The following is a 48,946-nucleotide window of genomic DNA, read 5'->3' on the forward strand; positions in this document are numbered from 1 at the left end:
TGGGTGATTCGCTGGGTGTTCAGTACAGGTGCGCTTTATCGGTGGTAATGACGGTCAGCGTTTTTATTTGGAAAGTGTCCCGCGCGCAGGTGAATAGATTGAGTAAATGAGTTTTACCAACTGCTGTTATTTGAAATGATCTTGTTCGGAGTATTCAATAACACATTGCAAATGGAGACGATTGGCAACACGATTGGCAACGATAAACGTGCTTAACACTTCGCTCAGCCAGGACCGGATCGCACTGGACATGACAAGCGTCGGATGATCGACAAATTCTATCTGTGAAGGCTACGCGGTCAAATCCAACGGTCTTCTCTTTAATTAAATCGTGGGTTTAACAGGGTAGGAGGTTATATCAAGCATTGTCATTTGGCAAAGCATCAAGAGATCAGTAATTTAATAGAATTAATATCGAAATTCGTTTCGGTGTTTCAATTTTTTATACAGCGAATATATCCACGAACACACAGATACATACGTCCCGATCCTTTGCCCACATTCGATCCTTTCCAAGCCTAGAAGCAACCATAGCTAACCCGGTCTGCCCGGCCGTTATGGCGCGTTACCATGCCCATTCGTCCTGACTTGCGACTTTGCCGTGAACATCCGCTTCCTCGAAACCTTCGTCTGGCTCGCCAAACTCCAGAATTTCCGCCTCACGGCCGAGAAACTGCACACCACGCAAGCGGCGGTCTCAAGCCGGATCGCGTCGCTTGAAGAGAGCTTCGACGTCCGCCTGTTCGACCGCAATTCGCGCTCTGCGACCCTCACGCCGGCCGGCCGCAAGATGCTGGCGTATGCGCAGCGCATCGTGCGCCTTGGCGAGGAAATGCGTCGGGAACTCGACGACGCAGACGCCGATGCAGGCCTGATCCGCATCGGCGTGATCGAATCGATCGTGCATAGCTGGTTCCCGGCGCTGATGGCGCTCGTGCGCGAGCGTTATCCACGGCTCGAAATAGAAGTCACCAGCGACACCACGATTCACCTGGCGAACCTGCTGCGCGGCGGTGAGATTGAGTTGATCCTGCAGACCGATGCTATTGCCGGCCCCGACTTCACGAATCTGCCGCTGTGTGAATTTCCCGTGCGCTGGGTGGCCAGTCCCAAACTCGGGCTCTCGGGCCGGACTCTCGATCTCGCACACCTTGCGGACTTTCCTATCGTCAGCTTTTCGCGGCATTCCGGCCCGCACGCGACGATTGAGCAACTGTTCGCACTGGCGGTCGAGCGGCCCGCGCGGATCAACTGCATCACGTCGGTGGCGGCAATGATCCGGCTGGTTGCAGACGGTTTCGGCGTGGCTGCACTGCCGCCCGCGATTATCCAGCGCGAGTTGCGCGAAGGGACACTTGAAGTCCTCGACGTGAGCGCCGAGTTTCCCTCGCTGCCGCTGGTGGCGACGTGCCGGGCGCAGAGTCACCCGCTCGCCGCGCGCATCGCTGATCTGGCACGGCAAGCCGCGAGCGAGTTCGAAACAGCGCTCCACGCCGAACAGGCTCCTGCGGCGAAGACCCAGGCCAAGCGAGTTGCATCGCCGAAACGCGGCGCCCGCAAGACGAGTGGGGCGCCGACGTCGTTGCCGGCGGTCAAGGCCCGCAAGTCGTCCGAAGGCAAGTCGTCGGAAAGCAAGCCGCCGGAAAGCAAGTCATAAGGAAACTTGTTCGCGCCGTATTTGTTTTCTTGTTGGACCGAAGTACCCGCTGCTCGCGACACTGTTCCCATTACGAATCCACTTTCGCCAGGGAACAATCGATGAGCGCATCACAACCGCAGGGCCAGCTTTGCATCTGGACGGATACCGACCCCGATCCGGTACAGGAAGCCGATTTCAACGCGTGGTACGACCGTGAGCACATGCAGGAGCGCGTTGCGATTCCCGGCTTTCGCTACGCACGCCGCTTCAAAGCCACCGACGGCGGCCCGCGCCGCTACCTCGCTCTCTATGTGACCGAGTCGCTCGATGTCTTTCGCAGCGACGCGTATCAGCGCGCGTTCACTCAGCAAACGCCGTGGTCGCTCGGCAACTTTGCTCGGATGACCAACACGCAGCGACGCGTCGGCGAACTGACGCTTGAACAGGGTGATGGCGAAGGCGCATTTCTCGCGTTGTTCGTGCTGCCGCAGGACCGCGTTGAGGCAGCGTTGTTGAAGCCGCGCTTCGAAGCAGGCACGTGTCAACCCGGCATACATGCCGCACGGCTTTTTTGCACGGCGCCTGCGCTGTCGGTGTCGCTGACGGCGTCGAAGGGATCGGCATTGCCCGCTGCCGATGCGCTCGTGTTGATCGAAGGCAGCGACGCCGAGGCCACCCGTACGCTTGCCGAAACACTCGCGGACGGCGCCGAAGTCCGTACGTTCCAGATGCTCTGGCGCATTTCGGCCTGATCCCCCGTCGTCACGCTTATCCCGCTTTCATCATCCGAGGTTCTCGATGAACACACTTGCCCAGCAATCCGGTCTCGGTTCGCCGCACGTCGGACGCGGCCGTCTGGCGACGGCGAGCATGGTCGGCACGTCGCTAGAGTGGTACGACTTCACGATCTACAACACGCTCGCCGCACTGGTTTTCAATCACCTGTTTTTCCCTTCCGTGGATCCGCTCGCGGGCACCATTCTCGCGTTCTCGACGTATGCGGTCGGGTATATCTCGCGGCCGCTTGGTGGCGTGATCTTCGGCAATCTGGGGGACCGCATCGGCCGTCGTGCCGTCCTGATGCTCACGCTCGTGCTGATGGGTATTACCACGGCGCTGATGGGTTTCCTGCCGACGTACGCTGCCATCGGCATCTATAGCCCGATCCTGCTCGTCGCGTTGCGCTTTGTACAGGGCATCGCCCTCGGGGGCGAGTGGGCCGGGGCCGTGTTGTTATCGATTGAACACGGCGATCAAGACAAGCGAGGCCTGAGCGCGTCGTGGACACAGGTCGGGCCATCGTTCGGCACGCTGCTTGGCACGGGTCTCATCGCGCTCATCACGCTCGCGGTCTCCCCCGACGACTTCCTCGCCTGGGGCTGGCGTTTGCCGTTTATCGCCAGCATGCTGCTGGTGGTTTTTGGCCTGTGGGTGCGGCGCGGCGTCGATGAAACGCCGCAGTTCGAACAACTGAGCCACGCCCATGCAACGGCGAAGGTACCGGTCGTTGAAGTACTCACTCAGCACTGGCGGCGTCTGTTGATCGCGGGCGGTTCACGGATCGGATCGGACGTGCTGTACGCGTTGCTGGTCGTGTTCACGCTGACCTATGTCACGACCGTTCTGCATCTCTCACGCACGACGGCGCTGACCGCCGTGCTGGTCGGTACCGCATGCAATGCGTTGAGCGTGCCGTTCTTCGGCGCGCTATCGGACCGGTTCGGGCGTCGGCCGGTCTATCTTGCGGGCGCGTTTGCCGCGCTTGTGTGGGCGTTCGTTTTCTTCGTGCTTGTCGATAGCGCGCAACCGTGGCAGATCGTGCTCGCCGTCGTGGTGGGACTCGTGATCCATGCAGTGATGTACGGGCCGCAAGCCGCGTTCGTGACCGAGCAGTTTCCCACGCGCGTGCGTTATGCGGGATCGTCGCTCGCTTATACGCTCGCCGGCATTCTCGGCGGCGGCTTCGCGCCGCTCATCATCGTGAGCCTCTACAAGCACTACAACAGCTCGCTGGCGGTGTCGGTGTACGTGGCGGTTGCGGTGATTGTCACCGGTATTTCGTTGATCGTCGCGCGTGAGACCGCGCGCCGGCCGCTGGAAAACTAATGCGCTACCTGTATTCGCGGCGCGTTGCCGTGCCGCACTCACCTACTAAGCTCCCCAATGACTACGCTTTCCTTCAATGTATTTCCCCTCGACGCAGCGGCTGTGTCGACCACGGCCAGCATAGATGACCTCGTGATCGCGGGCTGGGCAGGGCGCGATCACGCCGCAATCCAGGCGCATATCGATGAACTCGCGGCGCTTGGTGTAGCACCGCCATCGACTACGCCATGTTTCTATCGCTTGGCTGCCGGCCTGCTCACGCAGGACGAGACCATTGATGTACTCGGTGCGCACTCGGGCGGCGAAGTCGAATGCGTGCTGCTCGATAGTCCGCTTGGCACGCTGGTCGCTATTGGCTCCGATCATACGGACCGCGAAGTAGAGGCTTATGGCGTGGCGGTATCGAAGCAGGTTTGCGCGAAACCGCTGGGCCGCGATGCATGGCTTTATGCCGATGTCGCCGCGCATTGGGATCAGTTGACCATGCGCTCGTGGTTGAGCGGTGCCGACGGTGAGCGTCGTCTTTATCAATCGGGTGCGGTGAACGGACTGCTTGAACCGGCTGATTTATGGCGCAGGTTCGCGGGTGGACCAGCACTGCCCGCGAAGAGCGCGATGTTCGGCGGTACGCTTTCTGTGCACGGCGCGATTGCGGCGATGTCCTCGGGCGATGTCTTCGAACTTGAGCTCCACGATCCGGTCCTCGGACGCACTTTGAAACATCGGTATTCGGTGGCTTCGCTGCCGGTTGTCGCCTGACTTTTACTGGTTATTTTCCATGACGCTTTTCGCTCCCAAGACTCTGCTCGCCGACCTCGCCGCCATGCTTGACGCAGGCACTACGACCTCTCGCGAACTGACCGAAACCGCGTTGGCGCGAATCGCTGCCGATGGCGGAAATGGCTGCGCCGCGTTCTGTTTCGTCGATGCCGACGGCGCCCGTCGCCAAGCTGATGCCCTCGATACACTGCGCCGCGCCGGCACGCGCCTTTCACCGCTCGCGGGTGTGCCGGTATCGATAAAGGATCTCTTCGATGTACAAGGCCAGCCGACCCGCGCCGGTTCCCGCGTCCTCGCCGATGCTGCGCCTGCTCGCGCCGACGCGCCCGCGATCGCCCGGCTGAGGCGGGCCGGCGCGGTGCTGATTGGGCGCACGAACATGAGCGAGTTCGCATTCTCAGGGCTGGGTCTCAATCCGCACTACGGCACGCCCGCGTCGCCGTGGCGCCGTAGCGAACGACATGTGGCGGGAGGGTCATCGTCGGGGGCGGCTGTCTCGGTGGCTGACGGCATGGCGGCAGCGGGCCTTGGCAGCGACACAGGCGGATCGCTGCGGATTCCTGCCGCGTTCTGTGGGCTCACAGGTTTTAAACCGAGCGCGGGACGTGTGCCGACTGAGGGCGTGGTGCCGCTGTCGCCTACGCTCGATGTCGTCGGCGCCATTGCGCCAAGCGTCGCGTGCTGCGCGTTGATGGATGGTGTGCTCTCGGGTGCATCGTTCGACGCAAGACGGCCGCTTGCGGGCGCGCGGTTCGCGGTGTTACGCAACTATGTGATGGACGGTATCGAGCCGGAAGTCGCGCGGACCTATGAAGCGGCGTTGGACAAGCTTGCTCAAGCCGGCGCTCTGCTCACAGAAGTCCGTTTCGCACCGCTCGATTCGCTGCCTGCGATCAACACGTTTGGCTTCTCGCCGATAGAAGCGTTTGCTGCTCATCGCTCGCGGTTGGGATCTCAGGCCGATGCGTACGACCGGCGCGTGCTGGCACGGATCAGGCGAGGCGAGGCGGCATCGGCGGCGGATTACCTCGATCTGCTCGCGGCGCGGCGCAGGACCATCGCGGCGGCTCGGCAGTTCTTCGCCGGGTTCGATGCGTTCGTCATGCCGACCGTTCCTGTCGCGCCGCCAGCGATTGCCGCGCTTGAAGCCGATGACGCCGCGTTCGCCGCAGCCAACGCGCTCGTGCTGCGCAATCCAAGCGTGGTGAATTTTCTCGATGGCTGCGCGGTTTCAGTGCCTTGCCACAGAGAGGGGGATGTGCCGGTGGGGTTGAGCATCGGTGGATTTCATGGTCAGGACGAGATGATTCTCGCGCTGGCGGGAGCGGTGGAATGCGGCGTGTCCAGATCCTGAAGGCGCGCTGCCAGTCGGCGCTGGCGCAGCCTGCCGAAATATGGCGCAGCGGGCGAGCTGGCCTGCGCCTGCCTGCGCGTTCAGGCCAGCAGCGACATGATGTGCATCGAAGATAACGACGGCGCGATCACCATGGCGGCGGTCAAACGGCTCTCGAAGGAGCGACTTCGTCAATGGTGATCCAGTAGGCAAGATCATCCGCGGCGACGGCTTCCTGCGTGGACTTGAACGGGCGGCAGTATGAGAGGTATATGGCTAACGCGCCGTCGTGACGTTTGGTTCTTTACCGCTCCTTGCGGTTTTTTTTCGCCCGTTAAATCCACCTCATCCTTGGAAATTTCCCATAAGAAAAATCCGATTTCATCAGATCCGTTGTTTTCGGCTCAAGCCGATAGTTAGGTTTAACCGGTGTAGTTCATCTGGCGTTATTTTGCTGGTCGTTAAAGATTAGCAATACAAACGAGACCAGATGAACAAGAATAACTATCGGCTGGTATTTAGTCGACTGAGAAACATGCTTGTTGCCGTCGAGGAAACCGCCGCGGCGACGGGTAAGGACGCAGCACAGAGTTCGGTACGCAGCAAAAAATCACTGAGTGTGATTTTTACGCTGCGGCAAATCGCATTCGCGACCCTTGCATTGCTCGGTCTGCTGCCCTCGTGGTCAGGCGCGCAGATCGTTGCCGGTGGTGCACACGCGCCGGGCGTCATCGCCACGCAAAACGGTCTGCCGCAGGTCAACATCAACCGGCCATCGGGCGCCGGTGTCTCGATGAATACGTATGGCCGGTTCGATGTACAGAAGAACGGCGCCATTCTGAACAACTCGCCGACCATCGTGCAGACGCAGCAGGCCGGCATGATTAACGGCAATCCGAACTTCGGCCCCGGTCAGTCCGCGCGTGTCATTGTCAACCAGGTGAACAGCAACGCCGCGAGCCAGATCAATGGCCGCGTTGAAGTTGCAGGGCAACGGGCCGAGGTGGTGATCGCCAACGGGAGCGGGATTTCCGTGAATGGTGGCGGCTTCATCAACACGTCGCGCGCGGTCCTGACGACCGGCACGCCGAACTTCGCGCCCGATGGCTCGCTCTCGGGCTTTAACGTGACGCGCGGCACCATCAGCGTCCAGGGCGCGGGACTGAACGCAGCGGATATCGATCAGGTGGATCTCATCGCGCGTGCGGTGCAGGCGAACGCGGCGATCTACGCAAAGAACCTGAATGTCGTGACCGGTGCGAACAGCATCGACCATGACACGCTCAATGCAACGCCCATCGCAGGCGATGGTCCGGCGCCGGGCGTTTCCATCGACGTAAGCCAGCTTGGCGGTATGTATGCGAACCGTATCGTGCTCGTCGGTACAGAAAACGGCGTCGGCGTGTCCACCAACGGTGTACTGGCCGCGCAGTCGGGTGACCTGACACTGACCACGCAGGGCAAGCTGATACTCGCGGGACAGACAAACGCGAGCGGCAACCTTGTCCTGTCCGTGCGTGACGGGATCGATAACAGCGGGACGGCCTACGCGCAACAGAATGTCACGGCGAACACATTGGGCGCGCTGACGAACGGCGGTGTGCTTGCCGCGCAGCAGAACACGAGCGTCAATGCTGGCAGCGTGGCATCGACGGGCACGCTTGGCGCGGGCGTGAATAGCGACGGTACGATTGCCAATGCGGGCGACCTGTCGGTGCTTGCGAGCGGCGCGCTCACGGCAACTGGGAAAAACGAAGGCGGCGGCAACACGAACATCGCCGGCGCGTCGATCAATCTGGCGGGTAGCAACACGTCGGCGAACGGCATGCTGGCACTGAGTGCGAACGGCGGCGATCTGAACTTGTCGGGTGCAACCACGACAGCGGGCGGCGCGCTCATCGCGAACACCGCAGGCACGCTTGTCAATGACGGCGGCAACCTGTCGGGCGAATCACTTCAGGTGGCGGCGGCGAACGTGTCGAACCGCAACGGCCAGCTCGTCTCAGGGAGCACGCTCAACGTCTCGGCTGCAAGTGACTTGTCAAATCAGGGCGGCACGATGCAGTCGGCGGGCGCGCTGGCTGTCAACGCCGGTTCACTCGACAATACCGGGGGCCGCATTGTGTCGCTCAATGGCGACGGGATAACGCTCACGACCACGAGCGCGCTTGTCAACGGCAACGGCGGATCCATCGGCACGAACGGCGTGCTGGATCTCAGCGCGAGCACACTCTCGAACCAGGGGCAGTTAAGCGCTGCGACGAATGCAACGGTGCGCGCGCAGGCCATCGATAACCGCGCGGGCAGCATCGTCGCAGGCAACGTCCTCAATGTCACCTCGACCGGCGCATTGAACAACCGGAGCGGCACGCTCTCAGGTACAGCGACGACCGTATCGGGTTCATCGATTGATAACACCAATGGCGACATTGACGGCGACTCGCTTGCGCTCTTGGCTTCCGGCGACCTCGTCAATCGCGGCGGCAAGCTCACGCAATACGGCACTGCCAATCAGACGATTCAAGCAGGTGGCGCGCTCGATAACACCGAAGGCACCATCGCATCCAACGCGTCGAACCTGATGCTCAACGCTCAAAGCATCACCAACGATCACGGCACGATCCAGCATGCAGGCACGGGCGCGCTTTCCTTGAAGACGGCGGGCGCCGTGTCGAACGTATCGGGCAATGTGCTGAGCAACGGCGCGCTCGCCATCCAGTCCGAAGGCGCGGTGGACAACCAGTGGGGCACGGCGCAGGCAGCACATCGCGTGACGCTTAGTGGCTCATCGCTCGACAACACCGGAGGCCGCATCGTATCGCTCAATGGCGACGGGATGCGTGTCACGACGCAAGGCGCGCTCGTCAATGGCACGGGCGGCACCATCGGTACGAACGGGGCGCTGGACCTCGATGCGGGCACACTCGTGAACCAGTGGCAGATCAGCGCGGCGAAAGATGCGACAGTTCATGCGCAAAGCATCGACAATCATGCGGGCAGCATCACAGCGGGTGGCGGGCTCAACGCGTCGTCGAATGGTGCGCTGAACAACCAAAGCGGCACGCTTTCTGGTGCGGGGACGACCGTCTCGGCGGGTTCAATCGACAACACCAACGGCGCCATCGACGGCGATGCGCTTGCCCTCTCGATCTCGGGCGACCTCGTCAACCGCGACGGCGCGCTCACGCAGTACGGCACCACCGACCAGACGATTCAAGTAGGCGGCGCGCTCGACAATACAAGCGGCACGTTCGCGACCAACGCAAACAACTTGAGCGTGTCCGCGCAATCGATCACTAACGACCACGGCACGATCCAGCATGCAGGCACGGGCGCGCTTTCTCTGAACGCGGTTGACGTAATGTCGAACGTTGGGGGCAGCGCTCAGACGAACGGCACGCTTGCGGTGAAGGCCGCAAGCCTCGACAACACGTCTGGCACACTTCTGGCCATGCAGGCAGCGCAAGTGAATGCGGTCTCGGGCATCGTCAATCGCGACGGTTCGCTTTATGGCGGCAACGGTCTTGCGCTATCGACGCAAGGTGACATCGACAACACGCGCGGCTCGACGCAGAGCTCGGGCGATCTGAGCGTCAACGCGGGCGGCACGATCACGAATGCCCAAGGCACGATCAGCGCCAACGGTGCGCACGGCACGACCAACGTGACGGCGACGAGCATCGATAATTCAGGCGCAAAGCTGACTAACGCGGGCGACGGCGCGACCACGATCAGCGCGTCCGATGTGATGAACACAAGTGGCACGCTCGGCGGCAATGGCGACGTGACGGTGAACGCGCAGACGCTTGAGAATGACGCGGGCGCGAACCTCGTCGCGGGAGGAGCAGCGAACCTGAACGTCACGCAATGGCTAAACAACGCGGGCGGCACGCTCTTCGGCGGTACGGCGCTGAACCTGAACCAGGTGAATGCTGCCGTCATCAACGACGGCGGCGCGATGCTCGGCGGCCTGGACGTGTCGGTGAATGTCGCATCGATGTCAAATACGGGCGGCGCGATCCGCGCGAACCGGGATATTGCGGTGAGTGGGGCTGTATCGGGCGATGGCGACATGATCGCGGGCCGCGATCTGGCGCTCGACGTGACAGGCGACTATACCAACGACGCGGCCAACAACCTGCACGCAGACGGCGACATGCGCGTGAGCGCCACCGGCACGCTCACCAATACCGGTACGCTGTCCGCGAACGGGGCGCTGATGGCATCCGGCGCGAACGTGGTGAACATGGCGGATGGCAATATCAATTCGTCGTCCACGACTATCAACGCAACGAATACGATCACCAACACTGGCCGAATCGAAGGCGATACCGTCACAACAAACAGTGCGACGCTTGCCAACACTGGCGCGATTATCGGCAACGATGTGACGCTCAACGCCGCCGACATGGCGAACACCGGGGCTGCTGCGGTGATCGCAGGCGCGAACAGCGTCCACCTCTATACGTCGGATACCGTCACGAACGCCGATGGCGCGTTGATCTACAGCCTGGGCAATCTGGAGATCGCCAAGGACGGCACGCGCGATGCCTCCGGCATGCTCGCGAACCAGACCGGTACGCTCACGAACAGGGCGGCGAGCATTGAGGCGGAAGGCGACATCGATATTGCCGCGCGCACGCTCAACAACGTGCGTACCGGTGTCGTTACCGAGGCGGGAACGCCGCAGAATGCAGGCTCGACCACACTGACCCTGTGGACCGCAGGCCTGTCCGCTGGCAGCATGGGGTACTACTACAGTCTGCTTTATTCCGGATGGCGCTGGAGCGATGGTGCAATTGGCACTGGCGTGATCGGACACTTGATGATGCCGATCACTGTTCAGGTTCCCGCCTCGCAGGTGACAAACCTCGACACGTACGCGCAGACGTTCTCGCTCACGACGCCCCTCACCGACGATTACCGGTTCACAGCCCTTGCGGAAGAGGTGCAGACGCGCACTATCACGAACAATCCGGTGCAGTATTACCAGAGCCTCACGGACAACGGCAACGGCACCTACTCGGTCACTTTCTGGCCGGACTTCGACCCGAACAAGAACATCCGGCCCGATCAGGTCAGGGTGAATGATGCCCTCGGCAATGACAACCACGATTACGTGGAAATGCAGCACACGACGCAGACGACGACCACGACTGACCAGCTCGTGAGCGCGGGCAACGCTGCAACGATCCAGGCACAGTGCGCAATTCGCATCAACGCGGACCACGGCAGCATCAACAACGGCTCGTCGACGATGGCCGCAGGCGGTGATCTAGTGCGTCGCGCAATAGGCGGCAGCGTGGATGACACGGGCACGGTATTGCAGCAAACGAGCATCGAAACCGCCATGTCCGATTGGTACTGGCATCAAAAGACCGGTGGCGACAACGATTACAAGACCAACGTGTCGGACGGCATCTCGCAGACAACCACGACTGTCGATGCCCTGCCCGCGATTGCCACGTCGAACCAGACGGTGCAGACCGACGCGCAGACCATCAGCATCAACTCGGTGAACCGCCAGGGGCAGACCGTGAACGGCTCGGGCGTGACGGGTGGCAGCGCCGATGGCACGCAGCTCGGCGGGATCAGCGGCCAAAGTAGCAGTGCTAGCGTGAGTGGCACGCAGACTGGCAGCGTGAGTGGTCAGCGCAGCAATCCACAGACGGTTGGTGGCGCAAGCGGCGGCATTGCGAATCTGAAGCTGCCGGTGAGCGGCCTGTACACCTACAACACCGCGCCCGATGCAACGTACCTCGTCGTCACCGATCCGCGCTTCACGCAGTATTCGAACTTCATCAGCAGCGACTACATGTTGGGTCAGTTGGGCCTCGACCCGTCGAAGACCGAGAAGCGCCTGGGCGATGGACTCTATGAGCAAACCCTGATCCGTAACCAGATCACCCAACTGACCGGTCGCACGTTTCTCACGGGCTACGCAAGCAATCTGGATGAATACACAGCGCTGATGAATAGCGGTGTCGCGTATGCGAAGGAGTTTGGGCTACAGCCGGGTTTGGCGCTCACGCCCGCGCAGATGCAGCAACTGACAACCGACATGGTGTGGCTCGTGTCGCAGGACGCGACGCTACCGGACGGCTCGCACCAGACGGTGCTCGCGCCCCAGTTGTACCTGGCGCAGTCCAGCACGGTCGATCTGACGCACAGCGGCGCGCTGGTCGCGGGCAACGCGGTCAATTTGAACGCAAGCGGCGACGTGACCAACAGCGGCCACGTGTCAAGCAATCTTGCGACGACGATCATCGGTAATAGCGTCGTCAATAGCGGTGTGATCGGCAGCAGCGGCATGACGGCAGTGGTTGCGGTCCAGGATGTACGCAACACGAGCGGTCGCATCGGCGGCGGTGATGTCGTCGTGCAGGCTGGACGGGATGTCATCAACGAGACGCAGACCTATGGGGTGTCGAAAGACTTCCGCTCTGATTCGCTTGACGCACGAGTGACGGGAACGGGCATCGATGCCATCGGCACGATCTCTGCAACGGGGAACGCCGCCGTCATCGCGGGCCGTGACGTGAATTTAAATGGTGCGCTGATCCAGAGCGGGGGCGATGCAGCCATCGCAACCGGACGCGATCTGAATCTCGGTACGACGACGCTCATCGCCACAAGAGACGTGCATACGCGCGACGCCCTGAACGGCAGTCACGACGAAGCGACGCAGAACCTGGGCAGCGCCATCGTGGCGGGCGGCAGTCTTGCCACGGTGTCGGGACGCGATACAACGCTCACCGATGCGACGGTGAGAGCGAACGGTGACGCGACGATTATCGCGGGCGGCAACCTGTCGGTCACGGCGGCGAAGGATACGCAGACCCATAACGAACAGTCGATGGGTGGCAAGCAGGCGCAGCACATTAGTTCGAGTTATGACGAAGCCATACAGGGTTCGAACGTCAGTGCCGGAGGCAACGTGACGCTTGCAGCCGGACAGAATGGCGGCGGCAATCTTGCTGTGCTCGGCTCGACGGTCGCGACGGATGCGGGCGGCGGCGGTGTGAAGCTCGTTTCAACGGGTGATGTCACGATTGGCAGCGTGAGCGAAACGCACGATGCACGGAGCTGGTCACATAACGAACACACCGGTTTCCTGTCGAAAGAAACGGTGAACGACGCGGCCAGTTCGCATCAAGTGATCGCGAACGGCTCGACGGTATCGGGCGATACGATCACGGGTGCAGCCGGTCACGACATGGCGATCAGCGGTTCGACAGTCGCGGCAACGCATGATGTGACGCTCGCGGCGGGGAACAACCTGACGATCAACACGACGCAGGACACGAGCGACAGCAGCACATTCCACGAGGAGAAGAAGTCAGGCTTCGGCACTTCGGGCGGTATCGGTATCTCGTACGGCAAGGTTGATCAGAAGGACACGACGCACGACAGTTCGGTGCTGCAGAACGGCAGTCTTATCGGCAGCACCAACGGCAGCGTGAACCTGTCGGCAGGTGCAGGCTTGCACGTCACCGGTAGCGACATCATCGCCGCGCAGAACGTCACGGGCACGGGTTCGAACGTGACCGTCGACGCGGCTACTGGTACTGCCCATCAGGACGAGACGCATGAAGTCAGCAAGAGTGGATTTACCCTTGCGCTCAAGGCTCCGGTGCTTGACGCGCTCTCGAACACGGTTGACCAGGCGCGTGGTGTGAATCGCAGCCAGGATGATCGCGCAGCGGCACTGCACGGCATGGCAGTGGCGAGCGGTGCGATTGATGCGTATGGTGCGGCAGGCCCCGCACTCGCCGACATTGCCAGCGGCAAGAAGCCGGAAGGCAAAATCGAACTCAGCTATGGCAGCAGCCACAGCAAGGACACGTTCATCGAGGATTCGGTAACGAGCCGGGGTTCGAACATTAGCGCAGGCGCAACGGCCGCATTCGTGGCGACCGGAAACGGTACACCGGGAAGCGGCAACGTGACCATCGCGGGTTCGGACGTGAATGCAAACAACGTGATTCTGGCGGCGAAGAACCAGGTCAATCTCGTGAACACGACCGATACGGATTCGACGCGCAGCATGAATCAGTCGAGCAGCGCGAGCGTGGGTATCTCGTATGGCACGCAGGGCTTTGGTGTCGATGCGTCGGGGTCCAAAGCGCAGGGCAACGGCAATAACGATGCCGCCATGCAGAACAACACGCATGTGACGGCGGCGAACTCAGCGACGATCATCTCGGGGGGCGACACCAACATCATCGGCGCGAACGTGAGCGGCAAACAGGTGAACGCCGACATCGGCGGCAATCTGAACATCGCGAGCGTGCAGGACACCATGACAACTGCCGCGCATCAGGAAAGCACAGGCGGCGGATTCGCCATCAGTCAGGGCGGTGGAAGCGCGAGTTTCAGCCACACAAACGCGAATGCGAACGGCAGCTATGCGGGCGTTGAAGAACAGGCGGGCATTCGTGCGGGCAGCGACGGCTTCAATATCAGCGTCAAGGGGAACACGGGCTTGCGCGGCGCAGTGATCGCAAGTGATGCCGATGCATCGAAGAACAATCTGTCCACGGGGACGCTAACCTTCAGCGATATCCAGAATCAGTCGAGCTACGATGCACACTCGGGTGGTTTCAGTGCGGGCGTAACGACCGGCGATGGCGGCGCTAACTACAGCACCCATGGCAATGCCTCGGGCAAGAATGCAGGCGGCGGCTCGCCGATGTTGAGTCAAGACGATAGTGGCAGCGATAGCGCAACCACGCGCAGCGGCATCAGTGCGGGCACGATCAGTGTCACCGACGCAGCACATCAGACGCAAGACATCGCAAGTCTGAACCGCGACACGTCGAATACGAACGGCACAGTCGCCAAATTGCCGGACGTGAACAATCTGCTCGACCGTCAAGCGGACATGATGGCGGCGGCCAGCGCTGCGGGTGAAGCGGTGTCGCGGCGCATTGGTGACTTCGCAAAGTCGAAGTACGACGAGGCGCAGGCGAACGGCGATCAGGCTGGTATGGACGCGTGGAAGGAAGGTGGCACGGCACGCGCGGAAATGCAGGCAGCAGGCGCGGCCCTTGTGACCGGTCTTGCGGGCGGAAACGCGCTTGGCGGTGCAGCGGGCGCTGGGATCGCGTCGATTGCTGCGGGCAAGCTCAATGATCTGAGTGGCGCTATCGCTGGGTCGAACCCGACTGGCAGCTCGGATATGAACACCGCGCTGGGCAACATTGTGGCGAACGTGGTCGCTACGGGCGCGGGTGCAGCGGTGGGCGGCAATGCAGGCGCGTTCGAAGGCTATAACGTTGACCGCTTCAACAGACAACTTCACCCCGACGAAAACCAGGCAATCAAAAATCTGGCTAACGGGGACGCCGATAAAGATCACCGTCTGGAAGCGGCTGGATGCGCTTTGGTTCACTGTGCGGCGGAATTTGCGCCGGGTACGACGGACTACGCCAAGTATTCAGCGCTGGAGGCGGAAGGTGCAGGCTACACCACCGAACAGGCTCAGTTGCAGAACTACAACGGCACGTCTGTCGCCCTTGCGGGCTATGGTGGCATGGTGCGGCAGAGCTCGGGGGGATTGTTCCAATATCCTGTAACTGATTCAACTGCTGACAACAAGGCAATGCAGGCCGCAATGGAGGCTCAGCGCCCCGGGTCAGTTGATTATTTGACGGTACAAGGTGGCGGACTCGGGGTCGGCGGCGCATTAACTGTCAATCTTCATAACGGCAACGTTTACTTGTCGGGTTCTGGTTCGGTGCCTGTCGTGCCAGGGGCGTCAATTGTTGGCGGTATGGTCGCGTCCAACCCGGGATTGCCTACGGGACAGAAAGGAAGCAACACCGACGATTTTTTGGCGGGCGCATCTGTTGGAGGCGGTGTGTGCGCATTCGGTGTCTGCGGGGGCGTGAACCACGGAATTGGTGGTGACACCGCCTTCGAGGTAGGCGTAGGTACCGGTGGGATAACCAAGGCGCCTAATCTGAGTGGGTATGGCGGCACAGGATACGGCAATCGTATTGGCAAAATACCTGGGTATTGATTGGAGCGTATTACATGCGAAATCTAAAGTTCTGGATTGGTGGGCTGCTTGTGCTGGCATTTGGATACATCTTCTTTCACGACGTACTGCTCAAAAACCCAACCGATGTGTCGCGCAAGTTTGATTTGATGAAGTCTGACATGGACTACATGCTCGGGATGGGTGGGAAGGTGGTATTCCGAAAAGACTTGGATCGCGGAAGCGTAGCGTCCCTGACGCGAAACATCAGTGCTGACTCATGGACGGATCAATTATTTGACAGATATCAGATGGCGCTTGAGGGCCGAGGATGGAAAGCCAGGCAGCACACCGACAACGAAAAATGGGAGGCATGCAAACTCGGAGCGCTAGCAACGCTCGACACTAAGTCAGAACTCTTCCCGGCGCTTTCCACCAACACGTATGGAGTCCGCTTTGAGTACAGCGCCGGAACGATTGGGGAGTGTGGCCCTTGAGCGATAGCACTTTTGATAACCAAGCCTACACAGATCGGTTCAACCGGCAACTTCATCCGGAAGAACGCCAGTGGGCCACTGACAACGCAAGCAAATTCGCGCAGTTCTATAAGGACCAGACGGGACAGACGATCACGGCAGATCAGGCGCAGCAGATGCTGCTCGCCAACGGCTATCGCCTGGTGGACGCAGCGGCAAGCAAGGGACCGGGCGGCGATGTAACGGCAGTGCAGTTCATCAGCGAAAACGCCAGCGGCATGTTCCGTGCAGCTTCGGCTGAGTACAACAGCCCGTTCCTCTATGGAAATGCTGATCGCTCGCTGTCGCCCGAGCAACAAGCGTTGCCAGGAGCTACACCCCATCCTGCGGTTGGCATTGCAGCTGGTGGAGCACTTGCGATGTTTGCGGTCGGAGCGTATGCGCCGGTAGTTGCGACTGGATGGGCTATCAACTCGGCATATGACTTTGGCGGCGACACCATAGCTTATCTAACCCACCTGAGTAATGGCGCGCCCGATATCTCGAAGTCGCTGACCGTCGGCGCTGTTGCTGGCATCGCGGGTCCGTTCGCACTTCCACTGAATACGCTTGGCGGTGGTCTGGGCTCGAAAATAGTGGTTGGAACATACAACGGCATTTTGAACGGGACGGCAGCATTCGGCGGAAACGCTGTCGCGACTCCTTCAAACGACCCATCACCCAATGCTGCGACCGGCGCAGCTTCCTATGGCATCGGTACGGCTGCGCAGACTTTGATGCCGGGTGGGGCGGCAACATTGCGAACCATATTATTCAGGTCTTGTCTGGCCCGACTCAAACAGCAATTCAAAATTCAGGTAAGAAGTGACTATGAAAATTTTGGTTAATCCATTTGATTTGATCGGACGCGGTGGTTCGGATATGGCTGCGGGAGTGCTATTTCTCGTTGTCTATTCAGTTCTGGTTTTGTTGGTCCTTCTGTCTGCGCGGCGTATTCTCGGTTTTGGCGCGCGAGAAAAGAGAAAAGTAATTGGACGCGTGGTGCGAAGGTATTCACTTCCTGAGCATAGGGAATGGCAAGGGAAGGCATATGTGAAAATTCCAGAAAAACAGATGCTAGAAATTGATGTTGCTGGTCAACATCTGCACTACGCTCCGGTGCAGTGGAAATATGATCGTGTGAAGGACGGTGACGCAATTGACGTACTTATTCAGACTGATCGACTTGATCAAGAGGTACGGATCTGTGATGTGGGTCCATTCTAGTTATGGCGGGGTGCCGGGCAGACCAGAACAATACGCATGTGACGGCGGCGAACTCAGCGACGATCATCTCGGGGGGGCGACACCAACATCATCGGCGCGAACGTGAGCGGCAAACAGGTGAACGCCGACATCGGCGGCAATCTGAACATCGCGAGCGTGCAGGACACCATGACAACTGCCGCGCATCAGGAAAGCACAGGCGGCGGATTCGCCATCAGTCAGGGTGGTGGTAGTGCGAGTTTCAGCCACACAAACGCGAATGCGAACGGCAGCTATGCGGGCGTTGAAGAACAGGCGGGCATTCGTGCGGGCAGCGACGGCTTCAATATCAGCGTCAAGGGGAACACGGACTTGCACGGTGCAGTTATCGCAAGCGATGCTGATGCCTGGAAGAACACGCTCACCACCGGCACGCTCTCCTTCTCCGATATCGCGAACAGTTCGAGCTACGATGCAAAAAGCAGCGGCTTCTCGGCGGGTGCGTCGCTGGGGTTGCCGGACAAGGTGACAGGACCATCGTCGGTGCCGAACTCGGGGGGTATTACGCCGTCTTTGAGTCAGCACGACAGCGGCAGCGACGGTGCAACCACGAAGAGCGCAATCAGCGCGGGCACGATCAACGTCACGGATTCGGCGAACCAGACGCAAGATGTGGCCACGCTGAGCCGCGATACATCGAACACGAATGGCACGGTCGCGAAGACACCGGACGTGAACAACCTTCTGGATAAACAGGCCGACATGATGTCTGCGGCGAGCGCCGCAGGTCAGGCGGTGGCGCAGCGCATCGGCGACTATGCACAGTCGAAGTACGACGAGGCAAAAGTCAACGGCGATCAGGCCGGCATGGATTCGTGGCGCGACGGCGGCAGTTCCAGAGCCGAGATGCAAGCGGCGGGCGCAGCCGTGGTCGCAGGTCTGGGAGGTGGCGCAGGAACGGCGGTGGCAGGCGCGGTGGGCGCAGGCGCGGCCTCACTCGCAGCCGGTAAGTTAAACGGCCTGAGTGACGCAATAGCGGGCGCGAGTCCGACCGGAAACGCGGAGATGGACAAGGCGCTGGGTAACATCGTCGCGAACGCGGTCGCAACCGGAGCGGGATATGTTGCTGGAAACGCTGGCGCGTTCGAAGCGGGTAATGTGGACTTGTATAACCGGACAGCTCACGAGGACACGAACGAGAAGAAGCCGACGGATCTGGTTGCGCAAGTCTGCCCGGCGGGTGCGCAGTGCAGCGATGCGACGCTGAACGCGGCGATTCTCGCGCAGGGTATGAATGCGGATGCGGCGTCGGCAAACCTGCAGACGATCGGCGCCTATGGAGCACCCGCTGCGGCACTTGCGCTGATCGGGCCGGAAGCGGTGGCCGCAGCCATTCTTGCTGGAGGGTTCGACTATGAAGGAGATGCGGTAAGTTATGCGGTGGAGTTGTCGAAGGATAAGCCGGATTTTACGAAGTCATATATCACAGGCATAGTAAATGGCGCGATGTACCCATTTGCTATGGCTGATGGTGCTATAGCTGCGATGGGGACAGCGGGCAAGGTTGCGGCGAATACGTACAACGCGGGGGTTGCCGGCGTAACTGCATTTGGGTCGGCGGCGATAACTCATCAATCGAGTCCAGATGCATCTGCTGGCTTCGGTGCAGGGGCTGCTGGTTTAGGAGGAGCCGTCAAGACCCTGTTTCCAGGACCAATGGGTAACTTCCTAAACAACGTAATCCAAGGTTTGAGTGGTCCATTCCAAAACGCGGTGACCCCGCCAAGTAAAAAATGAATATGGAATTAAAGCTTCGCTCACTCGTTAAACGAGCTCTTATAGCTTATTCAGGCGCCGTGGGAATCGTCGTCTTTGCACTTGCGATCTCGGTATCTCGAGGAGCAGGGGTGAAACCTCTTCTGGTCCTGCTACCGCTGTTTGTTATTCTGTTTGGGGGTATAACCTACCAGCTTCTTAAAGAGTTGAGAGACCTAAAGCGGCAGCGCCTTGAGTCTGCGAGTTGTTCCGCGACAGAAGAGCACTGACAACAAACCCAGCCTTGCGCTGGGTTTGTTGTTTCTGGAGTCGTTCAAGCTGGCGTAATAACGAGCCTGCCCTCTTCGACATGAACACAAACGCGGCTATGGGGTTTAAAACCAGCTTGCTCGAGCCATCTGCCCATAAGCCGAATACGCGGGATAGGCCGTTGCCTGGGCGGTGTCCGATGCTGCGGGTAGTCGGTCCGCCGCGTGGCGCTCTCGCAGGCCATAAAGCGTTCGGTAAAGGTCGAGCTTGATTTAAGATTGGCGTCAGCCATGGTCAACTCCTGTAGTGAGTTGGTTGTGGTCAGCGGGCGATGAGTGTTCCACCACTCACCGCCCGCGCTTCGTTTACTGCCTACCTGCTTCGTTTGCTCGCATAGAAAGCCGCCGCGCTTCGTGCTTGAGCAGCGTTCCATCGATCAATTCCTTGATGACATTACGCTCGTCGGCATCGAGCCGGGAGATCGCTTCGAAGCGCAACCGAAAGTCGTAATCCGGTCCGCGTTCCTGTTCATCGAAAAGCAGCACATCCGCACTGACCGAAAAGGCAATTGCGATACTGCGCAAGACATCAAGCGTCGGTTGCGAAGTACCTCCTTCGTAGCGCTTCATCTGCGATAAATGCACCCCGGCCAGATCGGTCAAAGCCTGTTGGGTGAGACTGCGTTGCTTGCGCAAAGCGGCTAGCCGTTTGGGGAAATCCATGGTCCACCACGTTAAAACTTGATGCGACATGGTACGTCCCCTTGTTTGGCAAGTCGCCTATATGGTCCATTAATAGCACCATGCAAGACCGATATATGCTACTTGACAGGTTTTTAGCCGAAGGACGTTTTATGCCCCGAATCCCTGCTTCCGAGTTGGAGCGCTTGAAGCGCGAAGTGTCGCTGTTGCTGCTGATCGAGTCGCAGGAGCACGTGCTTAAAAAGCGCGGCCGGGACTGGGTGATGCGCTGTGTGTTCCACGAGGATAAAGATAGATAACGAGTTCGCGAAGATCTGCGAGAACGCGGGCACCCACCCGGAGGTGGTGCTCAGTGCTTCATGTGGGATGTGGCCATCGGGGGTGAAGGGCCAAGGCCGCAGACCAATCGCGACGTGATGGAGCAGTTGCGAGATTACGCGTGGGGTTACTTGCTGCGCGTGAACTTCCCTGAGCGGTACAAGTAAGCGGTCATGGAAGCGGGCTGCGGTGTGCAGCGGCCCGGTTCCGCCGGGTTTGCCGTCGCGCTGCGCGCCGTCAAACCCGGCGGCCTGATATTGCTTCGGCATGCGATGTTAATGAGATGGGTGAACGTGAACTTCTGGCAAACTCGCGCCCTAAGGACAAAACCGCGTCGGGGAAAAACTTGCAGGCTCAGATCCGTGTCAGCTGAAAACCGTTTGCAAAGCCTTGTTGCATCAGGAGAAAACCTGTATCGACAACGGAGGGCGTGTCGGGGTGTGGTGTTCGCTTCAACCGGCAACTTCATCCTGATGAAAAGCAAGTAATCGCGGACAAAGCCGGCAGCGACAAAGCAGAAGCCAACAAGTTGACGAAAGCGGCGTGCATCGCGGTGAAATGTTGGGCGGAATATCCAATGGGCAGTGATGCATACAACACGAATTACGTGAGCCAACTTGATGCGTCGCAGCTTGGGGCAGAACTGACGTGGGTGGATCAGTTGAAGGAAGCGGGGTTGGGCGTGTCGAAGTTTGTTGCGCCTAGCGTGATTCCGTCAATGTTTGAGACAGTGGGCGCAAACCTGACCTCCGAGACCGTTAGTGCTGGCGTCGGAAACATTCCCTCGTACCTACCGAAGAAAAAATGAGCCCTCGATTCGAGAGAAACGTAAAAGCGTTTTTGAGTTATCGACCGACTTTTTTTAGTTGGCCTCGCGATCTTGGCCGCCTTTGAAGAACTGATTGTGATGCCTTCCATAGCTTGGCATAAAGGATATCCAGGGTACTTGTGGCCTCCTATGAGCAGAGTCTACGCAGCGTGCAAATTCGTTCCGTTGGCCTCGTTCCTTTGTGCCGTCATTGCTTGGGTTTTTGAACGCAAACGTATCGGCTGGTAGCCAGAACTAGATTCAATTAACTATGAAAATTCGAAAGAGGCTGGCGGCGCTGCCGCTCATTGCCCTGGTATCGCTCGCGTCAAATGCGCAGCATGCGCCGACGCCAGCCGATGAAGCGGTAGCCGCGCGCGCCAACGCCGAGCAGAACCAGCAAATCCAGCAGCAACGCGACGCACAGCAGCGTGAAGCAGTCGTGCAGGCACCCGCAGTGCGTTCAACCCTCCCCACATTCGAGGGCTATCCACTACTGCCGGTCGAGACACCATGCTTCCGCATCAGCACGTTCGCGCTTGATATCCCGACGACTCTGCCCAATGCCGTGCGCGGCAAGGGAGGCTCGGCGCTATCACTGGACCCGTTCGCCTTTGCGAGTGAATGGCTTGACCACTACAGGGGACAGTGCGTCGGCAAGACCGGCATTGACACGCTAACCAAAGGGCTGCAGCAGGCGATCCTGATCCGTGGATATGTCACGACGCGCGTCTTGTTGCCCGAGCAGGACCTGTCGAAAGGGATGCTCACATTCGCGCTCGTCCCCGGCGTCCTGCACCAGCTCCGCTTTGCCGATCCCAATACGCGCGGCACCCTGAAATCCGCATTCCCCGCACGTGACGGCGACCTGCTCGATCTGCGCGATCTTGAGCAGGGCCTGGAGCAGTTGAAGCGGGTGGCGTCGCAGGACGTGGACATGAAAATCGAGCCGACCGACACGCCGGGTGAAAGTGACGTCGTGGTGAGCGTGAAGCGTTCGAAGCCGTGGAGCTTCGTCGTCTCCGTTGATAACTCAGGCACGGACGCGACTGGCAAGTGGCAGGGCAACGTGAGCCTCGGCATCGACAATCCGCTTGGCCTGAACGACGTGTTGACGGTCGGCGCGAACCAGGACCTGTCGTTCGGCAACAAGTCGCTCGGCTCGCACGGGTTCAACGGTTCGTACTCCGTGCCATGGGGGTATTGGACGACCACGTTGTCCGGCAACACCAACACCTATTATCAGCAGATCGCGGGCGTGAACCAGACGTTCGTATCGAGCGGCAATGCGCAGACAGCCGCGCTAAGGCTCGCGCGTGTACTGAGCCGTAGCCAGAGCGATGTGTTCGGCGTGGAGTTCCAGCTCTCGAAGCGCTTTGGCGAAAGCTTCATCGACGATACGGACATACCGCAGCAGCGGCGCAACAACACGTTCATCGAAGCGGGGCTGACCGACCGGCATTACTTCGGCAAGTCGCAGTTCGACGGCACGCTTGCGTACCGCCAGGGGATTGGCGGACTCGGCGCGACAGATGACCCAACACCCAGTGGTCCGACATACCGCTACCACATGGCCGTGCTGGACGCGAACCTGTCGGTGCCGTTCGCCGTCGCTAAACAGGGCTTGCGCTACGTGACGACCGTTCACGCGCAGTTCACCAACGACACGCTGTTCTACCTGGACGACCTGACCATCGGCAGCCGCTACACAGTGCGGGGGTTCGACGGCGAGACCATGCTGGCGGCGGAGAAAGGCTTCTACTGGCGCAATGAGCTGCAATGGCCCATCGGCCAGACGGGACAGGCACTGTACGCGGGGATCGACTACGGGCGCGTGTTCGGACCGAACACGGTGTTTCTGGCCGGGACGCAACTGGCGGGCGCGGTGATCGGCATTCGCGGTGGTCTGCCTTCACGCTTTGCCGGTCTCTCCTATGACCTGTTCGTCGGAACGCCGATCTACAAACCTGGCGGATTCCCAAGCGCACGCGTGACGCTCGGAGTGCAGGCCACGGCGCAATTCTGATAATCGGCCGACACCGGCCCATACCACGCCCATTGAAAGGGCTTACACAAAAAGGAAGAGCAAGATGGTTAACTTAAGGAATCCAAATCACCGTATCGTGCGTAAAGTCAAAGCAGCTGCAGCCTTGGCGCTTGTGGCCACGTTGACTGCTTGCAGCGGTGGCAACAATGACAGCCCGTCATCCACCTCGAACACAGCCGTGACGCCATCTGGTTCACCGGACACTTCTGCGTCGGACGCACCGGCAACAAACACGAGCTTCTTCAATCGTATTTTTCTGGATGGCAGCGGTGCAGGCTACTATCAGTTCGGCGCGAACTATGCGAATGGGTTTTATCCAACGGCTACTGGACTGGTGCGCATCTACGTGACGGCAGACGCTAGCACGAACTTCAATGTGGACCCTACCGCCATTCTTGGTTCCTATGCCCCGAATAGCGAAACGGGCTACCTCACAGCGGAAGGCTTGTTCATGTCCACCGGTCCCGAATCAAGCGGTCTCGGCGGTTCACGCATCTTCCAACAGCTATCGCAGGGCTATCAGTGGGGACCGAATGGCGTATCGGCGCCGCTTTACGATGTCACGCTGACGGCTGAGGATGTGACGGGTCAGCCGGTCAGTGGGGTGGTGGGGCTCGACGAGGCCGGTGGCAACGGCCTGACTGTCGTGCTCGGCAACGACACTACGCCAATGCCCGCCGGCGCACAGACCTACCGCCAGACAGCGAACGTGCTGGTCTCCCATCTTGTCTTCAACACCGCGGGCAAGCTCAAGGTGTTCACTTCGTTGGAGCAGACCCAGGCGTATTATGGTGGCACGATCCAGACCTTGAGCGGCTATCGCTATCTGGTCGTAAGTGCCAACAACGCATATGCCGAGTACAACGGCGCAGTCTATCCAGCCAAGTTGTACAGCGCCGGAGACGTAAATGATGCGATGCCCTCGGGCTATAACCGGATTGCGGCCGATTTCATCGTGCAACAACAGCAGAAGACAGGCTTGCCTCATTGAGGCGGCCCCCTTGTGTAAAGTATCTACGACTGACCTCCCCACCGTACGCGTGACAGTGGGGGTGCAGGCCAATCGTTAGTTATGAGCGAGGCGTGGGGAATATGTGGATCGTTCCCCATGTCGCGTGCAGCGCAGCATCGACAAGACATCTGTCTGGAATCTAAACAAGTCCCTTGTCTTGTCAGCAACCGTTAACGGTGGTCGTTAACGGTGGTCGTTAACCGTGGTCGTTAATGGTCGTCGTTAGCTTGAATCTCAAACGAAACACACGTCGGTTACGAGGACAGTGCTTCTGCAGGAAACTAAGGTTTCCCCCCGCAGCGTGTGGTGTGATTTGTCCACAGTTTCTGTGGATATCTTCGTGGGCTAAAACAACGCGTGCTGACCAGAAACCAGCGTCTGGAAGTCGCTTTGCAGAAGAGGCAATATGGCGTCGGCAATCGGCTGCAACTGGCGAGTCAGGTAGTGATCATAGTCAATGGAAGCCTGCAAGGTTTCAAGGGGTTCGGGTCCCGCGCTGGTCATCACATAGCTGATCCAGCCGCTACGTTGATACTGCAACGGCCTGCCACGTTTGCGATTGAACTCGTCCGCCATGCGAGCCGCGCGGACATGCGGCGGCACGTTCCGCTCATACGCATCCAGCGGCCGGCGCAGGCGCTTTCTATACACGAGCAGCTCGTCGAATTCGCCGCTCAGCGTGCGCCGAACGTAGTCGCGTACATAGTCCTGATACGGCTCGCCCTTGAAGATCCGCAAATAGAGTTCTCGCTGGAACCGCTGCGCGAGTGGCGTCCAGTCGCTGCGAACGGTTTCAAGTCCCTTGTAGACCACCTCTTCGCTACCGTCAGGCAGCAGGCTAAGACCCGCGTAGCGCTTTTTGCTGCCTTCTTCCGCGCCGCGAATCGTAGGCATGAAAAACCGCCGATAGTGTCGTTCGAACTGCAACTCCAGCGCGCTTTCCAGACCGAAGCGCTCTCGCACATGATCCTGCCACCACGCATTCACGTGATCAACGAGTGTTCCGCCAATACGCGCCGCCTCTTCCTCGCTGCGAGCGTGTTTCAGCCAGACGAACGTTGAATCCGTATCGCCATAAATCACTTCGTATCCTTCGGCTTCAATCAATTCACGCGTCTTGCGCATGATTTCATGACCGCGCATGGTGATCGACGACGCAAGGCGCGGGTCGAAGAAGCGGCATCCCGTGGAACCCAGTACGCCGTAGAACGCGTTCATGATGATCTTCAACGCTTGCGAGAGCGGCTTGTTGTGCTCGCGCTTGGCTTCCTCGCGTCCTTTCCAGACCTGATCGACGATGGCCGGCAAACTATGACGCGTGCGTGAGAAACGCGCGCCAAGAAAACCAGGCACGGAGTGCTGATCGTCGGGATGGCGCAGACCGTCGACCAATCCGACAGGGTCGATAAGGAAGGTGCGAATGATCGACGGGTATAGGCTTTTATAGTCGAGAACGAGAACGGAATCGTACAGACCGGGGCGCGAATTCATCACGAATCCGCCAGGGCTGGCCGCACCGGCAACGTCGCCGAGGTTGGGCGCGACGAACCCTTGCCGATGCATTCGTGGCATGTACAAGTGCGTAAAAGCAGCCACGGATCCGCCGCTGCGATCAGCGGGCAGCCCCGTGACCGTCGCGCGCTCGAGCAGGAAGGATAGCAGTTCAGTCTTCGCAAAGACCCGCGTGACGAGCTCGCAGTCCTTCAGGTTGTAGCGTGCAAGAGCGGGCTTGTCTTCATCGAAACGACGCTGGATTTCGTCCATCCGCTGATACGGGTTGTCGATGGCCTTGCCTTCTCCCAGCACGCTTTGCGCGACATACTCGAGGCTGAACGAAGGGAAGCTCCATGTTGCCGACCTAAGCGCTTCAATACCATCGATCAGCAATCGTCCCGCCGCGCCTGCGAAGAAATGGTTTTGAGTGAGGCTGTGCTGCCGCCATTCCATCACGCTCCCGCCGCGACCCAGCCGCAGCGGAATCTGGTAAAGCTGCGAGTGTTCCTGCAATACCCGCAGATCAAACTGAACCAAGTTCCAGCCGATGATCGCATCGGGGTCATGCTTCTCAAGCCACTCGTTGAGTTTTTCCAGCAGGAGAGGGCGGCTTGCGCAGTATTCAAGCTTGAAGTCGATGTCGCTACTGTCCCCGTTTGGCGGTCCCAGCATATAAACCTGGCGTTCACCGCAGCCTTCGAGCGCGATGGAATACAGCTCTGTTTTGGCGCTGGTTTCAATATCGAGCGACACCAGTTTCAAGTTCGGCCGATAACCCGGCGCGGGCCTCAACTCGCTGTTCAGAAGCGGCCCGTCGTCATGAAACTCACCGGTGAACACGACAGGCGCCGTGATAAAGCGCTCCATCATGTAGCGGTCCGGCGGAAAGACATCGGCTTCGTACACATCGACGCCGGCTTGTTTCAAGCGCCTCTCCAGCCCCGTCAATTGCCGATACTGCTTGCTATACAGGCCCAACACCGGCCGATGGTTGAAGTCAACAAGATCCAGCGGGCGGAGTTCGACGTGTTTCTCGCGCTGCAAGACAGCTCCGGCACGTTCGCGTTGTTCGGCCGGAATGAACGCCACCGAATCCTGCTGGCGCAAGCGGAGGTGGCGGGGACCGTCGTCCGTCGCCAGCCAGAATTCGACCTCGGTCCCATCGGCGGTGTCCCGCCAATGACGCGTCAGAATAAAACCTTGTTGATGCTCGGCCAGATGCCCACCTTGGAAAACGTGCCCTTTCCATGGATTTTAGTGGGTATGCGGGTTCCGCGTTAGGTTGGCCATTTTTTTGATGCGGCTGTCCGGACTCGCGAGTGATGCTGAATGCACCACGGCACATCAGTCGTAAGCGACCAGGCGTTCGAATCGTCCACCCAAGCTTCTCGTTCTTCAGTCGCTTCCATCTTCATGGAGAAAGAGAGGTGCCGGTCCCGTCCTCTCAGGCCGCCACCGCCCCAGCTTTCTGCGCAGCGTACCGATTAACCGGCCGCGGACCAAGATTCGCGCGCAGCGTCGCGCCTTCATACTCCGTTCGAAACAGTCCGCGGCGGCGCAACTCCGGCAACACCAGTTCGATGAAATCAGTCAGGCTGCCTGGCAGAACCGCGGGCATGATGTTGTAGCCGTCGGCGCCATATTGGACGAAACGCTCTTCCAGTTGATCCGCAATCTGCTCGGGCGTTCCGACCACTTGCCAATGTCCACGTGCGCCCGCCACGCGCAAATAAAGCTGGCGAATCGTCAGGTTTTCGCGGCGTGCCAATTCAAGCGTGAGCAGCTGACGGCTCTTGCTCGCGTTCGTTTCCGGCAGCTCGGGGATCGGGCCATCGAGCGGGTAAGCCGACAAATCGAAACCGCCGGTCAGGCCCGATACCAACGCAAGGCCCACCGCCGGATCGATCAGCGATTGCAGATGCTCGAACTTCTCGCGCGCCTCGCTTTCGGTGCGCCCGACAATGGGCATCACGCCGGGCATGATCTTCAGGTCATCGGGATGACGGCCATATTGGTCGAGGCGGCCTTTGACATCGGCATAAAAATCGATCGCGTCCCGATGGGTTTGTTGCGCCGTGAAGATAACCTCGGCGGTACGGGCGGCCAGCGCCCGGCCAGCTTCCGATGAACCCGCCTGCACGACCACGGGCTGGCCTTGCGGCGAGCGCGCTACGTTCAACGGCCCCTTGACCTGAAAAAAGCGTCCCTTGTGATCGAGGACATGGCGCTTGGCGGGATTGAAGAAGCGGCCTTGCTCTTTATCGCGCAAGAATGCATCGTCCTCCCAACTATCCCAAAGCCGGTCGACGACTTCCGCAAACTCGGTCGCCCGCTCATAGCGTTCTCCATGATCGAAATGCTTGTCGCGATTGAAGTTCTTCGCTTCATGCTCGTTCGACGAAGTAACGAGGTTCCATCCCGCGCGGCCGCCGCTGATATGGTCGAGCGACGCAAACTTGCGCGCGATGTGGTAAGGCTCATTGAAACTGGTCGACGCCGTGCCGACCAGGCCGATGTTCTCTGTCACGGCAGCGAGTGCGGACAGCAGCGTGATCGGCTCGAACTGCGCGATGTAGCTGTGCGCGGTGCGGCTCAGGAAGTCCAGGTTATCGCCTCGGGTGCCCACGCCATCGGCGAGAAACAGAAGATCGAATTTCGCTGCTTGCGCGGCTTGGGCGAGCTGCACGTAGTGCTTGAAATTGATGCCAGCGTCCGCCTGCGCATCTGGATGCCGCCAGGCGGCAATGTGATGTCCTGCGGGATACAGAAAGGCGCCTAGGCGCAGTTGTCCGGTTCGCTTGGCCATGGTGTTTGGGATCTAGATGCTTCGTGAAAGGGGACAGCGTCATGCATGAGTCCGCTCGGTGCGAGTTCACGCTCAGGCGCTCTTGCGCCATAAGCTCTGGTTCTCAGGACGCGCCAGACCGAGATGCTCGCGCAGCGTCGTGCCTTCGTAGCCGGTGCGAAAGATGCCGCGCTGGCGAAGGATTGGGACGACGCCATCGACGAAGTCCTGCAATCCACCCGGCAATGTATCGGGCATGAGGTTGAAGCCATCGGCGGCCCCGGCCCTGAACCAGCGTTCGATGTCATCGGCTATCTGCTCGGGCGTACCCACGATGACGCGATGACCCCCGCCTCCGGCAAGCGCCCTGATGAGTTGACGCACGGTGTAGCCGTGCTGCCGGGCTTGTGCCAGCGTGGCGTGAAAGAACGTATGGTTGCCGTTGCCCTGGCCGGGTAAGGTCAAGTTGTCCGGCAGTTGCTCATCCAGCTTGAGACGATCCGGTGTTACGCCGAGGGTGCCGGCCAGGCGGGTGACGCTATAGCTCCACGGAATCAGGTCCACCAGTTCATCGCGCCGACGCAAGGCTTCGGCCTCCGTTGCGCCGATGATCGTGGTCAGTCCCGCCAGCACCTTCACGGCGTTGGGACCGCGTCCAAAGGCTGCTGCGCGCGCCTTCAGATCGCGTCCATAGGCTAGCGATTCGTCAAAGGATTGCGAGGCCGAGAACACCGCCTCGGCATGGCGCGCGGCAAGCTCGCGGCCATCGCCCGACGCGCCGGCTTGCACCAGCACCGGATGGCCTTGCGGCGAACGCGGCACATTCAACGGACCTTGCACCGAGAAATGCGTGCCTCGATGCGAGACCGGATGAACCTTGGCTGTATCGACGAATAGTCCGCTCGTTTTATCGCCGATAATCGCGCCGTCTTCCCAACTGTCCCAGAGCGCCTTGACGACGCTGGTGAATTCCGCGGCGCGTGCGTAGCGCTCGGCGTGATCGGGCACCGCATCGCGCCCGAAATTGCGCGCTGAGCCCAGGTCCGCAGTGGTCACGACATTCCAGCCAGCCCGCCCGCCGCTGACGTGATCGAGCGTGGCGAAACGGCGCGCGATGTTGTACGGCTCGTTGTAACTCGTGGACGCAGTGCCGATCACGCCGATATGCGAGGTGGCCGCTGCGATGCTCGCAAGGAGGATGGTCGGCTCGAGCGCAGTGATCGGGCGAAAATCGATCTGGTCGGCGATAGAGGCGTTATCGGCGAGAAACACGGCGTCGAAGCCGGCCGCCTCCGCGATCTGCGCGACCCGCACGTAATGACGAACGTCGATGAACGCTCGAGGATCCGCATCGGCCAGACGCCAGGCAGATGGAACGAAACCCGAATGCAGGATATTGACGTTGAGGTGAAGTTGTCGGGGCGGGGTGTTCGTGAGTTGGGTCATCTTGCTCAAATGCTTGGTGGCTGACATTAGCCGACTTTGGCCGACTTTCGATTCTTAATCGGACAGCCGAGCAAAGCGACGAATAAATCCGCCGATCGATATACGCCAGAGCACTAAGGCGCTAAACCACTCAACCGCATTCGCCTTGCGGTATGGAGAGCAAGGCTTCAGTGGAATCGCGGGAAACCCGGCATGCGCATATGGTTAGCACCTATCGTTCGTTGCCGGCGGCTTGGCGCGGCACTTATCCTCATCGTTCGCATCTGTTCAAATTGTGGAGAAGTGAATGACGACGTCAGCACCGGCGGACGCTGCGCTTTACGCGCGTTTCGCGGAGATATTCGAGCACATCGGCAACGGGACCATAGAACGTGAGCAGGGCCGTGAACTCGCTCGCGATGCCGTCCAGAGTTTGAAAGACAGCGGCTTTACCGCCTTGCGGGTACCGCGCGAATATGGCGGCAGCGGCGTTTCTTTGCCGCAATATTTTCGCCTCCTGACGCGTCTGGGCGAAGCCGATTCGAACCTGCCGCAGATCATTCGCGCGCACTCGGGTTTCATCGAGCAGCAACTGGAAACCGGCGATGACGCAACACGTGAGCGCTGGCTGGGTCGGATTGCGAAAGGCGAGACCATTGGAGCGGCTACCTCGGAGCGCACCGGCTCCACGCACAACAGCGTAACCGTCACGCCCGATGCGGACCCGGGCTTTGTTCTGCTGAACGGCGAGAAGTACTACAGCACGGGCACGCTCTATTCGGAATGGATCAATGTAGCCGCGCACGATGCGCAGACCGATCTCCATGTGCTGGTTCGAAGCGATGCACCGGGGGTGGCCCGCACCGACGACTGGGACGGTTTCGGCCAGCGTCTGACCGCTAGTGGTACAACACGTTTCGATAACGTGCGCGTTCCGGTCGATCAGATCCTGTCGCGCTACAAGGCGTCAGAGCCGCGCCGCAACTCGTTGCTGACCGCGTTCTACCAGACCGTGCATCTGGCGACGCTTGCAGGAATTGCACGCGCGGTTTTGCGCGATGGCGTGGCCTTCGTCCAGGGCCGTACGCGCACGTTCGGTGTAGCGGGGCAGTCCAGCCCGCGCGACAACCCGCTGGTGCATCGTGTAGTGGGGCGTCTCGCGAGTCTCGCATATTCGGCTGAAGCGCTGGTTGAGTCGGTAGCTGCGGCGCTCGACCGCGTGCATCGGGCGCGTAACGCGGGCGTGGCGACGACAGCGGACTACATTGCCGTCGATATCCAGGCGTACCAGGCGCAGCAGATCGTGCTTGAGCAAGTGCTCGAGGCAGCTACGCTGCTATTCGAAGTGGGCGGGGCGTCAGCGACGAGCGAGCCACGCCGGCTCGATCGCCACTGGCGCAACGCACGCGTGATTGCATCGCACAATCCGGCGATCCAGCGTGAGGCCGCGGTCGGCAATTACCATCTGAACGGCGCTGCGCCCGAAGAGCGATTCAGTCTCTCGCATGGCGCTGCGGATGCGGCTACGCCCGCCTTCAAACAAGGCGCGGTGGACGGGGGGAAGTCGGTGGTACAGGACGATGCATTTGCCAAGACTGGCAGATAGAACGAAGAGAATGAAGCGAACGAGAACGAAGCGAACGGAGGTCGGGTTTTTTTGCGGCCTCGATTATCGATGATGCATTACCGTGTGTCGGGACGCAAGAAGTGACCACGGGGCGTGACCAGCGATGGTCGCGCCCCGCCTTCATCCGCGTGACGGATGAAAACCTGCCGCCGTGGCGGCCGGATGAAACTCAGGCCGGCACGATGTTCGATGCCTGCTTGCCCTTTGGCCCCTGTTTTACCTCAAACGTTACCTTCTGATTTTCCTGAAGGCTTTTGAATCCTTCTGCCTTGATTTCCGAAAAGTGTGCGAACAGATCTTCGCCGCCGTCATCGGGAGTGATGAAGCCGAAGCCTTTTGCATCGTTGAACCATTTGACCGTACCGGTTGCCATGAGCGTATCCAAAATTTAGAGCTAACGAGTGAAATAAAACCAGAGCGCCGAGCCGCGTCGCATTGCATTGTTGTGACAAGACTTCTCTAAGTCCATGAGCGCGTCCGTAACAAAAAGTCGCTGCGGCGCAATGCGCTATTGGAATTATGGCGAATCAATTGTACGCCGCGCCAATAATTATTGAAGCTTTCCAAACCGGAAAAGATGCAATGCGGGTGGAATAGGGAATTCAGTCGCTCACTGAGGCCGCGACAAGCCCAAATAATGGGCCTTGAAAGGCTTTTTGGCGCTTATCCAGCAGCTGACAAGTTGGAAGGGATTCTCCCGATTGTTAGTACGGGCGGTCGCTGCATATGGCGAAAATGCACTTGACGATTGCGGAATGCACATCATTTAGCTTGCTGGTAATTGCATGCCGTCGGTTTGGAAGTAATTTTATCCGGCAGGAATGGATCATAGAGGCATGCTCGGACGACTTTACCGGATCAACGGAAATTTAATGCGACTGGAATGGTTTGCTGCAACAAAAAGCGCTATTGCATCGCTTTATCAAACAACTTTCCGGCATTGTGAGGTCATCTTGACGCCGGACTAAGCCGTTGCCACGACACATCGCTTTAGTGAAGCGGTAATGCTGCCTGCGCAAAGAGAAGCCCGTTTCATAACCATCCAAGCGTAGGGGGCGGCCGTGACTCGTAAGGAAAAGGCGAATCTCGCAAAAGCCAGGAAACGCTACGCCAGGCTCATGGCTGCCGCGAGCAAGTCTGCGGATCCGAGGCTTGAACGCGTGTTCGAACTCGTGCCTCGTGAGGCGTTCCTGCCTCCTGGTCCGTGGAAGATCATGGTGGACAACGAGTACTTCGAGACCCCCAGCGCGGATCCCGTCTGTCTCTACCAGAACGCCCTGGTTGCGCTGGATGCCACCAAGGGAATTAATAACGGCGAGCCGTTCCTCCACGCAGCTTGGCTCGGTGCAGCCGCGCCGCAACGGGGCAACGTCGTGTGCCATATCGGCGCGGGTGCCGGTTACTACACCGCAATTCTTTCCGTGCTCGCGCTCCCTGGCGGTTGGGTAGAGGCGTTCGAAATTGACCCGGGCTTGGCTGAGCGGGCGCGCAAGAACTTGCAAGCGTTCGAGGGCATAACCGTGACGCAAGGCGACGCGACCAAGTTGCCTTTGCCGGCGTCGGATCTGATCTATGTGAACGCAGGCGTCCTGGCGCCGCCGAGTGGCTGGCTTCAGGCGCTGCGTCCGCAAGGCCGCTTGATCTTTCCCTGGCGCCCATCCGGCGAAGTCGGGCTAACCCTTCTGATCACGCGAACCGACGCGGGTTTTGAAGCGAAACCGCTCATGAACTCGTGGTTCATCCCTTGCGTCGGCGGAGCATCGACTGCGGATGGGTTTGTGAAGGCACCCGACGCTCACGCAGCGTGGTCCGTCAGGTCGGCATGGCTCACGTCAGAGCGTGTACCGGACAAGACTGCGGTCGTTGCTTACCAACATGTCTGGTTCTCCTCATCGGCCTTGGGTTGATGCATGCAGCCACTAGCACGCGTCAACGCGATGTCGATGTCGATGGATAGGCGAGCAGGCTGCCATCCTTGAGCACCCGTTCCAGATGACGAGCGATGTCGGGTGCGCCGGTCATTTCGCCGAAGCTTCCGCGTGTCATCGGGCCGAAGGCCAGCAAACCGGGCGACACCTCGCCGTCCGCATTCCTGAGCTGGCTCCGAAGGTCGGTGTCGAGTCCGATGCGCACCGCATCCAGCCGCGCGAGTCCACCCTCCAACAGCGACTTCACGAGCGGATTCCGGTCGATATCACGTGCGGGTCCCGTGCAGAAAACCACCGCGTCGAAATCGTGCTCTTCATGCCTGCCGCCTGGACGTCGCAGGCTGGCGCTCAAGCGTTCTGCCACGCGCCTGATCCCTACGATACCCGCCGTGGAAACGCTCATCTGACCGCTCTCGATTGCCCGCTCGATAGCAGTATGAATTTGCGGCGCGATGCGAAAGCGATGCACGTCCCAGAACGGCAGCAGCCTTTTCACCACCCGAGCTTGTTCGCGTGAAGGCAACGCGTTCCAGATGCGGGGAAGATCGAAACGCAGGGCGTCGGCGGCGGGTTGCCAGCCGATGCGGGCCTCGTCGCGCGCAATCCTCTGCCTGAGCATGCGTACGAGTTCACGGGCGCTGGCGGGCGGGGCGGCGTCATCGAGGAAATCGGCGGCATCGGAGAAGAGTCCATGCGGCTGGGCGCGCAATCCCCGTCGAGAAATTGCCGTGATGCGTCCGGTATGCGCGCGTTCGATCAGCGTGACGGCGACGTCCGCCATCGTCAGGCCAGTACCGACCAGCAGCACGGACGCGTCTCGCGGGATCGCGCTTAACGCGTCCTTTGCCCACGGATGCGTGATCAGCCGGGGATCGTGCAAAGCCTGTTCGTCGATGATGCCCGGTGGTTTGGAAGACGTATGGCCAAAACACAACGCAACGCGATGCGCATCCAGATGCGAACCGTCGTCGAGCGTGACCGCATAACCTGAATCAATCTTACGCAGCCCGGTAGCGGTGGCTCGCCGATGCCTCACCCGCACATGCGAGGCCGCCTCGGCCACAACATCGTTCAAGGTCGCGGCGACATACTCTCCGTATCGCGCACGTGACACGTAGTAGCTGCCCTGGCCGTCGCTGCTGCCGGCATCGATTGCGTCGTGCGCCATGAGCCAGCGCGTGGCATGTGCGGAGTCGCCTGCGAACAGGCTCATCCGGTCGCTCGGTACGTTGATCCGATGCAGCGGGTCCGACGTTCCATAGGCGATACCCCGGCCGAGTTCCGCCGACGGTTCCACAATGGTGAAGTCGAGATCGACGCCAACCGGGCAGGCATGAATGGCATGAATAACAAATGCGACGCCGGTAAAGCCGCCACCGATCACGACGATGTTCAACGGGATGTGTCCGGGAGTGTTCAAGAGAGTGCTCACGATGCTGAAGCGTCGAGGATACCTCAGCCAATACGCCGGGTGAACGCTCTGTAAAGTTTGAAATTTGCTAAGCTTGTGAAGATTTGGTGGGATTGAAACCGAGGCCGAATTTGATCTGCGGCGAGCCTGCTCACACTTTCATCTCAACAATTGGCGGACTGGGCGAAAGTGGTAGTTTATGTTGGATGACTAAGGATCGGATCGCAGGATCGGGTTCACTGACATCATCAGTGACGGGCCACGCCGTATATTCAGTTTTTTTTGTGCGTTCATGAAAGATGAACAAAGCAAATATTTGAACAGAACGTGCTCTATGCGTTTGAACGTGCAGCCCGCCGTCATCACTTTGCATGGTCCCGGCGAAACGACGCGCCCGTATGCTCATCCGGCAACTTCGCGCCGCGCTTGAATAACTTCTCGCGCAAGGTTCCGTCGGCGTAAGCAGTCTTGTACACACCGCGCGCCTGCAATTCGGGAATGACGAGGTCGATGAAGTCCTCGTAACTTTCGGGCGTCACGGTACGCGTCAGATTAAAACCGTCAACGCCGGTTTCATCCATCCACGACTCCAGCGCATCAGCCACTTGCACCGGATCGCCGACGATGGTGGTAAACCGCCCACCGAGTTTCAACTGGTCGAGCAGGCGCCGCACGGTCCAGCCGGATTGCCCGTCCGTCACCCGCTGCACCGACGACTCTATGCCCCGGCTCTTGTGACCGCCCGGCGGTTCGAGTTCGTCGTCGAGACCGAACTTCGAATAATCAATACCACTGCCCGCCGCAAAGTGCGCGAGTCCCGCTTCGGCGCTCGCATGGCTCGCGTACTCGGCGAACTTCTCCTCGGCTTCGGCCGTAGTGCGTCCCACCACAACGGTGATACCCATGAACACCTTGAGACCAGCAGGGTCCCGGCCAGCTTCGGCCGCTTGCTTGCGTAGTGCATCGACGAGCTTGCGCGTACCTTCCTTGCTCTGGCTTGATACGAATACACACTCGGCATGACGGATCGCAAACGCCTGTCCCCGTCCCGACGAACCCGCCTGGAACAACACAGGCGTGCGTTGCGGCGAGGGCTCGGACAAGTGATAACCCTCTACGTCGTAGTAGCGGCCGTGATGGTTGACCTTATGGATCTTCTCCGGATTCGCGAACACGCGTGTACCGCGGTCACGCACCACCGCGTCGTCTTCCCAACTGCCTTCCCAGAGCTTGTACGTGATGTCGAGGTATTCGTCGGCGCGGTCGTAGCGTTCGTCGTGGGCAATCTGCTCGGTGAGGCCCATCGCACGCGCGGCACTGTCGAGATAACCGGTCACGATGTTCCAGCCGATCCGCCCCTCGGTCAGATGATCGAGCGTGGAAAAACGTCGTGCCAGAAGATAGGGTGCTTCGTAGGTCAGGTTCACCGTAACGCCGAAACCAAGATGTTGCGTGACGGCCGCCATGGCGGATACCAGCATCAGGGGATCGTTGACCGGTAACTGTATGGATTCCTTCAGCGTCAGGTCGACCGACGCCTGGTAAACGTCATACGCCCCCACGATATCCGCAATAAAAAGTCCGTCGAACAACCCGCGTTCAAGCAATTTCGCAAGATCCGTCCAGTATGAAAGCTTTCGGTAATCTTGTGACTGGTCACGTGGATGCGTCCACAAACCATGATTGATATGGCCAACACAGTTCATGTTGAACGCGTTCAAAAGGATCTTTTTCTTGCTCATGGGAGTAGCGCGCAGTGGACAGTGCGGAGGAAGGGGAGTGAACGAAGGCCACGAAACCAGCCTATATAATGCGGTTTTAGCAGCGTTTCAACGATAAAGGCAACAAGAATGCTTACACAGCTTCAGTGTGTTGCGAACGATTGAATTCGCATTTGCATTCCATGACATTGCGATTTATCGCACCATGTCGTCGCCCGTTGACCGAAATCGCAGACGTAAAGAGAACGAAACCGGGGACAAACCCGCAACAAATTCGAACGAAAACGGATTTGCCTCTAGCGTGCGTGTCCGGTAAGGTGACGCTTCCGCCATGTAATCGCATGGGCAGTGCGTTGTACCCATCTTTGAGAAAACAGAAATGAACAAGCAAGAACTCGTTGACGCCGTGGCGTCCGCCACCGGCACGAGCAAAGCCGCGGCTGCTGAAGCTATTGATGCATTTATCTCTACTGTTACGCAAGCCGTTGTCAGCGGCGACAGCGTTCAGTTCGTGGGTTTCGGCACCTTCAGCACCGGCGCACGCGCCGCGCGCACGGGCCGCAATCCGAAGACCGGCGACACCATCCAGATCGCTGCCGCAAAGACGGTCAAGTTTACGGCCGGTAAAGCGTTCAAAGATCTCGTCAATCAGTAAGAATGACGGATGCGTCCTTGCAGCGTTTTCGGGCAAGGACGCAGTCGAGCGGCGACTGACTTCGTCAGACGAATGTGCCGTATCGATTCAAACGATGATTCAGCCTCAGGATGCGCGCGTGCTTTCCAGCATGCCGCGCAACGCCAGGTTGCTATAAAGCGCACGTACCCCGAACGTCCAGGGCGTTATTTCCGTCGATAAACGCACGGTGTTGACGATCGCGCCCAGCGACGGCGTAGAGATCGTCACTACGTCGCCCAGATGATGCGTGAAGCCGCCACCGGGCGTGTCGCGATCCTTGATCGGCGAGAACATCGTGCCGAGAAACAACATGAAGCCGTCCGGATACTGGTGATGCGCGCCATGCGTCTGCGCAACCAGGTCGGCCGGATCGCGGCTGATCTCACGCATGTGGCTGATGCCGTCCAGCACAAAACCATCGTCCGCGCCTTCAATGCGCAGTGACACGCTCGCCTCGCGCACGGTGTCGAGCGTGAAGGATCCGTCAAACAGCCGCACGAACGGACCAATCGAGCATGAACCGTTGTTGTCTTTCGCTCGGCCGAGCAGCAAAGCGGAGCGGCCTTCAATGTCGCGCAGGTTCACGTCGTTGCCGAGCGTCGCACCCACGATTCCGCCCGCGCTGTTCACCGCCAGTACGATTTCCGGCTCGGGGTTATTCCACTTCGAAGTGGGATACAAACCCACGTCCGCACCGAATCCAACCGAGGACATGGGTTGCGATTTGGAAAACACTTCGGCATCCGGACCAATTCCGACTTCCATGTATTGCGACCACGCGCCGCGACGTTCGAGTTCGGCCTTCAACTTTTCCGCTGCTTCGGAACCGGGTTTTATCTTCGATAAATCCGCACCGATCAACTCGTTGATCATCGCGCGGGTTTCCTGTGCCTTGCTCGCATCGCCGCCCGCGTGTTCTTCGATCACGCGTTCGAGCAGGCTCACCGCGAACGTCACGCCACACGCCTTGACTGCTTGCACGTCGCACGGTGCCAGCAAATGCATTGCGTGGGCGGATGAATCAAGCGACGCGCTGATCAGCGCATCGACTGAGCCTAGCGATTCGCCCTGTACATGGCGCGCGATCTCTACGGCATCGTCGCGATCGAAAAGATCGGCGGTAGTGGCGACTGTCGATGTGATGTCGACTACTTCGCCGCGCCGCACGACGACCACCGACGGCCCGTTGATGGGTGCGGGCCGCCAGACGCGGCCGATCAGCAGCGCTTCGTCAAGGTCGGATGGGAGATAAGCGTGAGGCATGTCGTGTGTCTCCAGACTGTTTCCAGAAGGATGATGGCCAGGCGTCGTTGCGCCTTAGTGGTTGTGGCGCGATTCGCCGCGCGTCTCGACGATGTTCAGGTACAGCGTGGCAGGTTCCAGGCATGCGCCGCTGCCTTGCTGTCCGACCATGCTCCGGTAGATCTCTTCCCACGGCGTCATGTTCTTCAGCACAGGTGGCTTCCAGGCCGCGCGGCGTTGCGCGAGTTCGGCATCCGGGATCATGAGGTCGACCTTGCGTGTCTTCAGGTCGATGCGGATCTTGTCGCCCGATACGAGCAACGCAAGCCCGCCGCCAACGGCCGCTTCCGGCGAGACGTTGAGAATGGACGGACTCGCCGACGTACCGCTCTGACGGCCGTCGCCGAGAGTCGGCAAGGTATCGATACCGCGCTTGAGCAACGCCGCCGGCGGCTGCATGTTGACCACTTCGGCGCCGCCGGGAAAGCCGACCGGACCGCAATTGCGGATCACGAGAATCGAACGTTCGTCGACGCCCGTCTCCGGATCCTCAATGCGAGCGTGATAGTCCTCCGGGCCTTCGAACACGACCACCTTGCCCTCGAACACATCAGGATGATCCGGGTCAGCGAGGAAGCGCTTGCGGAACGCTTCGTCGATCACGCTGACCTTCATGACGGCGCTGTCGAAGAGGTTGCCCGACAGCACGACGTATCCGGCCGACTCTTTCAACGGGTTCGCGTACGCACGAATCACCTCGCGATCGGGCGCGGGGACAGTGGTCAGATCTTCGCCCAACGTACGGCCGGTGACGGTGCGTACGTTCGCGTTCAAACGGCCCGCATCGAGCAGTTCCTTCATCACGGCCGGCACCCCGCCTGCCCGATGAAACGCTTCGCCAAGGAAACGTCCGGCAGGCTGGCAGTCGACCAGTAACGGGACCTCGGGACCAAGCCGCTGCCAGTCTTCCAGCGTGTGATCGACACCCATGTGACGCGCGATGGCGATCATGTGAATCGGACAATTCGATGAAGCCCCGAGCGCGGCCGCCGCGACCACGGCGTTCTCAAATGCGCCCTTGGTCATGATGTCCGACGGTCGCAGATTCTCCGCCACCATGCCGACGATACGCTTGCCGGTCGCATACGCCATCCATCCACGCTCGCGATGCGGCCCGGGAATTGCCGCGCAACCGGGCAGCGACATGCCGAGCGCTTCAGCAAGCGAGTTCATGGAAAGGGCCGTGCCCATCGTGTTGCAATGCCCGACCGAAGGCGCTGAAGAAGCCACCATGTCCATGAAACCGGGGTAGTCGATTTCGCCGGCGGACAGGCGCTTGCGAGCGTCCCAGATCACCGTGCCGGAGCCGGCAAGCTTGCCGTGATACCAGCCGTCGAGCATTGGTCCGCCCGACAGCACGATGGCGGGAATGTTGACCGTAGCGGCAGCCATCAGGCACGCGGGCGTGGTCTTGTCGCAACCGGTGGTGAGGACCACGCCGTCGATCGGATAGCCGTGCAGGATTTCAACGAGACCGAGATAGGCGAGGTTGCGATCGAGCGCAGCAGTGGGGCGTTTACCGGTTTCCTGGATCGGGTGGACAGGGAATTCGAGCGGGATGCCGCCTGCATCACGGATACCGTCGCGCACGCGGCTCGCAAGTTCGAGATGATGTCGGTTGCAAGGCGCGAGATCCGAACCCGTCTGCGCGATGCCGATGATCGGCTTGCCCGACTGCAGTTCTTCGCGCGTGATGCCGTAGTTCATGTAGCGCTCGAGATAGAGCGCGGTCATGCCAGGATCGGAGGGATCGTCGAACCAGCGGCGGCTGCGCAGGCGCGGTGTTGCGGTGTCGCCGGTGTCGTTCGTATTGGTGGGGTTGGATGGGTTCATAAGCGTGCATGTCTCAGGTTCGTTTGTAGGCAACGGCTGTGCGGCTTAGCGCGTGAATTCAGGCGATCATTCAGGCGAACAGCGGTTCGCAGTTGAAGAACGCTTGTCGATTGTCGCTAACGAGGCCGGCCATTGCCGTACGGGTTTCTACTATCGCGCTGGATCTGTGCGGGTGCAGCACGACGTTGTCGAGTTCGGCGATGCCCGGATCAATCAGCGGTTCATTCCAGAATACATCGAGTGCCGCGCCGGCGAGGCAGTGCTCGCTTGCGCATGTTTTCTCTCCATGCTAAATTGGTTTCAGTTGTTACCGGTAACAGTATCAAACGCTTACCGGGATGTCCAGAACAAAAGAGACACGACAGAGCGAGTACCGCCGACGTCATGACAAACGCGGGACAACGATCGCAAGGCCCGCACAAACACTACGAATTTTTTATCTGCTACGCGACAGTTCGGAACCGCGCGCGGCTTTAGAACGTAGATGCATAAAAAGGCGTAAGCCAATAATCAGGAGACAGAAGTGAATGCTCATCCGTCAACGCTCGCAGGCGATCCAGGACCGTCGGGCAACGACCATGCCGATACGGCGCCGCCACCCGTTTCAGCCCGGCAGTTGCAACGCGCAACGCTCACAGGCGCCGTTGGAAGTGCCCTCGAATACTACGACTTTTCGATCTACGGCCTCGCGTCCGCGCTCGTGTTCGGTCATATCTTTTTTCCAACGCTGGGTGCGACCGCGGGCTTGATGGCGAGCTTCGCGACTTATGGCGCCGGTTTCCTCGCGCGCCCTTTCGGTGGCCTGTTCTTCGGATCAATTGGTGACCGGAAAGGGCGCAAGTTCGTGCTGCTCGTGACTATCGCCATCATGGGTGCATCGACTACGTTGATCGGCTGTTTGCCTGCCGGTTCATGGGGCGCGGTGCTGCTGGTGCTGTTGCGGCTTGCGCAAGGTTTCGGCGCTGGTGCAGAACAGGCCGGTGCATCCACGCTGATGGCTGAAGTCTCGCCGGTCAAGCGGCGCGGCTTCTTCGCGGCGTTGCCGTTCGTCGGCGTGTTCGCCGGGCTGGCGCTCGCGACGTTCACGTTCAGCACCATGCAAAGGCTGCTCGGCGACCAAGCAATGCTTTCATGGGGATGGCGCGTGCCGTTTCTCGGCAGCGTCGTATTGATCGGCGTTGCTATATGGATTCGCTTGCGCCTGCGCGAAAGCCCGGTGTTCGCGCAGCTGGAAGCATCGCGCGAAGTGATCCGCTCGCCGATGAAAACGGTCATTGCCACCGCCCGCCGGCCCGTGCTCGCGGCAACCCTGATGCGCTTTGCGGAGCAGGGCGGTTCGACCATCTACAACACGATCGTGATTGCGTTCCTCGGCGGTTTTGTCGCGACAAAGATCGGCGTGCCGAGGGGAGAACTCGCCGCGATCGGTACGACCGGCGCGCTGATTGCGAGCATCGTGAGTATTGTGACCACGCCGCTGTTCGGTGCGCTGTCAGACCGGATCGGACGCCTCGCGGTTTATCGTGGCGGCGCGATTTTCCTGCTGATCTGGTCGGTGCCTTCATGGTGGATGATCAGCACGGGCAATCCGGTCTGGGTCACCGTTGCGATGGTTGGCGGTCTGGCGTTCGGCGCGAACAGCATGCTCGGCGCGCAGTGCGCGCATTTCACCGAACTCTTCGGCAACCGCTATCGGTACTCGGGCGTCGCGCTGGCGCGCGAATTGGGCGCGGTTTTATCGGGTGGCATTGCACCCTTGCTCGGTGTTTATCTGATCGGTCTGTCTGGCGGCGCGTTCTGGGTGATGGGCGTGTATATGGCGGTGTTGTGTGTCTTGACGCTTATCGGCACGTTCCTTTCTACCGAGACGCGTGAGCGCGATCTGACGTTGCTCAACGACGCCGTGGGCAAGGGCAGCTAGAGCATCCCGGACCCCTCAAGCGGGCTATTCGGCCCGGCTCGCGCGGTATGATGTCTGGCGTCACTCAACGAGATCAGGCGAGTCAATGTCAGAGTTCATGCCGACGATGGCAGACGTCGCGCGCGAGGCCGGTGTGTCAAAAATGACCGTGTCGCGCGTACTGGCCGACCGCGATGTATCCGCAGCCATGCGCGAGCGAGTGCTCGCGGTAATCAAGCAACTGGGGTATCTACCGGACGCATCGGCGGGAACGCTGTCGTCCGGGCGCTCGCCGTTCATCGTGGCGCTGGTGCCATCCATGTCGAGTTCGAATTTCGCGGATACCGTCCATAGCCTGAACGCGGCGGTCACGGCACATGGCCTGCAACTTCTGCTCGGCGACACCGACTACGACCCGAAGCGTGAAGAACAGCTTCTGCGCGTGATGCTCGCGCACCGGCCGGAAGGCGTAATGCTGACCGGCTCGTTTCACACCGTCGCCACGCAGGCAATGCTCAAGCGTTCGAAGGTTCCGGTCGTCGAAACATGGGATGTACCGCGCACGCCGATCCAGCAGGCGGTGGGGTTTTCGAACGTCGATGCCGCTTGCGAAATGATGCGGCATCTTCATGAGCGTGGGTATCGGCGGATCGGGTTTATCGGCGGCGCGACCAGGCTTGACCGTCGTGGGCTGGATCGGCAGACGGGGTATCGCCAAGGCTTGAAATTGTTCGGGCTGGGTGAGCCGCGAGTGATTCAGCATGGTGGTTCACCCGTGACCATGAGCCATGGCGGCGAGGCGTTTTCGCTGTTGCTCGATGCATGGCCGGATACCGACGCCGTGATGTGCGTCAGCGATATGTCGGCGTTCGGCGCGCTGATGGAGTGTCACCGGCGCGGGATTTCGGTGCCCAATCAGATGGCGGTCGCCGGGTTCGGGGATTTTGAAGTGTCGCGGTATTGCTATCCGAGCATCTCGACGGTGGCGGTCGATCCGCATGCGATCGGGCGAATTGCCGGTGAGATGTTATTGGCAGGAGCGGCTGCTCGCAAGAGCGGGATGCAAGGGCCTTCGGAGAAGCGGCGAGTGGAGTTTCGGGTGCTTGCGAGGCAGAGCACCTGAGGGTGGTTTCATCCCGTTGGAAGAACCGCCCACGCGGCGCTTTCACCTTCGCCAGCTATACGTTGGCGGATCTTTTCAACTCGCGGCAGACTCGTTTTCGCGCCGGCGTGGCCCAGCAGCACGGGGCGCCACGCCAGGTTCTGTCCGATGGGCCTGCATTCGGTTTGCAATCGCGCACCGAGCCAACCATACTGGTCCTGTCGGGTAATTTCTCGGGCGAACTTCGATGAGCGAACTTCGATGAGCGATCTTCAAGGGAATGGACCAGGGCATCGGCACGCCGATGATCACGATCACCAAGGCAGCCCGTTGTCCGAGATGGAATTGCGCGTGCGCGCGCTGGAATCCGTGCTGGTGGAGAAGGGATACGTCGATCCAAAGGCTCTGGATATCCTGATCGAGACATACGAGCACAAGGTTGGACCGCACAATGGTGCGCGTGTGGTCGCGAAGGCGTGGAGCGATCCGGCGTACAGGCAATGGCTTCTCGATGACGCCACCGCTGCCATCGCTTCGCTCGGCTACACCGGCAGGCAGGGCGAACACCTGGTTGCGCTGGAAAATACGCCGGCCGTGCACAACATGGTGGTTTGCACGTTGTGCTCATGTTACCCATGGCCCGTTCTCGGACTTCCGCCGGTCTGGTACAAGTCGGCGCCGTACCGGTCTCGTGCGGTCATTGATCCGCGCGGTGTATTGAGGGAGTTCGGCTTCGAATTACCTGCCGAAACGGAGTTCCGCGTGTGGGACTCCACCGCCGAAGTCCGCTATCTGGTGTTGCCGATGCGGCCCGCAGGAACCAACGGCTTGCAGGAGCAAGCGCTGGCTGAATGGGTAACGCGCGACTCGATGATCGGCACCGGGTTGCCGACGATGCCTGAACCGAAACGGGAGCTCGCATGAACGGCGCTCAAGATCTCGGCGGCATGCAGGGATTCGGCCCGATCCACCCCGAAGAGGACGTCTCTCTCTTTCATGCTGACTGGGAGCGCCGGGTGCTGGCGATCACACTGGCGATGGGCGCGACCGGCAAGTGGAATATTGACATGTCTCGCGCCGCACGCGAGAGCTTGCCGCCGGCGCAGTACCTCGCGAGCAGTTACTACGAGATCTGGTTCAGAGGACTGGAAAGGCTCCTGCTGAGTACAGGACTTGTGACAGCGGAGGAAATCGAGGCGGGGGAGTTGAAGGGTGCGACGAGCCCGGTACCTCGCGTTTTGATGGCTGACCAGGTGAATGCCGCGTTGCTGCGAGGCAGTCCGGCCGATCGTCCGGCGACTGTCGGAGCACGTTTCAAGGTCGGCGATATCGTGCGGACCCATCAGATGCATCCATTGACGCATACGCGGCTGCCGCGCTACTGCCGCGGCAAACGGGGAAGGATTATCGCCGAGCATGGCGCCCACGTCTTTCCCGATACCAACGCGATCGGGCTGGGTGAGCAAGCGCAATGGCTCTATACCGTGCGTTTCGATGCCGTTGAACTCTGGGGTACGGATACGACTGCAGCATCGGTATGCGTCGATTGCTGGGAACCGTACCTCGACTACCCGAACGCCGAGCCTGACTGACATGACTTCTGCCAAGCTGAATCTGCCTGAACTGCGAATCACCTTGCCGCAATTGCCGTGTGACGCCGCGGGTCCTGTCTTCAATGCACCGTGGGAAGCACAAGCCTTCGCGATGACGCTGGCCTTGTACGAACGTGGCATGTTCACCTGGGCAGAATGGGCGGTATGTCTGAACCAGGCAATCCGCGACGCCCAGACCGCCGGCGACCCGGACCGCGGCAACACCTACTACGTCCATTGGCTGACAGCGCTGGAACGCATCAGCACCAATAAGGGTCTGGTGACAAGCGACCTGCTTTTGCAGCGTCGCAATGAGTGGGACGCGGCGGCGCGACGCACTCCGCATGGTCGGCCAATCGAGCTCGGACGATAGCAGTCCCTCTAATCAAAGCTTGGCGACTTGGTCAAATCGCGCATGCGCCCCTTGGCTATCGGGGCGCAGAGTTGCTGTCAGCTAGACTTGAAGGGGCAGAACTATTGCCATGCGTGATTGAAACAGTCATTATCGATCGTGCTTGTTCATCACTCGGAGACGCAGGCGTGGATATCTACTGGACCCTTAAAAGTATCCCGGAGCTTTCGCAACTCTCGTCCAAGGAGCGAGGCGTGACCTGGAGGCAGGCATATCCACGGACATTGCGCCATTGGCAAACCTGGATCGGTCTGGCTGCTTGCTGTGCATGCGCATATCTGGGATGCCGTCTGGGGTTTATCCTGGGCCACCCTGTGCCCGGAGCAGCCATTGGCGGAGCGGCAGGCGGGTTCATCTTTTCGCAAGCTTGCATCCATGTTGCGCGGATGCATTACAAAAATATCCTACTTAAAAGCAGTCGATAATCCAGTCCCAGTCCGTCTGCGAATATCGGTTCATTTAATTTTTGATTTGAACCACGCAGTGCTTTTCGAAGTCAGCAAAAATAAGCCGGCGACGGTTTCCGCTGCAACGCTTATCAACCCAATGGCGTCATTCTGCTGGGCGTGTAGTCCGTTCGCAAAAAGGCTATAGGCAGTAGTTACGATGGCGAACGCCGTCGAAAAAAGCACAACGTTTCGTGCCCAAAGTTTGCCATACGAAAGCTGTGCGATAGCGAATGCTTCGAAGATCAAAACTGTAAAGAGCAGTCCAAACACCGTGATCATCGGTGCCCTGTGTGCACTGAAAGGTAACGTGCGAAGTGCGAGACCGAAACGGACGACAAAAACAGAAAGCGCTATCCAATAGATCGCGACTGCGGCTCGAACTGAATTCGGAGTTTTGTGCTCACGAAAAAAGATGAAATCGGCTTTCGCTTTCAAAGGAACCTCCATCAATCTCAAGGCCAAGCTCGTCTGTTTTTGCGATCATAGCCTTGTTTGAAAGCTTTCAATGTCCGTTGCAGAATGAACCCCCGAACAGAATTGCCATTCCCCATTCACTCGTCAAAAGTTTTCATATAACATGCAAACCGGATAACATGAAAATGATCGACTGAAGCCCGGACCCCCAGTGACAAAAGCGCTAACCCTGACCCAGCAGGTCGCCCAGCAGATGACCGGTGAAATTCGCGATGGGGTTTACCCGGTAGGTACCAAACTGCCCTCCGGCAAGGATCTGGCCACGCGCTTTGGCGTGAGTCAGTCGGTTATCCGCGAGGTAACGGAGCGCTTGCGCTCGAATGGGCTGATCGACAGCCGGCAGGGCGCGGGTTGTACCGTGAAGGCTCGCACGGAAACGGGCGGTTTCCGCGTCCCCCACGCGGTTGGCGCAAACCGGGCGGACCTGGCTGACGTCTACGAGCTGCGGCTCGATCTGGAGGGCGCAGCAGCGGCGCTGGCGGCCGTGCGGCGCACTGAAGCAGACATCGGCGCACTGGCGGCCATTCTCAAATCGCTCGCCGATAATCTCTACACGCCTGACCACGCCGTGGAGCTGGACATTGCGTTCCATGTAGCGATCGCCGATGCCACCCACAACCGCTACTACGTCGATCTTCTCCAATACCTCAACCTGCAGATCCGCCAGGCCGTGCAGACGGCACGTACGCATTCGCTTGCGCGCCAGCGGCTGCCTGACGAAGTACACCGCGAACACGTTCGCGTGTTCGAAGCGATCCGCGCCGGCGATCCCGCGGCCGCGCGCATCGCCGCAACCTCGCATTTGCAGAACGCGGCCGCCCGCTTGAACCTCGCGATTCCCAGTCGCGACGCGCTCACCGGCGCCGTCAACCTCAGCTCCCAGATGAACGAATAGACGACCGAACGAATAAATGACCGACTCCTCTTTTCCCCAACGTCTGATCGACAAGCTCGGACTCGACGGCGTCATCACGGCGCCTGATGAGATTGCGCCGTGGCTGTCGGATTGGCGCGGCATGTACACCGGCCACGCTCAAGCGGTCGTGCGGCCGTCGAGCACCGATGACGTTGCAGCAGCCCTTGCGCTTTGCTCGGAGGCTCGTGTGCCGGTTGTACCGCGCGGCGGCAACACGGGCCTGTGCGGCGGCGCCACGCCCGACGCCAGCCCCATGAACGTGATCCTGAGCCTGGACCGGATGCACGCAATTCGCAGCATCGATACGATCGGCAACACGCTGGTCGCCGAAGCCGGCTGCATTCTCGGCAACCTGCGGCGGGCCGCCGCCGATGAACATCGTCTGCTGCCGCTCAGCCTCGCCGCCGAAGACTCGTGCCAGTTGGGCGGCAATCTCTCGACGAATGCGGGCGGCGTCAACGTCGTGCGCTATGGCATGACGCGGGAACTGGTGCTCGGCCTTGAGGCTGTCCTGCCGAACGGCGAGATCTTTCACGGACTGCGCACGCTGCGCAAGGACAACACCGGTTATGACCTGAAGCAATTGCTGATCGGGGCGGAAGGAACGCTCGGCGTGATTACCGCCGCGGCGCTGCGTCTCTATCCGCGCAACGACGTGCGTGTGGTTGTGCTGACTGCCGTGAATTCATCGCAGCAAGCGCTCGATCTCTTCGAACTCCTGTTCGAACGCGGTGGCCCGCGCATGCAGGCGTTCGAATTCTTTACCGCCGAATGTCTGGACATGGTGCTCGAACAAGTCGAGGGAATGCGCGCGCCGTTCGCCGAACGTCATCCGGCTTATGTGCTGATCGAACTTGCCGATACCGTCGATGAACCAGCGTTGCGCGAGCTCGTGGAGACGGTGATTGGCGAGGCGCTTGAGCGTGAGTTATGTGTGGATGCTGCGGTGTCCGAATCAATTGCGCAAGTGAACAGCATGTGGCGGCTTCGAGAGGAGATATCCGAAGCGCAGCGTGCCGATGGTCCGCATGTGAAGCATGACGTCTCGCTGCCGATTGCGTCCATTCCCGCATTTCTTGCCTCGGCGGGCGAGCGCATCGACAAGCATCACGCCGGCGTGCGGCTGATCGTGTTCGGTCATTTCGGCGACGGCAATCTTCACTACAATCTCTCGCGCCCGGCCGGCGCGCCGCGCGATTTCTTTAAGCTTCACGCAGAGGGATTGACGGCGGAAGTACTGGACGAAGTGGCGCGTTATGGCGGCAGCATCAGCGCGGAACATGGTATCGGACAACTCAAGCGCGAGTATTTCAGCCGCTATAAAGACCCGCTGGAAATCCGCCTCATGCGCGAGATTCGCAAGGTCTTCGATCCTGACGGCATCATGAATCCGGGCAAGATTTTTTAACCGGATACGACCGTCGCGG

General features: G+C 59.9%; 34 protein-coding genes and 2 pseudogenes. 24 read left to right on the forward strand and 12 right to left on the reverse strand.

The genetic code is table 11. The features are described 5' to 3' along the window. The first annotated feature begins 601 nt into the window (after positions 1-601). The 10 genes and pseudogenes from BSU04_RS18810 to BSU04_RS18850 all read left to right on the forward strand — a co-directional run. Complete coding sequence (locus BSU04_RS18810; protein ID WP_089162043.1) at positions 602-1,657, forward strand: LysR family transcriptional regulator; 1,056 nt, start codon at positions 602-604, stop codon at positions 1,655-1,657. Positions 1,658-1,758: 101 nt separating this feature from the next. Next, positions 1,759-2,391: a DUF4286 family protein gene (locus tag BSU04_RS18815; RefSeq protein ID WP_089162044.1), complete on the forward strand. Its 633-nt coding sequence runs from the start codon at positions 1,759-1,761 to the stop codon at positions 2,389-2,391. A 46-nt stretch (positions 2,392-2,437) separates the two neighbouring features. Beyond that, entirely contained in the window at positions 2,438-3,745 is a 1,308-nt protein-coding gene (locus tag BSU04_RS18820; protein WP_089162045.1) for an MFS transporter, read from the forward strand. 57 nt (positions 3,746-3,802) lie between these two features. Further along, positions 3,803-4,504 carry a DUF2848 domain-containing protein gene (locus tag BSU04_RS18825; RefSeq protein WP_089162046.1) on the forward strand — a complete coding sequence of 234 codons (702 nt, stop codon included), beginning with the start codon at positions 3,803-3,805 and terminating at the stop codon, positions 4,502-4,504. 19 nt (positions 4,505-4,523) lie between these two features. Continuing rightward, positions 4,524-5,879: an amidase gene (locus BSU04_RS18830; RefSeq protein WP_089162084.1), complete on the forward strand. Its 1,356-nt coding sequence runs from the start codon at positions 4,524-4,526 to the stop codon at positions 5,877-5,879. Positions 5,880-6,348: 469 nt separating this feature from the next. Beyond that, positions 6,349-15,882, forward strand: coding sequence for a hemagglutinin repeat-containing protein (locus tag BSU04_RS18835; RefSeq protein WP_089162047.1), 9,534 nt, complete (start codon positions 6,349-6,351; stop codon positions 15,880-15,882). Between the two features lie 14 nt (positions 15,883-15,896). After that, on the forward strand, positions 15,897-16,337 hold the full coding sequence (locus BSU04_RS18840; RefSeq protein ID WP_089162048.1) for a hypothetical protein: 441 nt from the start codon (positions 15,897-15,899) through the stop codon (positions 16,335-16,337). Further along, positions 16,334-17,203 (forward strand): hypothetical protein, encoded by an 870-nt coding sequence (locus BSU04_RS18845; protein WP_144021266.1) that lies wholly within the window; start codon positions 16,334-16,336, stop codon positions 17,201-17,203. Before BSU04_RS18840 ends, BSU04_RS18845 begins: the two co-directional genes overlap by 4 nt. After that, positions 17,187-17,582, forward strand: a complete 396-nt coding sequence (locus BSU04_RS45525; protein ID WP_144021267.1) for a hypothetical protein — start codon at positions 17,187-17,189, stop codon at positions 17,580-17,582. The genes BSU04_RS18845 and BSU04_RS45525 overlap by 17 nt, the downstream gene beginning before the upstream one ends. Before the next feature lie 17 nt (positions 17,583-17,599). Continuing rightward, positions 17,600-19,358: pseudogene (locus BSU04_RS18850) on the forward strand (hemagglutinin repeat-containing protein); the annotation flags it as partial. A gap of 292 nt (positions 19,359-19,650) precedes the next feature. On the opposite strand, the gene BSU04_RS48525 reads toward BSU04_RS18850, so the two are convergent. Together BSU04_RS48525 and BSU04_RS18865 are read right to left on the reverse strand one after the other, a co-directional pair. Then, positions 19,651-20,019 carry a SymE family type I addiction module toxin gene (locus tag BSU04_RS48525; RefSeq protein WP_306427202.1) on the reverse strand — a complete coding sequence of 123 codons (369 nt, stop codon included), beginning with the start codon at positions 20,017-20,019 and terminating at the stop codon, positions 19,651-19,653. Further along, positions 19,952-20,338 carry a helix-turn-helix domain-containing protein gene (locus BSU04_RS18865; RefSeq protein WP_218827316.1) on the reverse strand — a complete coding sequence of 129 codons (387 nt, stop codon included), beginning with the start codon at positions 20,336-20,338 and terminating at the stop codon, positions 19,952-19,954. Before BSU04_RS18865 ends, BSU04_RS48525 begins: the two co-directional genes overlap by 68 nt. 101 nt (positions 20,339-20,439) lie before the next feature. Between BSU04_RS18865 and BSU04_RS46460 the strand changes: the two genes are divergently transcribed. The 4 genes from BSU04_RS46460 (at position 20,440) to BSU04_RS18885 (ending at position 24,451) form a co-directional block, all read left to right on the forward strand. Further along, positions 20,440-20,586, forward strand: a complete 147-nt coding sequence (locus BSU04_RS46460; RefSeq protein WP_179258359.1) for a hypothetical protein — start codon at positions 20,440-20,442, stop codon at positions 20,584-20,586. Between the two features lie 596 nt (positions 20,587-21,182). Continuing rightward, positions 21,183-21,413 (forward strand): hypothetical protein, encoded by a 231-nt coding sequence (locus BSU04_RS45530; RefSeq protein WP_144021268.1) that lies wholly within the window; start codon positions 21,183-21,185, stop codon positions 21,411-21,413. Between the two features lie 271 nt (positions 21,414-21,684). Then, positions 21,685-23,439 (forward strand): ShlB/FhaC/HecB family hemolysin secretion/activation protein, encoded by a 1,755-nt coding sequence (locus BSU04_RS18880; protein WP_089162055.1) that lies wholly within the window; start codon positions 21,685-21,687, stop codon positions 23,437-23,439. A gap of 199 nt (positions 23,440-23,638) precedes the next feature. Continuing rightward, positions 23,639-24,451, forward strand: coding sequence for a hypothetical protein (locus BSU04_RS18885; protein WP_144021269.1), 813 nt, complete (start codon positions 23,639-23,641; stop codon positions 24,449-24,451). A gap of 366 nt (positions 24,452-24,817) precedes the next feature. Here BSU04_RS18885 and BSU04_RS18890 read toward each other — a convergent pair whose 3' ends face one another. The 3 genes from BSU04_RS18890 to BSU04_RS18900 all read right to left on the reverse strand — a co-directional run bounded on the left by BSU04_RS18890 (position 24,818) and on the right by BSU04_RS18900 (position 30,197). Then, positions 24,818-27,184 (reverse strand): DNA polymerase II, encoded by a 2,367-nt coding sequence (locus BSU04_RS18890; protein ID WP_089162057.1) that lies wholly within the window; start codon positions 27,182-27,184, stop codon positions 24,818-24,820. A gap of 226 nt (positions 27,185-27,410) precedes the next feature. Next, a complete protein-coding gene (locus tag BSU04_RS18895; RefSeq protein WP_089162058.1) occupies positions 27,411-28,772 on the reverse strand; it encodes an LLM class flavin-dependent oxidoreductase in 1,362 nt (453 codons plus the stop codon). 72 nt (positions 28,773-28,844) lie between these two features. Continuing rightward, a complete protein-coding gene (locus BSU04_RS18900; RefSeq protein WP_089162086.1) occupies positions 28,845-30,197 on the reverse strand; it encodes an LLM class flavin-dependent oxidoreductase in 1,353 nt (450 codons plus the stop codon). A 286-nt stretch (positions 30,198-30,483) separates the two neighbouring features. On the opposite strand from BSU04_RS18900, the gene BSU04_RS18905 reads away from it, so the two are divergent. Continuing rightward, positions 30,484-31,782 (forward strand): acyl-CoA dehydrogenase family protein, encoded by a 1,299-nt coding sequence (locus BSU04_RS18905; RefSeq protein ID WP_089162059.1) that lies wholly within the window; start codon positions 30,484-30,486, stop codon positions 31,780-31,782. 190 nt (positions 31,783-31,972) lie between these two features. On the opposite strand, the gene BSU04_RS18910 is transcribed toward BSU04_RS18905, so the two are convergent. Beyond that, entirely contained in the window at positions 31,973-32,176 is a 204-nt protein-coding gene (locus tag BSU04_RS18910) for a cold-shock protein (protein ID WP_031356584.1), read from the reverse strand. 688 nt (positions 32,177-32,864) lie between these two features. On the opposite strand from BSU04_RS18910, the gene BSU04_RS18915 reads away from it, so the two are divergent. Further along, positions 32,865-33,710, forward strand: a complete 846-nt coding sequence (locus BSU04_RS18915) for a protein-L-isoaspartate O-methyltransferase family protein (protein ID WP_218827317.1) — start codon at positions 32,865-32,867, stop codon at positions 33,708-33,710. Positions 33,711-33,732: 22 nt separating this feature from the next. On the opposite strand, the gene BSU04_RS18920 is transcribed toward BSU04_RS18915, so the two are convergent. Together BSU04_RS18920 and BSU04_RS18925 are read right to left on the reverse strand one after the other, a co-directional pair. After that, on the reverse strand, positions 33,733-35,151 hold the full coding sequence (locus tag BSU04_RS18920) for an FAD/NAD(P)-binding protein (RefSeq protein WP_089162061.1): 1,419 nt from the start codon (positions 35,149-35,151) through the stop codon (positions 33,733-33,735). A gap of 353 nt (positions 35,152-35,504) precedes the next feature. Next, on the reverse strand, positions 35,505-36,884 hold the full coding sequence (locus BSU04_RS18925; RefSeq protein WP_089162062.1) for an LLM class flavin-dependent oxidoreductase: 1,380 nt from the start codon (positions 36,882-36,884) through the stop codon (positions 35,505-35,507). 340 nt (positions 36,885-37,224) lie between these two features. On the opposite strand from BSU04_RS18925, the gene BSU04_RS18930 reads away from it, so the two are divergent. Then, positions 37,225-37,518 carry an HU family DNA-binding protein gene (locus tag BSU04_RS18930; protein WP_256983027.1) on the forward strand — a complete coding sequence of 98 codons (294 nt, stop codon included), beginning with the start codon at positions 37,225-37,227 and terminating at the stop codon, positions 37,516-37,518. A gap of 105 nt (positions 37,519-37,623) precedes the next feature. Here BSU04_RS18930 and BSU04_RS18935 read toward each other — a convergent pair whose 3' ends face one another. The 3 genes and pseudogenes from BSU04_RS18935 to BSU04_RS48810 form a co-directional block, all read right to left on the reverse strand. Further along, on the reverse strand, positions 37,624-38,802 hold the full coding sequence (locus BSU04_RS18935) for a fumarylacetoacetate hydrolase family protein (protein WP_089162063.1): 1,179 nt from the start codon (positions 38,800-38,802) through the stop codon (positions 37,624-37,626). Positions 38,803-38,856: 54 nt separating this feature from the next. Next, entirely contained in the window at positions 38,857-40,674 is a 1,818-nt protein-coding gene (locus BSU04_RS18940; protein ID WP_089162064.1) for an IlvD/Edd family dehydratase, read from the reverse strand. Positions 40,675-40,744: 70 nt separating this feature from the next. After that, a pseudogene (locus BSU04_RS48810) lies at positions 40,745-40,927 on the reverse strand (2-hydroxyacid dehydrogenase); the annotation flags it as partial. 270 nt (positions 40,928-41,197) lie between these two features. Here BSU04_RS48810 and BSU04_RS18945 point away from each other — a divergent pair. The 5 genes from BSU04_RS18945 (at position 41,198) to BSU04_RS18970 (ending at position 45,641) form a co-directional block, all read left to right on the forward strand. Continuing rightward, a complete protein-coding gene (locus tag BSU04_RS18945; protein ID WP_089162065.1) occupies positions 41,198-42,595 on the forward strand; it encodes an MFS transporter in 1,398 nt (465 codons plus the stop codon). 106 nt (positions 42,596-42,701) lie between these two features. Further along, on the forward strand, positions 42,702-43,697 hold the full coding sequence (locus BSU04_RS18950; RefSeq protein ID WP_089162087.1) for a LacI family DNA-binding transcriptional regulator: 996 nt from the start codon (positions 42,702-42,704) through the stop codon (positions 43,695-43,697). A 240-nt stretch (positions 43,698-43,937) separates the two neighbouring features. Further along, positions 43,938-44,600, forward strand: a complete 663-nt coding sequence (gene nthA, locus BSU04_RS18960; RefSeq protein ID WP_089162067.1) for a nitrile hydratase subunit alpha — start codon at positions 43,938-43,940, stop codon at positions 44,598-44,600. After that, positions 44,597-45,268, forward strand: a complete 672-nt coding sequence (gene nthB, locus BSU04_RS18965) for a nitrile hydratase subunit beta (RefSeq protein WP_089162068.1) — start codon at positions 44,597-44,599, stop codon at positions 45,266-45,268. The genes nthA and nthB overlap by 4 nt, the downstream gene beginning before the upstream one ends. 1 nt (position 45,269) lies before the next feature. Further along, positions 45,270-45,641 carry a nitrile hydratase accessory protein gene (locus BSU04_RS18970; protein ID WP_089162069.1) on the forward strand — a complete coding sequence of 124 codons (372 nt, stop codon included), beginning with the start codon at positions 45,270-45,272 and terminating at the stop codon, positions 45,639-45,641. Between the two features lie 494 nt (positions 45,642-46,135). Here BSU04_RS18970 and BSU04_RS18980 read toward each other — a convergent pair whose 3' ends face one another. After that, positions 46,136-46,564 carry a hypothetical protein gene (locus BSU04_RS18980; RefSeq protein WP_144021270.1) on the reverse strand — a complete coding sequence of 143 codons (429 nt, stop codon included), beginning with the start codon at positions 46,562-46,564 and terminating at the stop codon, positions 46,136-46,138. A gap of 190 nt (positions 46,565-46,754) precedes the next feature. On the opposite strand from BSU04_RS18980, the gene BSU04_RS18985 reads away from it, so the two are divergent. Both BSU04_RS18985 and BSU04_RS18990 read left to right on the forward strand, forming a co-directional pair. Beyond that, complete coding sequence (locus BSU04_RS18985) at positions 46,755-47,498, forward strand: FadR/GntR family transcriptional regulator (RefSeq protein WP_373452844.1); 744 nt, start codon at positions 46,755-46,757, stop codon at positions 47,496-47,498. 16 nt (positions 47,499-47,514) lie between these two features. Beyond that, the gene (locus tag BSU04_RS18990) at positions 47,515-48,927 is read left to right on the forward strand and encodes an FAD-binding oxidoreductase (RefSeq protein ID WP_089162072.1); all 1,413 of its coding nucleotides are present in this window, start codon (positions 47,515-47,517) and stop codon (positions 48,925-48,927) included. Positions 48,928-48,946: the final 19 nt, after the last annotated feature.

This window comes from Caballeronia sordidicola (genome assembly GCF_002220365.1).
Taxonomy (GTDB): domain Bacteria; phylum Pseudomonadota; class Gammaproteobacteria; order Burkholderiales; family Burkholderiaceae; genus Caballeronia; species Caballeronia sordidicola_C.

What these genes read in the sequence shown, in the direction of transcription:
- BSU04_RS18925 (WP_089162062.1), bottom strand. Translation starts at nt 36,884, where the DNA reads ATGAGCAAGAAAAAGATCCTTTTGAACGCGTTCAACATGAACTGTGTT.
- BSU04_RS18910 (WP_031356584.1), bottom strand. Translation starts at nt 32,176, where the DNA reads ATGGCAACCGGTACGGTCAAATGGTTCAACGATGCAAAAGGCTTCGGC.
- BSU04_RS18865 (WP_218827316.1), bottom strand. Translation starts at nt 20,338, where the DNA reads ATGTCGCATCAAGTTTTAACGTGGTGGACCATGGATTTCCCCAAACGG.
- nthB (WP_089162068.1), top strand. Translation starts at nt 44,597, where the DNA reads ATGAACGGCGCTCAAGATCTCGGCGGCATGCAGGGATTCGGCCCGATC.
- BSU04_RS18880 (WP_089162055.1), top strand. Translation starts at nt 21,685, where the DNA reads ATGAAAATTCGAAAGAGGCTGGCGGCGCTGCCGCTCATTGCCCTGGTA.
- BSU04_RS18820 (WP_089162045.1), top strand. Translation starts at nt 2,438, where the DNA reads ATGAACACACTTGCCCAGCAATCCGGTCTCGGTTCGCCGCACGTCGGA.
- BSU04_RS18840 (WP_089162048.1), top strand. Translation starts at nt 15,897, where the DNA reads ATGCGAAATCTAAAGTTCTGGATTGGTGGGCTGCTTGTGCTGGCATTT.
- BSU04_RS18815 (WP_089162044.1), top strand. Translation starts at nt 1,759, where the DNA reads ATGAGCGCATCACAACCGCAGGGCCAGCTTTGCATCTGGACGGATACC.
- BSU04_RS18950 (WP_089162087.1), top strand. Translation starts at nt 42,702, where the DNA reads ATGGCAGACGTCGCGCGCGAGGCCGGTGTGTCAAAAATGACCGTGTCG.
- BSU04_RS18825 (WP_089162046.1), top strand. Translation starts at nt 3,803, where the DNA reads ATGACTACGCTTTCCTTCAATGTATTTCCCCTCGACGCAGCGGCTGTG.
- BSU04_RS45530 (WP_144021268.1), top strand. Translation starts at nt 21,183, where the DNA reads ATGGGCAGTGATGCATACAACACGAATTACGTGAGCCAACTTGATGCG.
- BSU04_RS18935 (WP_089162063.1), bottom strand. Translation starts at nt 38,802, where the DNA reads ATGCCTCACGCTTATCTCCCATCCGACCTTGACGAAGCGCTGCTGATC.
- BSU04_RS46460 (WP_179258359.1), top strand. Translation starts at nt 20,440, where the DNA reads ATGCCCCGAATCCCTGCTTCCGAGTTGGAGCGCTTGAAGCGCGAAGTG.
- BSU04_RS18830 (WP_089162084.1), top strand. Translation starts at nt 4,524, where the DNA reads ATGACGCTTTTCGCTCCCAAGACTCTGCTCGCCGACCTCGCCGCCATG.
- BSU04_RS18970 (WP_089162069.1), top strand. Translation starts at nt 45,270, where the DNA reads ATGACTTCTGCCAAGCTGAATCTGCCTGAACTGCGAATCACCTTGCCG.
- BSU04_RS18940 (WP_089162064.1), bottom strand. Translation starts at nt 40,674, where the DNA reads ATGAACCCATCCAACCCCACCAATACGAACGACACCGGCGACACCGCA.
- BSU04_RS18990 (WP_089162072.1), top strand. Translation starts at nt 47,515, where the DNA reads ATGACCGACTCCTCTTTTCCCCAACGTCTGATCGACAAGCTCGGACTC.
- BSU04_RS45525 (WP_144021267.1), top strand. Translation starts at nt 17,187, where the DNA reads ATGAAAATTTTGGTTAATCCATTTGATTTGATCGGACGCGGTGGTTCG.
- nthA (WP_089162067.1), top strand. Translation starts at nt 43,938, where the DNA reads ATGAGCGATCTTCAAGGGAATGGACCAGGGCATCGGCACGCCGATGAT.
- BSU04_RS18895 (WP_089162058.1), bottom strand. Translation starts at nt 28,772, where the DNA reads ATGGCCAAGCGAACCGGACAACTGCGCCTAGGCGCCTTTCTGTATCCC.
- BSU04_RS48525 (WP_306427202.1), bottom strand. Translation starts at nt 20,019, where the DNA reads ATGGAACGCTGCTCAAGCACGAAGCGCGGCGGCTTTCTATGCGAGCAA.
- BSU04_RS18900 (WP_089162086.1), bottom strand. Translation starts at nt 30,197, where the DNA reads ATGACCCAACTCACGAACACCCCGCCCCGACAACTTCACCTCAACGTC.
- BSU04_RS18835 (WP_089162047.1), top strand. Translation starts at nt 6,349, where the DNA reads ATGAACAAGAATAACTATCGGCTGGTATTTAGTCGACTGAGAAACATG.
- BSU04_RS18905 (WP_089162059.1), top strand. Translation starts at nt 30,484, where the DNA reads ATGACGACGTCAGCACCGGCGGACGCTGCGCTTTACGCGCGTTTCGCG.